51 protein-coding genes (1 of these 51 running past the window's edge) are annotated in these 57671 nt (G+C 42.0%); 29 read left to right on the top strand and 22 right to left on the bottom strand.

Annotated elements, in window-relative coordinates; genetic code table 11:
• Positions 1 to 522 carry the start of a DNA gyrase subunit A gene (gene gyrA, locus V7K35_RS18450; protein ID WP_335080650.1) on the bottom strand. 1980 nt of this gene lie to the left of the window's left edge, so 522 of the gene's 2502 nt are visible here — the first part of the coding sequence; the start codon lies at positions 520 to 522; its stop codon lies off the left edge, out of view.
• A gap of 268 nt (positions 523 to 790) precedes the next feature.
• Here gyrA and V7K35_RS18445 point away from each other — a divergent pair, with 268 nt between their 5' ends.
• The gene (locus V7K35_RS18445) at positions 791 to 1195 is read left to right on the top strand and encodes a response regulator (protein ID WP_273766843.1); all 405 of its coding nucleotides are present in this window, start codon (positions 791 to 793) and stop codon (positions 1193 to 1195) included.
• A 205-nt stretch (positions 1196 to 1400) separates the two neighbouring features.
• On the opposite strand, the gene V7K35_RS18440 is transcribed toward V7K35_RS18445, so the two are convergent.
• Positions 1401 to 2279, bottom strand: a complete 879-nt coding sequence (locus V7K35_RS18440; RefSeq protein WP_335080649.1) for a tetratricopeptide repeat protein — start codon at positions 2277 to 2279, stop codon at positions 1401 to 1403.
• Positions 2280 to 2424: 145 nt separating this feature from the next.
• Between V7K35_RS18440 and V7K35_RS18435 the strand changes: the two genes are divergently transcribed.
• The 7 genes from V7K35_RS18435 to V7K35_RS18405 all read left to right on the top strand — a co-directional run bounded on the left by V7K35_RS18435 (position 2425) and on the right by V7K35_RS18405 (position 9851).
• Positions 2425 to 2793, top strand: coding sequence for a TetR/AcrR family transcriptional regulator (locus V7K35_RS18435; protein ID WP_335080648.1), 369 nt, complete (start codon positions 2425 to 2427; stop codon positions 2791 to 2793).
• Positions 2772 to 3041: a hypothetical protein gene (locus V7K35_RS18430; RefSeq protein ID WP_335080647.1), complete on the top strand. Its 270-nt coding sequence runs from the start codon at positions 2772 to 2774 to the stop codon at positions 3039 to 3041. The genes V7K35_RS18435 and V7K35_RS18430 overlap by 22 nt, the downstream gene beginning before the upstream one ends.
• A gap of 310 nt (positions 3042 to 3351) precedes the next feature.
• Positions 3352 to 3903: a hypothetical protein gene (locus V7K35_RS18425; RefSeq protein ID WP_335080646.1), complete on the top strand. Its 552-nt coding sequence runs from the start codon at positions 3352 to 3354 to the stop codon at positions 3901 to 3903.
• A gap of 102 nt (positions 3904 to 4005) precedes the next feature.
• Complete coding sequence (locus V7K35_RS18420; RefSeq protein WP_335080645.1) at positions 4006 to 5589, top strand: efflux RND transporter periplasmic adaptor subunit; 1584 nt, start codon at positions 4006 to 4008, stop codon at positions 5587 to 5589.
• Between the two features lie 22 nt (positions 5590 to 5611).
• Positions 5612 to 6892, top strand: a complete 1281-nt coding sequence (locus V7K35_RS18415) for an ABC transporter permease (RefSeq protein WP_442939742.1) — start codon at positions 5612 to 5614, stop codon at positions 6890 to 6892.
• 631 nt (positions 6893 to 7523) lie between these two features.
• Entirely contained in the window at positions 7524 to 8195 is a 672-nt protein-coding gene (locus tag V7K35_RS18410) for an ABC transporter ATP-binding protein (RefSeq protein WP_273766836.1), read from the top strand.
• Between the two features lie 219 nt (positions 8196 to 8414).
• Positions 8415 to 9851 carry a TolC family protein gene (locus V7K35_RS18405; RefSeq protein WP_335080644.1) on the top strand — a complete coding sequence of 479 codons (1437 nt, stop codon included), beginning with the start codon at positions 8415 to 8417 and terminating at the stop codon, positions 9849 to 9851.
• A gap of 99 nt (positions 9852 to 9950) precedes the next feature.
• On the opposite strand, the gene V7K35_RS18400 is transcribed toward V7K35_RS18405, so the two are convergent.
• Positions 9951 to 12212, bottom strand: coding sequence for a cation:proton antiporter domain-containing protein (locus V7K35_RS18400; protein ID WP_335080643.1), 2262 nt, complete (start codon positions 12210 to 12212; stop codon positions 9951 to 9953).
• A gap of 320 nt (positions 12213 to 12532) precedes the next feature.
• Complete coding sequence (locus V7K35_RS18395; RefSeq protein WP_335080642.1) at positions 12533 to 13351, bottom strand: class I SAM-dependent methyltransferase; 819 nt, start codon at positions 13349 to 13351, stop codon at positions 12533 to 12535.
• A 6-nt stretch (positions 13352 to 13357) separates the two neighbouring features.
• Here V7K35_RS18395 and V7K35_RS18390 point away from each other — a divergent pair, with 6 nt between their 5' ends.
• Positions 13358 to 14119 (top strand): class I SAM-dependent methyltransferase, encoded by a 762-nt coding sequence (locus V7K35_RS18390; protein ID WP_335080641.1) that lies wholly within the window; start codon positions 13358 to 13360, stop codon positions 14117 to 14119.
• Between the two features lie 132 nt (positions 14120 to 14251).
• On the opposite strand, the gene V7K35_RS18385 is transcribed toward V7K35_RS18390, so the two are convergent.
• The gene (locus tag V7K35_RS18385) at positions 14252 to 14527 is read right to left on the bottom strand and encodes a hypothetical protein (protein ID WP_335080640.1); all 276 of its coding nucleotides are present in this window, start codon (positions 14525 to 14527) and stop codon (positions 14252 to 14254) included.
• 43 nt (positions 14528 to 14570) lie between these two features.
• A complete protein-coding gene (locus tag V7K35_RS18380) occupies positions 14571 to 15038 on the bottom strand; it encodes a VOC family protein (RefSeq protein ID WP_335080639.1) in 468 nt (155 codons plus the stop codon).
• 77 nt (positions 15039 to 15115) lie between these two features.
• Here V7K35_RS18380 and V7K35_RS18375 point away from each other — a divergent pair, with 77 nt between their 5' ends.
• Both V7K35_RS18375 and V7K35_RS18370 read left to right on the top strand, forming a co-directional pair.
• Positions 15116 to 15589, top strand: a complete 474-nt coding sequence (locus V7K35_RS18375; protein ID WP_335080638.1) for a DUF4385 domain-containing protein — start codon at positions 15116 to 15118, stop codon at positions 15587 to 15589.
• 301 nt (positions 15590 to 15890) lie between these two features.
• Complete coding sequence (locus V7K35_RS18370) at positions 15891 to 16226, top strand: hypothetical protein (RefSeq protein ID WP_335080637.1); 336 nt, start codon at positions 15891 to 15893, stop codon at positions 16224 to 16226.
• Positions 16227 to 16451: 225 nt separating this feature from the next.
• Here V7K35_RS18370 and V7K35_RS18365 read toward each other — a convergent pair whose 3' ends face one another.
• The 4 genes from V7K35_RS18365 to V7K35_RS18350 all read right to left on the bottom strand — a co-directional run bounded on the left by V7K35_RS18365 (position 16452) and on the right by V7K35_RS18350 (position 22028).
• Positions 16452 to 20162, bottom strand: coding sequence for a tetratricopeptide repeat protein (locus tag V7K35_RS18365; RefSeq protein WP_335080636.1), 3711 nt, complete (start codon positions 20160 to 20162; stop codon positions 16452 to 16454).
• 58 nt (positions 20163 to 20220) lie between these two features.
• Complete coding sequence (locus tag V7K35_RS18360; RefSeq protein WP_335080635.1) at positions 20221 to 21240, bottom strand: aldo/keto reductase; 1020 nt, start codon at positions 21238 to 21240, stop codon at positions 20221 to 20223.
• Positions 21241 to 21412: 172 nt separating this feature from the next.
• A complete protein-coding gene (gene petJ, locus V7K35_RS18355) occupies positions 21413 to 21748 on the bottom strand; it encodes a cytochrome c6 PetJ (RefSeq protein ID WP_335080634.1) in 336 nt (111 codons plus the stop codon).
• A 55-nt stretch (positions 21749 to 21803) separates the two neighbouring features.
• A complete protein-coding gene (locus tag V7K35_RS18350) occupies positions 21804 to 22028 on the bottom strand; it encodes a hypothetical protein (RefSeq protein ID WP_335080633.1) in 225 nt (74 codons plus the stop codon).
• Between the two features lie 191 nt (positions 22029 to 22219).
• On the opposite strand from V7K35_RS18350, the gene V7K35_RS18345 reads away from it, so the two are divergent.
• Positions 22220 to 23020: a histidine kinase gene (locus V7K35_RS18345; RefSeq protein WP_335080632.1), complete on the top strand. Its 801-nt coding sequence runs from the start codon at positions 22220 to 22222 to the stop codon at positions 23018 to 23020.
• Positions 23021 to 23354: 334 nt separating this feature from the next.
• Here V7K35_RS18345 and V7K35_RS18340 read toward each other — a convergent pair whose 3' ends face one another.
• The 4 genes from V7K35_RS18340 to V7K35_RS18325 form a co-directional block, all read right to left on the bottom strand.
• Positions 23355 to 23543, bottom strand: a complete 189-nt coding sequence (locus V7K35_RS18340; protein WP_334795633.1) for a YqaE/Pmp3 family membrane protein — start codon at positions 23541 to 23543, stop codon at positions 23355 to 23357.
• A 127-nt stretch (positions 23544 to 23670) separates the two neighbouring features.
• Entirely contained in the window at positions 23671 to 24069 is a 399-nt protein-coding gene (locus V7K35_RS18335; protein WP_335080631.1) for a phage holin family protein, read from the bottom strand.
• A 246-nt stretch (positions 24070 to 24315) separates the two neighbouring features.
• The gene (locus V7K35_RS18330; protein ID WP_335080630.1) at positions 24316 to 24657 is read right to left on the bottom strand and encodes a 2Fe-2S iron-sulfur cluster-binding protein; all 342 of its coding nucleotides are present in this window, start codon (positions 24655 to 24657) and stop codon (positions 24316 to 24318) included.
• Between the two features lie 13 nt (positions 24658 to 24670).
• On the bottom strand, positions 24671 to 26830 hold the full coding sequence (locus V7K35_RS18325) for a Tex family protein (protein WP_335080629.1): 2160 nt from the start codon (positions 26828 to 26830) through the stop codon (positions 24671 to 24673).
• 553 nt (positions 26831 to 27383) lie between these two features.
• On the opposite strand from V7K35_RS18325, the gene V7K35_RS18320 reads away from it, so the two are divergent.
• From V7K35_RS18320 to V7K35_RS18290, 7 genes are all read left to right on the top strand, one after another.
• The gene (locus V7K35_RS18320) at positions 27384 to 27638 is read left to right on the top strand and encodes a hypothetical protein (RefSeq protein ID WP_335080628.1); all 255 of its coding nucleotides are present in this window, start codon (positions 27384 to 27386) and stop codon (positions 27636 to 27638) included.
• A gap of 1788 nt (positions 27639 to 29426) precedes the next feature.
• The gene (locus V7K35_RS18315; protein WP_335080627.1) at positions 29427 to 29810 is read left to right on the top strand and encodes an EamA family transporter; all 384 of its coding nucleotides are present in this window, start codon (positions 29427 to 29429) and stop codon (positions 29808 to 29810) included.
• Between the two features lie 33 nt (positions 29811 to 29843).
• Positions 29844 to 30200, top strand: a complete 357-nt coding sequence (locus V7K35_RS18310; protein WP_335080626.1) for an EamA family transporter — start codon at positions 29844 to 29846, stop codon at positions 30198 to 30200.
• A gap of 86 nt (positions 30201 to 30286) precedes the next feature.
• The gene (locus V7K35_RS18305; RefSeq protein WP_335080625.1) at positions 30287 to 31591 is read left to right on the top strand and encodes an NAD(P)/FAD-dependent oxidoreductase; all 1305 of its coding nucleotides are present in this window, start codon (positions 30287 to 30289) and stop codon (positions 31589 to 31591) included.
• Between the two features lie 50 nt (positions 31592 to 31641).
• The gene (locus tag V7K35_RS18300; protein WP_335080624.1) at positions 31642 to 32466 is read left to right on the top strand and encodes a glycosyltransferase family 2 protein; all 825 of its coding nucleotides are present in this window, start codon (positions 31642 to 31644) and stop codon (positions 32464 to 32466) included.
• A 340-nt stretch (positions 32467 to 32806) separates the two neighbouring features.
• The gene (locus V7K35_RS18295) at positions 32807 to 34279 is read left to right on the top strand and encodes a TldD/PmbA family protein (RefSeq protein WP_335080623.1); all 1473 of its coding nucleotides are present in this window, start codon (positions 32807 to 32809) and stop codon (positions 34277 to 34279) included.
• A gap of 151 nt (positions 34280 to 34430) precedes the next feature.
• On the top strand, positions 34431 to 35771 hold the full coding sequence (locus tag V7K35_RS18290; protein ID WP_335080622.1) for a TldD/PmbA family protein: 1341 nt from the start codon (positions 34431 to 34433) through the stop codon (positions 35769 to 35771).
• A gap of 69 nt (positions 35772 to 35840) precedes the next feature.
• On the opposite strand, the gene V7K35_RS18285 is transcribed toward V7K35_RS18290, so the two are convergent.
• The 4 genes from V7K35_RS18285 to treS all read right to left on the bottom strand — a co-directional run bounded on the left by V7K35_RS18285 (position 35841) and on the right by treS (position 43177).
• Positions 35841 to 36281: a pentapeptide repeat-containing protein gene (locus V7K35_RS18285; RefSeq protein ID WP_335080621.1), complete on the bottom strand. Its 441-nt coding sequence runs from the start codon at positions 36279 to 36281 to the stop codon at positions 35841 to 35843.
• Positions 36282 to 36548: 267 nt separating this feature from the next.
• The gene (locus V7K35_RS18280) at positions 36549 to 37595 is read right to left on the bottom strand and encodes an aspartate carbamoyltransferase catalytic subunit (RefSeq protein WP_335080620.1); all 1047 of its coding nucleotides are present in this window, start codon (positions 37593 to 37595) and stop codon (positions 36549 to 36551) included.
• A gap of 353 nt (positions 37596 to 37948) precedes the next feature.
• Positions 37949 to 39301 carry a magnesium transporter gene (mgtE, locus tag V7K35_RS18275; protein WP_335080619.1) on the bottom strand — a complete coding sequence of 451 codons (1353 nt, stop codon included), beginning with the start codon at positions 39299 to 39301 and terminating at the stop codon, positions 37949 to 37951.
• Positions 39302 to 39793: 492 nt separating this feature from the next.
• Positions 39794 to 43177 (bottom strand): maltose alpha-D-glucosyltransferase, encoded by a 3384-nt coding sequence (treS, locus tag V7K35_RS18270; protein ID WP_335080618.1) that lies wholly within the window; start codon positions 43175 to 43177, stop codon positions 39794 to 39796.
• A 503-nt stretch (positions 43178 to 43680) separates the two neighbouring features.
• On the opposite strand from treS, the gene V7K35_RS18265 reads away from it, so the two are divergent.
• Together V7K35_RS18265 and V7K35_RS18260 are read left to right on the top strand one after the other, a co-directional pair.
• Positions 43681 to 46887, top strand: a complete 3207-nt coding sequence (locus V7K35_RS18265; protein WP_335080617.1) for a glycoside hydrolase family 15 protein — start codon at positions 43681 to 43683, stop codon at positions 46885 to 46887.
• 41 nt (positions 46888 to 46928) lie between these two features.
• The gene (locus V7K35_RS18260) at positions 46929 to 47306 is read left to right on the top strand and encodes a GxxExxY protein (protein WP_335080616.1); all 378 of its coding nucleotides are present in this window, start codon (positions 46929 to 46931) and stop codon (positions 47304 to 47306) included.
• A gap of 96 nt (positions 47307 to 47402) precedes the next feature.
• Here V7K35_RS18260 and V7K35_RS18255 read toward each other — a convergent pair whose 3' ends face one another.
• Positions 47403 to 47717, bottom strand: a complete 315-nt coding sequence (locus tag V7K35_RS18255; protein WP_334794886.1) for a YkvA family protein — start codon at positions 47715 to 47717, stop codon at positions 47403 to 47405.
• A 129-nt stretch (positions 47718 to 47846) separates the two neighbouring features.
• Here V7K35_RS18255 and V7K35_RS18250 point away from each other — a divergent pair, with 129 nt between their 5' ends.
• The 4 genes from V7K35_RS18250 (at position 47847) to V7K35_RS18235 (ending at position 50514) form a co-directional block, all read left to right on the top strand.
• Positions 47847 to 47987: a hypothetical protein gene (locus V7K35_RS18250; protein WP_335080615.1), complete on the top strand. Its 141-nt coding sequence runs from the start codon at positions 47847 to 47849 to the stop codon at positions 47985 to 47987.
• Between the two features lie 421 nt (positions 47988 to 48408).
• Entirely contained in the window at positions 48409 to 49137 is a 729-nt protein-coding gene (locus tag V7K35_RS18245) for a MotA/TolQ/ExbB proton channel family protein (protein WP_335080614.1), read from the top strand.
• A 41-nt stretch (positions 49138 to 49178) separates the two neighbouring features.
• A complete protein-coding gene (locus V7K35_RS18240) occupies positions 49179 to 49859 on the top strand; it encodes an ExbD/TolR family protein (RefSeq protein ID WP_335080613.1) in 681 nt (226 codons plus the stop codon).
• 292 nt (positions 49860 to 50151) lie between these two features.
• Positions 50152 to 50514, top strand: a complete 363-nt coding sequence (locus tag V7K35_RS18235) for a phage holin family protein (protein ID WP_335080612.1) — start codon at positions 50152 to 50154, stop codon at positions 50512 to 50514.
• A 40-nt stretch (positions 50515 to 50554) separates the two neighbouring features.
• On the opposite strand, the gene psb29 is transcribed toward V7K35_RS18235, so the two are convergent.
• Positions 50555 to 51262 (bottom strand): photosystem II biogenesis protein Psp29, encoded by a 708-nt coding sequence (gene psb29, locus V7K35_RS18230; protein WP_298904732.1) that lies wholly within the window; start codon positions 51260 to 51262, stop codon positions 50555 to 50557.
• A 203-nt stretch (positions 51263 to 51465) separates the two neighbouring features.
• Between psb29 and V7K35_RS18225 the strand changes: the two genes are divergently transcribed.
• Complete coding sequence (locus V7K35_RS18225) at positions 51466 to 52071, top strand: chromophore lyase CpcT/CpeT (protein ID WP_335080611.1); 606 nt, start codon at positions 51466 to 51468, stop codon at positions 52069 to 52071.
• 41 nt (positions 52072 to 52112) lie between these two features.
• On the opposite strand, the gene V7K35_RS18220 is transcribed toward V7K35_RS18225, so the two are convergent.
• Both V7K35_RS18220 and hemF read right to left on the bottom strand, forming a co-directional pair.
• Positions 52113 to 52481, bottom strand: a complete 369-nt coding sequence (locus V7K35_RS18220; protein ID WP_273766782.1) for an STAS domain-containing protein — start codon at positions 52479 to 52481, stop codon at positions 52113 to 52115.
• 244 nt (positions 52482 to 52725) lie between these two features.
• Positions 52726 to 53766, bottom strand: coding sequence for an oxygen-dependent coproporphyrinogen oxidase (gene hemF, locus V7K35_RS18215; RefSeq protein WP_335080610.1), 1041 nt, complete (start codon positions 53764 to 53766; stop codon positions 52726 to 52728).
• A 390-nt stretch (positions 53767 to 54156) separates the two neighbouring features.
• On the opposite strand from hemF, the gene V7K35_RS18210 reads away from it, so the two are divergent.
• The 3 genes from V7K35_RS18210 to rodA all read left to right on the top strand — a co-directional run bounded on the left by V7K35_RS18210 (position 54157) and on the right by rodA (position 57570).
• A complete protein-coding gene (locus V7K35_RS18210; protein ID WP_273766779.1) occupies positions 54157 to 54681 on the top strand; it encodes an SRPBCC family protein in 525 nt (174 codons plus the stop codon).
• Positions 54682 to 54955: 274 nt separating this feature from the next.
• On the top strand, positions 54956 to 56026 hold the full coding sequence (locus V7K35_RS18205; protein WP_273766777.1) for an Mrp/NBP35 family ATP-binding protein: 1071 nt from the start codon (positions 54956 to 54958) through the stop codon (positions 56024 to 56026).
• Positions 56027 to 56253: 227 nt separating this feature from the next.
• Positions 56254 to 57570, top strand: a complete 1317-nt coding sequence (gene rodA / locus V7K35_RS18200) for a rod shape-determining protein RodA (RefSeq protein WP_335080609.1) — start codon at positions 56254 to 56256, stop codon at positions 57568 to 57570.
• Positions 57571 to 57671: the final 101 nt, after the last annotated feature.

Here is a 57671-nt window from a genome sequence, read left to right as displayed (position 1 = left end):
CAGCAACAGAAACGGCAACTGAGCAGGTAGCACCGTTGGTTCTTGCTGGGAATTATCGAAGTTCCCAACAAATTCCACAGTTTCTTCGCCAATTTCTGTCAGCATTCCCTCATGGCTGATGGGCGCCAGGCGCGTTTCTGTGTAGCGCATCGCCGCTGGCGGGTCATTATCGACGCTCCCAAAGTTACCGTGTCCTCCTAGTAAAGGATAACGGCTAGAAAAGTCCTGCACCAGCCTCACTAAAGCATCGTAAACTGATTGGTCGCCGTGAGGATGGTATTTACCCAACACATCACCCACCACACGGGCACATTTTCGATAAGGTCTATCTGGTACCAAACCTAGTTCGTGCATTGCATACAGAATACGACGATGCACTGGTTTTAAGCCATCACGCACGTCTGGTAGCGCTCGCCCGACAATCACGCTCATGGCATATTCTAGATAAGACCGTTGCATCTCGGTGTGCAGGGCTGTTGTAATGACCTGTCCCGTTGAGAGAAGGTTTAACTGTTTTGCCATGAGTTTTTTCCCTGAAATTTAACTACACAAAAGCCGGCGGAACCCAATATTGCAGCAACCACAGCATAACGGATCAAATAGGATTCATAACAAAGTTTTCATGGTCACAGAAGAAAAAGCAGTAGTATCATCCTTGATGACGAGGATGCAGATTGACTATTAAAAAGGATGCACACGAGTATAATCTATATACACTTAGTAGCTATGATACTTACCATGATTGCATTTGTTAATTTTGAATTCCCTCACCTCTATAAGTAAAATTCTCATGAAAACTGTTTTAATTGTCGAAGACGATTTAATTAATGCTCGCGTTTTTTCCAAGATTTTGTCCAAGCGTGGCGGCTTGGGTGTGAAACACACTGAAAATGTGGAAGAAGTCATAAAAATTGCCCAATCTGGAGAAGCAGACCTAATTTTGATGGATGTTTCTCTGTCTAGAAGTGTTTACCAGGGTAAGTCTGTTGATGGAATCAAGATTACACAAATGTTAAAATCTGATCCAAAAACAGCAAACTTACCTATTATTTTGGTGACGGCACATGCTATGGAAGGCGATCGCGAGAACTTTCTCAAGCAAAGCGGCGCTGATGGCTACATTTCTAAGCCAGTTGTTGACCATCAACTGTTTGTTGACCAAATCATCGCACTTCTACCCACAGACGACCACTGAGAATTAACGACTTATTTCAGGAATACTCGCCCAAAAACGTTTTTGGGCGAGTATTCTTGAATTTTATTAGTATATATGTACTACAAAAAGGTGCCATTAGGCAAGTAGTAATCGGAAAGTTATGAGTTAGGAGTTGAAATATTGAACTGCCAACTCCTAACTTTTAACTTTTAACTCCTAATTCAGCACTCATAACTCAGTATTCCTATTGGGTAGGCTGTTGTTCAGGGGCTGATGATGAGTTATCTCGTTGCAGTAGGGCTGCTTGAATACGGGGTGATTCTAGGAATTTTTTCGTATCAGACAGTAGGCGATCGCCCCAGAGATTTTCTTTAAGAAAATCCAAACTAGCATAGCGCTGATCGATGCGGAGTGCAGCTTCTCCAAAGGTTAGTCCTTGTTGGTGATCGCCTTTAGTATACAGTGCCACTGCCAAGGCCAATAAAGGTTCTGCGGCTTGCTTCTCTAGGGTTATAGCAGATTGCCATCGCTTAATTGCTCCAGGGGTATCACCCTGTTCGTAGTTGATTAAGCCAATATTGTTCAGCGCCGGCCAGAATTTTTTATCTTGGGAGACGGCCTTATTGTACTGTGTGATCGCATCTGGGAATCGACCCAGCAGAAAGTAAGCATTACCCAAATTAAATAACCCTTCTGGATCATTGGGTTTTAACTTCAAACCGTCTTGGTAATTGACAACAGATGCCTGGTAATTTTTCTGCTGAAAATTAGCTGAACCCAAAGCAAACAGAATCTCACCATTTTTGGGGTTGATAGATTGAGCTTTTTTCAGGCTAGTGATCGCTGCGTCAAAGTCTTTAGTTTGTAGCTGCAATCCACCTAAGAGCAACCACACCTTCTCATTTTTTGAAGCCAGGTTACTAGCCAGCCGCGCTAGTGGCAAAGCTAATTCAACCTGTTGAAACTGAGCGAGTTGAGCCGCTTCCTGTGCCAACCTCAACCCCTGCTTCTCTGCATCTACTTGCAATGTATGGGGTATTAATGCCTGCGCGTTAGCGGCTTGTGGCATACTCCACAAACTACAAACCATTAGAAGAGAAATCAAACGAACATATTTAGGCACACTACCGCCTTTAAGCCACTAATCAAAGAATCTTTCAGCTAGCTTAAACGATCTGGGCTGTTGACGGTAGTAAAATCTTACGTCATTAGTTGTTTACATCCCAATCACAAAGGCAATAAATTAATAAGTAACCACTTACTCATTTATGCCTCGGATACCCAGAATCACCAATCAGCAAATCTTAGAAGCGGCTCGGCAAGTTTTCCTGCAACAAGGATTTGGTGCTTCAACCTTAGAAATTGCTCAACAAGCTGGTATTTCTGAAGCTTCAATTTTCAAGCGATTCTCAACGAAAGAAGAATTATTTTTTGCGGCGATGGGAATTCCAGAAAAACCCCTGTGGGTAAACGAGTTGGAATCTCTTTGTGGCAAAGGCGATCTCAAAGAAAACCTAATCAATATTTGTTTCCAGATTATAGAATTTTATCACGAGGTGCTGCCTCGGATCATGATGCTGCGATCGCACAACTTGGAGGTAAAGAACCAAAACCCATGCAAGATGTCAAAGTACTGACTGCTTTCCTAGAGCGTGAGATCAACCAAGATCGCCTTCGCCCTTGCGATCCCCAGACAGTGGCTCATATCTTAGTAAAATCGGTGATGAACTACGTTTTTGTAGAACAAATGTCCTCCCAAGTCAGTATGCCAACTGCCGAATTAACAATAGGAAGTTACTTAAATTCTGGAGAGCCTACCACTGAAGTATCAGTATTTATCTTGAGTATTGTAGATGTTGTCTGGCAAGGAATTGCACCAAGCTAGGATTAAGTAAACCGACCCTGGGACGCTCTTACACCGAGACGCAAAGAGATTTGTAGAAATATTTAGTCGCGTCTCCCCTTGCCCAGTACCTATTATAAAAACTGATGACTTTCGTCATACATCAGTCTGGAATTACTAGTGACTTTGGTCATACATCGGTCGGGAATTTTTGAGCCATAATTATTATGTATGAATTTATACGCCAACTTAAATATGAGATATCTTGATGCCAAAACAAAAGCAACTGTCTAAATTGCTGAATCTGAACCTAAGCAGAATAGAACTTTAATGTAAATAAGGAGTCAATTCCATGTTGAAAGCAAACCGTGTATCAATAGTCTTAGCTGCTGCTGCCCTGATCATTGTTCCCACTATCTTGACTGCACCTGCAAGTGCCCAGACGAAAGTCTACGTTGTTGGTGAACGTGATCAAGATTGGGATCGCGACGGCAGACGCAACTATAGAGAAGACAGCAACCCTGGCGACAGACGCAATTGGAACCGCGACAGCAGATCCAATCCTGGAGAAGTCAGAAACTCTAGAGATCGGGGTAATTGGAACCGCGACGGCAGATCCTATCCTGGAGAAGTCAGAAACTCTAGAGATCGGGGCAATTGGAACCGCGACAACGAACCCTATAACAGAGTAGTCAGACTTGGTAATGGTGACATCAGATATCCCAATGGGCAAATTATTCCTGCTAGATCCATAGCCAGACTGCGTAATCAAGGTTATTTTAGACTTCCCAACGGGGATATTCTTCTTCCCAATCAGGAAATTGTTCCTGCTGGGAGATTAGTTAGAGAGCGTGATGGTTACTACAGACTTCCTAGTGGATTGGTACTGCAAGTAAACCTTTAAAACACTAAAAACTCAAAATCATTGTCAGTATAGGGCTACCAGGTTATAGTTTTAGCCGTGAATAACTAGCTCGGTAGCCGTTCTTTATAAGACAAAATGGATATGAAAATTGATACATCAAATACCGTAGATTCATCAGTTTTGGTTCCAAAGGTAAAGAAAAAAAAGGGCAGACGTAATTGGCTCTCTTGGCTAATTGCTCTTTGCCTTTTGGGTGGAATTGGCTATGGAGTTTATTACCAAGTAACAGTTGTTTCCCGTCAAGAAGCCAGACGCCGGGTGCTGACAAGACCTGTAGAAAGGCAGAGTTTAACAATCACAGTTTCAGCGAACGGAACAATCAAGCCTGAGCGGTCAATCAACCTCAGCCCGAAAAATTCAGGGATCTTGAAAACACTGCTGGTAAAGGAAGGGGATCTCGTCAAACAAGGACAGATTGTAGCTTACATGGATGATTCAAACCTGCGGGGGCAACTCACTTCTGCTCAAGGACAATTGGCACAAGCCGAGGCGAATTTGCAAAAGGCGATCGCAGGTAATCGCCCTCAAGATATTGCCCAAGCACAAGGAGTATTAGACGAAGCCCAGGCGAATCTGCAAAAGGTACAAGCAGGCAATCGCTCTCAAGATATTGGTCAAGCACAGGCCCGCTTGCAAAGCGCTCAAGCCACCCTTCGCCAAGCAGACGATGATTTTGTTCGTAATCAGCAACTTTACAATGCAGGCGGTATATCCCTTCAGACTCTTAACCAAAACCGTGCCACTCGCGACAGTGCCCAAGCTAGTGTAAATGAAGTACAACAAGCACTGGGGTTGCAAAAAGCTGGGTCACGTCCAGAAGACATTGAGCAAGCCCGAGCTGTGGTGAAGCAGAGACAGCAAGCTTTGGCGCTTCTGAAAGCAGGAACGCGCCAAGAAGATATTAACGCAGCCCGCGCCCAGGTAACATCTGCTCGTGGTTCCCTGCAAAACATCCAAGCCGAAATCAATGACACGGTAATTCGCGCCCCCTTTGATGGTGTGGTGACCAAGAAGTTTGCTGATCCAGGCGCTTTCGTGACACCTACAACAGCCAGTAGTGAAGTCGCTTCTTCTTCTTCTTCTTCAATCTTGTCTCTAGCTTCAACAAATGAAGTTGTCGCAAATTTAGCGGAAACAAATATTTCTAAAACCCGCCTTGGTCAAAAAGTCTCGATTAAAGCAGATGCCTACCCAGGAAAAACCTTTGAAGGTAAAGTCAGCCAAATTGCTGCCCAAGCAATAGTAGAGCAAAACGTCACCAGTTTTGAAGTGAGAGTATCACTTTTGGACCCTCAAAGACTACTGCGGTCTGGGATGAATGCGGAAGTAGATTTTCAAGTCGGTCAAGTGGACAATGTTCTAGTAGTGCCAACAGCCTCGGTGGTGCGCCAAGAAAATGCCACAGGTGTATTTGTGGCAGGAAAGAATAACAGACCTGTGTTCACTCCCATTGAAACTGGCGTCACTGCAAATAATTTTACCGAAGTTAAATCTGGATTGACAGGAAACGAAAGGGTATTACTCAGTTTCCCACCAGGGTCACGTCCGCAATCAACACCACGAGGAGGAGTTTTTCCTGGTCTAGGTGGTGGAGGTGGAGGAAGAGGCGGCGGCGGCGGAGGTCGTTCAGGCGGTGGTTCTTCTCAAGGCGGTGGTTCCCCTTAAAGTGAGTTTTAAATAAAACCTTATGTTTAAGATATTTAAGGGCTTTTACAAAGCTAAGAATACGCGCACAGTACCGTTGCTGGAAATCTTGACAATGGCGGCAGAGACTTTGTGGAGTAACAAATTACGCACAGGTCTAACTATGTTGGGCGTGATTATTGGGATTTCTTCGGTCATTGCCATTACTTCTGTCGGTCAGGGAGTGCAAAAGGGGGTTGAGCAACAGATACAAGCGTTGGGTACAGATGTGATCCAAATCTTAGCGGGTGCTGCAAGAAGCGGGAATGTCCGTCAAGGAGTAGGTTCTAGCAGCACCTTGACTTGGGAAGATGCTAAGGCGATCGCTACACAAGCGCCATCAGCACAGATGGTTTCTGCTTATCTCCAACGCAGCGCCCAAGTTGTATATGCAGGACAGAACACCTCAACAACCATTTATGGCACAGATTTGAACTACCCAGAAGTCAGAAATACCCACCCCCAACAAGGGAGATATTTTACCCAAGAAGAACTAGATATTGCCGCACAGCTTGCCATTCTTGGTCCCACAGTCCAAACCACACTCTTTGGAAAGGGTGTAAATCCGATCGGTGAGCGAATTCGGATTCAGGGAGAGGCTTATGAAGTAATTGGGGTGATGGAGCCTAAAGGCGCTCAAGGCCCGATGGATCGAGATGACCAGATTTTCATCCCTCTAACTACTATGTCCAAGAGACTGGTTGGTAACAATGCCTTAGTAGGCGTTTCTGTAAGTGGAATTTTAGTCAAAGGCGCTAATCAGGAGCAGTTAGAAGCCGCTCAGTTTCAAGTCACCAATCTCTTACGGCTGCGTCACAACATTTATCCGCCGCAAGCTGATGATTTTCGGCTGACTAATCAAGCTGATATTGTTAGTACCTTTACTAGTATTGTGGGTTTATTTACAGTAATGGTGGTAGCGATCGCTGGAATTTCCCTGGTGGTTGGTGGAATTGGTATTGCCAATATTATGCTAGTTTCCGTGGTTGAGCGAACGCGGGAAATCGGGATTCGTAAAGCCGTAGGAGCCACCAATTCTGCAATCCTTAATCAATTTTTAGCCGAAGCGATCGTGATTTCCATTGTTGGCGGAGGTATTGGCATGACGACTGGAGTTTTATTAGCTTTTGTCGCTGCAAACGTTTTCAAGTTTCCGTTTGTAATTTCTTTATTGTCGATCATTGCTGGCTTTGTACTCTCGTTAACCGTTGGCTTAGTAGCTGGGGTAATTCCAGCCCGGAACGCATCCAAATTAGATCCAATCACCGCTTTACGTAGTGACTAAATAATTCAAAAAAAGAAAATTTAAAAATTCAAAGCATCTCTTAAAACAGTTAAAGAAGTCGGAAGTCGGAAGTCGGAAGTCGGAAGTACAGTTTTGTAACAGGGATTTAGACCCCGCCACAAAACTTGCGGCTTATTAGCCGGGCACTTAAACCCGCCGAAGTTTGGTAAATATAGCAACAGCTAAGGTGGTTATGACATTAACAAATGATAAAACTTAGACACAAAAAGGCTTTTCACCCATTCCCCAGTCCCCAGTCCCTTGCTATATATGCACTTTGTCTGTGTTGAACCAGAAGCACCAGCAGATATGCTAACTGCTTTTTGCTCGTAACTACCAATTCTAATTAGATGGTCATTATGGTTTTTAATTGCAAAAAACTATAGCAACAGCCAAGGTGGTTAGGACATTAACAGATGATAAAACTTAGACACAAAAAGGCTTTTCACCCAGTCCCTAGTCTCCAGTCCCTTGCTATATATTCTATTTGCTGATAATTTTATATCCTAATATTGCAGATTATTTGCAAATAGCCTGGTGAATAAATTTTAATTATTCGCAGGTTATACAATCAATGTAATTTTTGAAAAATTGACAACCAACAAATAACAATTTATAAGCCGAAGTTAATATGACAACTATGATTTGGATGGAATCGATTACCAAAACCTATCACTTGGGAGAAGTTAGTGTTCCAATACTTAAGGGAATTCAACTCTCCATAGAGGAAGGGGAATACGTCTCCATTATGGGTGTATCAGGTTCGGGTAAATCCACGCTGATGAATATTTTGGGATGTCTGGATCGTCCCACAACTGGAGACTATATTTTTGAAGGCAGAAACCTGACGACTTTTGATGATGATGAATTAGCCTATATCCGCAACCAAAGAATAGGTTTTGTTTTCCAACAATTTAACTTATTGGCGCGGGCGACAGCGCTGGAAAACGTCATGTTACCAATGATTTACGCTAACTTGCCTAAGCCAAAACGCCGTCAACGGGCATTAGAAGCCTTGGAAAAGGTAGGACTAGGCGCACGGATATCTAACCGTCCCAGTCAACTCTCTGGGGGACAACAACAACGGGTAGCTATAGCTCGTGCTTTGGTCAACCGACCTGCATTAGTTTTGGCAGATGAGCCAACAGGAGCTTTAGATACTGAAACATCCTATGAGGTGATGAGTTTGCTAACAGAACTTAATGACCAAGGGATCACAATTGTGATTGTCACTCATGAGCCAGATATAGCTGCTCAAACCAACAGGATTATTCGAGTTCAGGATGGTTTGATTGTAGGTTAATTTGTTAATATCAACCTTTTGATACCAATTCTGTATGAAGATGGACAGAATATTAAACGAACCGCCAAGTACGCCAAGAGCGCCAAGAATAGAGAGTTACTCATTTAGTGCAGCTTCACATTAAATTGGTATGAGGGGGAATTTAAAATTTAAACCATTGTCAGGTCAATCAGGTGATTGTATCCTCAAAAAAACCTAATTAATGACTACATCATTATTATGAATCTCAGCTTATTCTCCGTACATTCTACCTGGATTACCGTAGCGTTGGCGGTAGCCTTGCCGTCAGGCATCGCTATTTTTTTTCCAACTTTAACAAGTGCAGCAACTCCCCCAAAAGCGCAGAATTCCTCAAGCTCTGCACAGGTTCCCAATTCCCTCAACCCCAATTCCAATCCTCTCCAATTTCCTACCAAACCGGAGGAAGTAAGGATTCAGCAAACTGTGCCAATCAGTTTGGCACAGGCTTTGGAACTAGCAAAACGCAATAATCGAGACTTACAGGTAGCCTTATTACAGTTAGAACGTAGTCGCGCGGCGCTACGCGAGTCTCAAGCTGCCTTGTTTCCTACTCTTGGTTTTGACAGTCGTGTAACTAATAGTGGGAATGGTTTTACTAACAATTCATCTCAAAGCAGCACCACTTTCAATGGTTCAGTACAACTGAATTATGACCTTTATACCTCTGGTAATCGAGAGGCAAGTATCCGAGCAGCTGAAGAACAACTACGTGTGGATGAATTTGATGTTGAAACTCAGTCTCTTACAATTAGGTTGAATGCCAGCACTCAATACTACGATTTGCAACAAGCTGATGAATCAGTAAGAATTAATCGGTCTGCTGTGGCAAATGCCCAGGCTAGTTTGCGGGATACTCAAGCTAGAGAACAGGCTGGAGTGGGTACACGGTTTGATGTGCTGCAAGCTCAGGTGAATTTAGCAAATGCCCAACAAAACCTGACTAATTCTATCTCACAGCAGCAAATTGCCCGTCGTCAGCTTGCAACCTTGTTAAGTTTGTCGCAGTCAGTTAATATCAGTGCAGCAGATCCCGTACAACTAGCGGGTCTTTGGCAGCCAACGCTGGAACAAACAATTGTCCAAGCGTTTCAAAATCGTCCAGAATTGCCACAGAATTTGGCACAACGTAATATTTACGAGCAACAGCGACGACAGGCGCTTTCACAGCTAGGGCCGCAAATTAGTTTGGTAGGCAACTACAATCTGCTAGATCGGTATAATGATGGCGTCAGCATTACTGATGGTTATTCAGCGGGACTCCAAGGAAATGTAAGTTTGTTTGATGGGGGAGTAGCAAAAGCGCGTGCAGATCAGTCGAGAGCTAATATTGGGATCGCAGAGTCTCAATTTGCTAGCCAGCGCAACCAAATTCGCTTTGATGTAGAACAGTACTATTCTCAATTGCAATCCAATTTAAATAATGTGCAAACTTCTAGTGTGGCTTTAAATCAAGCCAGGGAAGCTGTCAATTTAGCAAGGCTGAGGTTCCAAGCTGGTGTGGGTACTCAAACGGAGGTGATTGATGCTGAAAATGACCTGACAAGAGCAGAAGGTAATCGAGTCGCAGCTATTTTAGATTACAATCGCGCTCTAGCTAATTTGCAAAGATCAGTCACTTCCAGGGCTTCGCGCTAAGGTCAAATCATTAAAGAAAAGTTTGCTTAGATCCTGAGATTGGTAATCTATGTGAATATAGCTATATTGAAACAAACTAAATGTATCTAATCAATACAACTATGGCGTAGTAATTACTGCTACTGGGCAATGTGCTCTATTCAGAATTGCATCCACTCTGTGACCGAAGAAAACGCGACCTGTAACCATTCGGATACTACTCCCGAGAATAATTAGGTCAACTTCATTGGTTTGGGCAAACTTGAGGATTTCCTTTTCTGGGCTGGTTCCTTGAAGAATATAGGTTTTGACATCAGCACCTAGATTGCGACCAGTTGCTGCTTGCTGTTCGAGTAGTTCATGGGCAATTTCCTTGACTGGAGCTAGCGATCGCTGTTCGTAAAGAATATACTCGACCTGTGGCAAATTAATCACGTTAACGATCATAACTAATGCCCCTGTTTGAGCAGCGATCGTACTTGCCATCTCTACAGCATTTTTGCCGTATTCTGTCCCCACCGTTGGCACCAGAATCTTTGTCAGCTTTTGTTGAGCGATTTTGCATATCTCGCCTTTAGGTTGGAGTAAGTGCGATTTCACCACCATCGTTGCACAAGGCGCTTCTTGTACTACCCGGTCTACAAGCAAATTGAACAATGCTTTCTGGGGGCGTATCTGTTCAGAAGCTCCCAGTACGATCAAGTCATAGTTTTTGTTCGCTTCATTTAGAATTACCTCCGCTTTACTACGTCCAGACTCCGTTTTTGCTTGCAGGGTGGTATCAGCAGGTAGCTGCATTTCCTCGGCAACAGAAGCCAAAGCTTCCTCGGCAGCAGTGTCTTTTACCTGGGTTGCCGTGCGGCGGGCTTTTTTTTGGGGCTGCTTGTCACTCAGGGCATATAGAGATGTAACTTCTATCGAGTTTTGGTGAGCCATGTAGCCAACTAGTTGCGCTGCGAGTTGGATGTTGGGGCCACCGCTAGTCGGTATTAAGACACGCTGAATTTGCTTAATAAAGCTGTGGCTATCCTGTTCTTCTTGTTCCAAACGTCGAGCTTCCTCTTCACTCATAACCACTTTTGATAAAGTCCAGCGCAAAAGGGGTGGAGCCATTAAGGAAGTGACGATCGCCACCATAACAATAATCGAGTACATCTGTGGATTCAGCACTCCCAAAGATAAACCAATCGTCGCAACGACAATTTCCATCGCCCCGCGAGCATTCATCCCGGAACCCATTGCCAAACCTTCCCAATGACTCAAGCCGCCGACGCGAGAACCAATGTAAGCACCTGTAAATTTCCCAATACAGGCAACAGCGAGAACAATCAAGCCAAATAGCAACGTCTGGGGCACTAACAGGGTTAGCAAGTTAACTTTCAAGCCAGCTGAAGCGAAGAAAATTGGCGCTAGAAAGGCTGCTGTGAAGACTTCTAGCATGTGTCCAGCTTCATTGCTAAAGCGGCGGGATTGACCTGCTAGAATCCCCAGCACGAAAGCACCTAATGCTGCTTCTAGACCTAACGCATGGGTAAGTGCTGCTGCTGAGAGCGAAAGAATCAGCACAACCGACATACTAGCGGCGATTCCGCCAACGTAGTCATCAACCCAGCGCAAAATCTGGTCTACAATGGTACGCCCAATGGTGAAAGCGATCGCTAAAAACAATATAGCTGCACTCACGGAATGGAAAATTGTCCCAAGGTCAAATTTGCCGCTACTAGCTAGACCTGAAACCACAGAAAGTAAAATCCAGCCAATGGTGTCGTCAGTCATACCAGCAGCTAAGGTGACTTGACCAATGTCACGGCGAATCAGGTTTAAGTCCATCAGCACCTTAGCAATCACTGGTACTGCCGAAATACTCATTGCTGTGGCGATGAACAGACTAAATACTAGTCGCTTTTGTGGATCGGCTAAAAAATTATCTGGTAATAACCAGCCCAATCCAAATCCGGTAATAAACGGGACAATAATTCCGCCCAGTGAAATCAGCAGAGCCGTTTTACCCTTACGCAGAATCAGCTTTAGATCCGTCTCCAACCCAGTCACAATCAGTAAAAATAACACGCCTAACCAAGAAATCACCGAAAGTAAATTAGACTGTTCTTGACTTTTGGGAAAGATGTGCGCCTGTAAGTCTGGAAGGAGCAAACCAAATAGAGAAGGGCCCAGCAGCACACCAGCCAGTAATTCCCCAACAACAGGTGGTAGGTTAATCCGGCGCATCAACTCACCTAATCCCCGCGCTACCAGAAGCAACAGTGACAGTTGTACCAGCACCAACAGCAGTTCATGATGACCGAGAGGTTTAATTAAACCGTCACCTGCTACTTTCTGTGCAGCGAGTACAGGCACTAACATCAGGGACAGGTATTGCATATAAGCGTCCAAAGGTTGGATTACAAATTTTTCAAGGGGCTACTTCAAGTAAATCTGAAAATGTTTACTTCTACATCGGTCTAGGAGGTTAAGCTGTCAGACAATTTTGGATTTTAGATTTTGGATTGACCCCACAAATAAATCCGCAATCAATACAGTTCAGTTAAGCATTTCTTCTCTCGGTGTTCTTTGCGCCTCTGTGGTTCCATAAAAAAATTGACTTTGACAAAAGATTTTAGCCTTAACCCAAGCGGATTGCGCTTGCTCTGTACCATCAAAGAATCATTAGTCAGTTCAGGAACAAAGCTTTACTGATCACCTTATTTTCGAGCGCGAACAAAGAACTTTGTAGTGTCTATCCAAAGACCTTGATCAGTTGCTAGTTTCTCAATTTCTGTTTTATATTCAACTTGCAACTGATTTAATTGTTCTGGTGATAATGTTGACAACAAAGGATTACCTTTAAAATTTATCTTAATTACTGTCTCAGATAATCTGCTATCCCTAAGCTGGCGATAACGTCCTGATGGTTCAATCTTAATTTCGATATCTCTAAAACCTGCCTGATTGAGCAAATTTCGACATTTTTCTGGAGTTCCCAATGGTTCAAGGATATGTGGTAATGACACGCCCAAAACTCTAGCGCAAATCTTCTGCTGAAGAGATGCCATATAAGCAGTTTCGGGAGGACAGGTAAATGCTACATACCCTCCTGTTTTCAAGTAGCCGTACCACTTTTGCAAAGTAGCAAGGATATCAGGAAAAAGGACAATGGCTTCACAGCAAAAGACAACATCAAAACTACTATCACTAAAGTTTAAATATTCTGCATCCGCCTCAATCAACTCGATATTTTGTAATTTTGCTGCTGCAATTTTAAGTCTTGCTTGATGCAACATTTCAGGGGTCATGTCAATCCCAATCACGTAGCCCTCTGAACCAACTTTTTCAGATGCGGGTATCGCAACTAAACCTGTTCCAGTCGCCACATCAAGAATTTTCTGTCCCGAATCTAGCGGCACAAATTCAAGTAGAAGCTTGGCTTCTAGAGGATGGCGAGTACCTTCCTCATGGTCATAAGTCGTTCTACTACCATAGAATTCTCTTAGTTGCTGCTTATAGCTATCCTGATCAGTCATAACCAAATGTCAAATTTTCTCCACTTTATAGTAACTCTTGTTGTGATATTGAGTTGCTCACTGCTGAACCCAACCCTGACAGCACAAGCTGCATCTTCATCCACAACAGTTTATGAACAGCATATTATCCATAATCCAGATGGTATCGGCAAATATTACATGGGGCGAGAAATTGCCAAAGTTATGGGATATACAGGCGCTGGCTGGCTAGAACGTCCAAGGCGAGAGGGAGAGGAACAGCCAATTAAGGTAGTCAACGTCCTCAATCTGAAACCGAATGATCTGGTGGCGGATATTGGGGCTGGTACAGGTTACTTAAGCTTTCGCATCGCGCCGCTATTAACAGCAGGTAAAGTGTTGGCTGTGGATGTTCAGCCAGAAATGTTAGAAATCATTGAGTTGTTCAAAAAAGAGAAAAATATCACCAATGTTGAGCCTGTTTTAGCAACCCTTACTGACCCAAATTTACCACCTGAAAGTGTCGATTTGGCACTGATGGTGGATGCTTATCATGAACTTGAGTATCCCCAAGAAGTGATGCAAGGAATTGTCAAAGGACTTAAACCTGGTGGTAGGGTGGTTTTGGTTGAGTACCGGGGCGAAAATCCCTTTATTCTGATTAAAGGTCTGCACAAAATGACTCAAAAGCAAGTCCGTAAAGAAATGCAAGCTGTTGGTTTGGTTTGGCGGGAAACTAAAAACTTGTTACCTCAACAGCATTTAATGGTATTTGAGAAACCTGATTCTAGCAATTTAGTGACAAGATGAGGCTTGGGCAGTATATCACAATAAAAAAGGGCAAACGCATCTAAATTACTCTTGTTCACAACCAAGGTTAAGAAGCAACGAAAAAATGTATCGATGAATATAAATTATCTAAAGCTTAATTCAACCATCAGTCTATTTTTTGGGAATGAGGGTGGCGCTTTTGGTTGCACTATCCCAAACAATCCAGCTAAGAGAATTATCTAAATCATCGGCGCTATTTGAAACTTTAAAATACAGCTTTTCTGCGCCTTTAGTTTCAATGGCAAAATCAGCATTTTGAGCATAAACGACTTTAAAACCTTTGTCTCGCAAACAATACATCGTCCAAGCTTTCAATGATTGCTTGTATGGTTCGTGCGGAATTGGTGGTTTTGTGATCGTCTCTTCGATTAGTTTAAATATTTGCATGAGTTTCCCGCTCATAGTAGATACTTTTGCGATCGCCTTTAAGTTAACTAGCTTCTGGATCGCAACGAATTTCAATCATAAAGCCATCTGGATCGTAAAAATACACTCCTCTACCAGTAGGGCGAGTGACTGGGCCATGAGCGATCGCTATTTTATTTTCTCTGATCACTGTCACCGCGCGATCGAATAACTGCTGATCTATATCAAAGGCTAGATGGTACGCTCTGGTGAAAGTCTTTTCGGGGTCTGGATTTGGTGGTGATAACTTTGGTTCCCCAAATAAATCCAGTATCGTTCCATCCGGGGTGATAAAGTTGGCTACTTTCCCAGATGCGACAAGTTCCACCAGAGTTGCGGGTACTTCGTCGCCTGTAAGTTCATGCAAACCGAGGATTGTGCCATAAAAGTAGCGGGAAGCTTGCATATCTTTGACGTTGAGGGCAATGTGATGCACTTTACGCAGATTACCCGGAGCAAGGACACTGTTCACGGATTGGGTGCTAGATAGCATAATAAAATAAAATTTCCCTACAGAGATAGAAGCTCGACTTTTTTATTAAAGTTTATTATTTATAATAAACACTTCGCATGGCTTTTGATTATTCTTTAGACTTTAAAAATCTCGATTTTCGCCAACATCCCGAACTATATCGTGTTGGCAAGGGTGAGCAGGGTGTACTTTTGGTTGAACCATACAAATCAGAAATTCTTCCTTACTGGCGGTTTAAAACTCCTGATATTGCTAGAGAGTCGAGTGAAAAAATATACGAGCTTTTTCTTGATTATTTAGAGCAAGATGATTTTGTCGGCGCAGATATGGCACGAAAGTTTATCCAAATGGGTTATACTCGCTCTCGCCGTTATGCTAATCATAAGAGTGGCAGGAAATATAAAAAAAATTTGGAAGATTCTAATTCAAAAAAAGAGATTCTTCCTTATGAAGTAGACTCAGTGAAAGCGGAATCAGCAGCAATATTTAAAGCTAAGTGGGTAGAAGCAAAGACAAACGAGAAATATCAACAGCTTTTAGCCAAGCATAAACAGATATACAAAGCAGATTAATAACCTTTGTAGGTGGGTTAGCAAGGTAAAGCACCTTCCAAGTTGTTTTTACTGCGTTATGTTGTCCCTAAGCACTCTACCAAACAGCCGATCTGACAATTCACGTCAAGTGGAAAAGCCCACGAAAAACCTAACCCCCTAATCCCCTTCCCGACGCGGGAAGGGGGGAAATTTCAAAGTCTCTAACGCCACCTGCTTCAAGTCGGCAGAGCCGCCCAACGCAGTGGCTCCTCCTTGTAGGAGAGAGATTTAGAGAGAGGTTTTCTAGTTACTGAGCAAAGTCAGAACAGCCGACGAGTCTTTGATACTCGCTGACGAGTCTTTGATACTCGTGAATGAGTCTTTTATACTCGCCGACGAGTCTTTTATACTCGTGAGCGAGTCTTTTATACTCGTGAATGAGTCTTTTATACTCGTGAATGAGTCTTTTATACTCGTGAATGAGCCTTTTATACTCGTGAGCGAGTCTTTTATACTCGTGAGCGAGTCTTTTATACTCGTGAACGAGTCTTTTATACTCGCTGACGAGTCTTTTATACTCGCCGACGAGTCTTTGATACTCGTGAACGAGTCTTTTATACTCATGAATGAGTCTAGAGGACTGATTGTAGAAGCTTTTTACATTGTCGCCAATTAATTTAAGATTAACGTGATCGCATTTCTCCACTTAGCAATCCAACAATAATCATAGTTGCCTAAGCGATCGCATCTGGCAGGGTTATATTGAAGGACTGCATAAGCTGGTTACATTGTGAGCGATTAATTTAAGAGTAACGCGATCGCATTTCCCCTTATCTTCATCGCATCTCCTCTCTGGACAAGCCAATAAAAATCATTAAGATTAACCTGATCGCATCTTTCCTTATCCACCCATTGAAACTTGACTGGGGTCAAATAACCACCCATCGCCGACAATCTCCTCTAGGCGTTGATTGAGTAGGAGAAAGAAATATTCTGGATCATTTAGCCGTTGCTGGACATACCAATTATCAAATGCTTCCTGCGTCTCAATTCCTTGGACATCCGCCACCCCTGCTATCATCTCGAAACTTACATTTTGAAGTTCCTCTAACCGCAGATGACCTTCACCTCGGCGGGCGCAAAAGAATATTGCGGTTGCACCTAGCAAAGCTTGTAGTTCATCGCCTTGAATTACTGCATTATATAAAGCACCGATTAAATAAATAGTATCTGCTAAGGGCGCTTGAATTCTCAGTGTTAGCCAGATTGTTTGAGCTAGGTAAATCAAATCGTTGCTTTCATCTGTTACGCTTAAATTTTTCAGAACTGTTACCAAGTCACCGTATGCACTTATTTGTGCAAGTGTGGAAGCAACTTGCCTGTAGAGTGCGATCGCTCTTGCAATGTCCCCTTGGTCGGCGATTACACCTGCCATGTTGTTGAGAGTGGCAGCTTCACCAACCACATCGCCAATCTGCTGTTGTATTTCCAAGGATTGCTCCCAAAGTGCGATCGCCCTTGCGATGTCCCCTTGGTCGGCAATTACACCTGCCATGTTGTTGAGGGTAGTAGCTTTACTACCGACATCGCCAATCTGCTGTTGTATTTCCAAGGATTGCTCCCAAAGTGTGATCGCCTTTGCGATGTCCCCTTGTTGGGCGATTACCTCTGCCATGCTGCTGAAGGTAGCGGCTTCACTTTTGACATCACTTATCTGCTGTTGTATTTCCAAGGATTGCTCCCAAAGTGTGAGCGCTTTTAGAATGTCTCCTTGTTGGGCGATTACCTGTGCCATGTTGCCCAGACTAGTGGCTTTACCACCGACATCACCAATCTGCTGTTGTATTTCCAAGGATTGCCCCCAAAGTGCGATCGCTCTTGAGATGTCCCCTTGTTGGGCGAATATCTGTGCCATGTTGTTGAGAGTAGCGGCTTTACCTTTGACATCGCCAATCTGCTCAGATATTTCCAAAGATTGCTCCCAAAGTGCGATCGCTCTAGCGATGTCCCCTTGGTTGGCGAATATCAGTGCCATGTTGATCAGGGTAATGGCTTTTTGTTGCAATTCTTCTTCAGGACACAGGTCTAAAGCTTCCTGATAATGGTCGACAGCCTTTTGCACAAAACCTAAAACATATTCAGCACGGGCGATGGTTTCCAAGATGCGGCAGTTTTGATAAACTGCCAAGATTTGCTGACATAACTCTAAAGCTTCCACAAAGCGTGAATTGTTTATCCAGTAGGTTACAATCCTATCCCCAATGCTGACAGCAATTTCTTGCTCTTTCGCCAGTAATCCCAAACGTACAATTTCCAATGCTTCTGCTTCTGTGTGGTCTTCATTATCCTCCCACCAAGCTTGATGGATTTTCTTTACCGCTTGCTGTCGGGTTGCTTGCCACTCTTCCTCACTCAACACTGGTTCTAGCAATGGTTCTAAAATTGTTGTCACCCGATAATTAGCTGGCTGGTTGGCGTAAGTGGTGGCAGATTCAACTAAGCTAAGGCTGGTTAACTTTTCCAAAACTGCCAATTCCCCAAAGGTAGAAATTGCCCTGACAATCTCTTCTGTCACAGGTAGATGAAACACACTCAACCGTGCAAGAAACTTTTGTTCTTCCAATTCCAAAGCATCCAGCAGAGTTTGTGCCAAAATATTTTCGCGGAATTTATGCTCAGTCTCTTCTAGTCGAGTCAATAATTCATCTGCCGCTATTCCTGGTTGCTGAATCACCTCCAACAGCCACTTCAGCAAGCGGGGATTACCATCGGCAATCTTAATAATCCGCCGAGTTCTTAACTGTTGCCTAACTTCTTTATCTAAAGGGAAGCAGATTTTATCAATATCACTGCTGCTCATCCCCGCCAAAGATTCCAAATGCAGCTGATGAGGTGGCAAAGTGTCTGCTTTAAAATAGCGACAGGTGACAATCAGCCGACTTTCTGCCGCGTTTTCTGCCAATGCCGCACAAATCGCCTCTAAAATTTTGTAAGCATCTACCGTCATCCGCAGCGAACCATCTTCAATATTAGTTGTGGGGATATTCTGCTCAAAGTCATCCAGCACCAGCAGCAAAGGTTGGTTGTGTTCTTGTTCAATTGCTGCAAAAAAGTTTTGCAACCGCCCTTTAAGAGACACCTTTGGTTCATTTAAAAGTGCCGGCACATCTGCAAACCGCTCAAACTTATTAGAAAGCTTATTCAGCAAACCCCACTCATCCAGAGGGCCAATCAACACGACTCGCGCAAAATTGTCACGCTGCGTCTGCACCCGCGTACATAACCGCGCCGCCAGAGTACTTTTACCCAGTCCGCCCATCCCGGCAATAAACACCCCGATTTGGTCGCTGGTTTCCCGCAATGCCCTCAGACACTGTTGCAAAGGTCGTCTGCGTCCGACAAACTCAAACCGACTGGCAACTTTAACTAGATTATTCTCATCGAGAAATTCTTGCTCTGGCGCTGTAAACTTTAGCTTTTCACGATTTCTTGTTCTCAGAGGTGTCACCAGTTCGGCAATGGGGCGCGTATCCCGATACATCCGCAACAGATGCCAGTCGGTGCATTCTTTGTCAATCATCTCCTGCTGCGCCGCTTTGACTGCTTCTTCAACAGTTGCCCCCGTCGCCAAAGCTTGATAAAGTGCCTGTGCTGCTACAATACCCGTGCGATCATACACCGGACGCGCCCAGCCTAAAACTATACCTGCCCCCGCTTTCACCAATGCCTGCGCCATTGAGGGTACTGTCCCCTTGTTAGGAACCTGTCCCGTATGACAACCAGACAGAAAAGTTACACGCGGCCAACGTCCGCGAAAGGCTTTAGCTAAATCATTGACGGTAGTAAGTTGCATATTCCCCACCTCATCTTCAGTGATGAAGCAGGGGGTATTGTCTGCCAGTATTGCACCTTTTGGCAATAAATAGCCGTAATCTTTTTGGGTATAAATAATCCCGTGTCCCGTGAGGTGAAAGACATCAAAATAGTCTTCTGGGTAGGATTTCACCAAATTGGCTAACTCCGCAACCGAGCCGCTTTCCTCGACAATCAACGCCAAAGGCTGCTCCTTAGTTGCTTGCAAAATGTTCGCTTCTTCCTGCTCAAACCCTAGTGGTGGAACTCTGGGATCTTCAGGAGAAGTCGCCATGAACAGCAACCGCAATGGGCGATTTTGCACGCCAATCACTGGGCTTTGACGCTGCTGCACAGAACGCACTGGTAAAACGGAAATATCCCGGCGTTCGATTAAAAACCCTGCACTATCATGTAGCAATTCCCAAGGTAGATGTGCCAATCCCAACGCTACCCGTTCTGTTTCCGGGTTCAACCCCTTTGCTTCGCTGGTTTGAATCAAATCTAGAAGAATTGTTTGCTCATCCGCCTCATCCAGCGCCCTTCTCAGCCATCCTTCTTTACCATCCAGCCATTGATAAAGTTGCCGTCCCAACTGGGTGAGATAGGGTAGATAATCTCTTTGTTGAGCATAATAATTTTGCTCAGACAAATCAATCAGCGCTGCCAACTCCGTTTTATCCAGGCGACGTGAGCCATAATCACAGCGCAGTTCAAAAGTTTGCTGTTGACTGAGGGCGAAGGTGAAGTTTAAGGGCATGGCTGACAGCAATAGTTTCCACAGTAACCTTCACCGTATTATCACCCAATTCCCGAAATTACCGTCGATATTCGTCGCCGCAATCGCCGATTAACTGGTACAAATCGCGTGATTGGCGAGATACCGCATTGATGCGATCGCGATCGTCAGCATCTAAACTAAAATTAAATACTTTGGCGTTATCTTCTATATGTTCAGATACACTAAGTCTGGCACCAACTATCACACCGCCCACAGTTGGCTGATCTAAAATGTAACGCACTGCCACGTTGGAAATGCTTACCCCATGCTTATTAGCAATTTCCTTCAGAATAGCTAGTAACTCTTGAAATAATTGCCAACCACCCCAAGCATCGATCATGTTTTTATATTTTTTCAAACTAGCAGTAGACAAATCAAATCCCCGCGGTTCCGGTTTCCCCAAATAGTTTTCTGATAACAAACCGCCGCACAGTGTACCGTAAGTAAAAAGCTTTATGTCATGCTGTTGACAAAACTGTACCATATTAACTTCGGGGCGGCGGTCAACAAGGGAAAATTGTACTTGGTTAGAAACAATTTTGATCCCTGCTTCAGTAATAATCTTCAAGTTTTCCGTGTCAAAATTAGTTAAACCTAGATGCTTAATTTTACCCTCAGTCTGAAGTTCTGCCATATATTTGAGGGCATCCAGGTAATTTTTATCCTGATATTCCCACCAGTGGAATTGCATCAAATCTAACGATTCTACATTCATCCTTCTCAAGGAAATATCAATATTTTCCTCAACCAGTTTTTTCGTCATTTTGCCTGGACGAGGCACCCATTTTGTAAAAGCTTGCACCTGAGATAAAGCATCTTTCCCACGAGTATCAATTAGTTCACAGCGAAACTCACCAATAAAGTCTTCAGCAGGGCCATAATGGTCTGCTAAATCCCAAGTGGTAAAGCCTGCATCTAAATATTTGAACATAGTCTCAATAGCGGCTTGGGGATTAATCTGTCCGTGTCCGCCGGAGACTTGCCACATCCCATTTAATATGCGGCAGATGTTCAAATCGGGAGTGAATTGGAGACGGCTAGCTGCGGGTAAGTTCATTTTCAAGTCAGGAGTGAGAAGTTGGAAGTGACAAAGGAGTTAGGAGTGAGAAAAGTTAATAATTAGTGAGTTGACAAGCAGGTTTTTACAGCCTTTTTAACTTTTCTACTTTATTATGAATGATTTAGGACTGCTAGAGTTAATAACTACTAAAGTCTTAACTCCTAACTTTTTAACGCCAGTCTTTTTCAGCTTGTTCGAGAACGTAAGTAGCAACATCTTGAATTTGCTGTTCAGTGAGGCGCTTTTTGTAGGCTGACATATTATTTTTCCCATTGGTTACTATAGATGTAACTGCCTCTATTGAATCCATGCCATACTTTTTCAGCGCTTGCTTTTTGAGATTTTTACCGCGCCTAACTATGTTACCGCCGTTGATATGACAACCAGCACAATGAACACTAAATATTTGTTCACCGTTAACTGTATCTGCTGCACTAGCAGGCAAAGTAAAAGTACTGATTAATAACAAAAACGTTACTAATACTAATGTGAGTAATTTTTTCAATTAACTTCTCCCGATTTTTACATATTGGTTGCAGGCATAAGTGTCATAACCAATACTACAGAGATTCAAAGTCAGTTGTAAATCCAGCAAAATTTGCACAATCTTCTTGAAAAGCTTCTGCATCACTAACATCCTCAATTTTATAGGACATGATGCGCGTACCATCTGGCATTTTTTTGGAACCAATTAATTCACCTTGATATTTCTGGGCGATCGCTTTAAATTCAGTACCATAAAGCTTCCAAGTATCCCCTGAACAAGTAATGTTTACTCGCCACATATTTTACTCCCAATTACTACCAACAAATATTCATCATCTCACAAATGGTTAACATCCTACACATTACCTCCTTATGACTATTATTTTCTATCTAAAGGAAGTGCCTAGCTATATCAAGCTACGCCATAATATAGATGTGTGAACATGTCTAGAAAATTTTATCCAAATTAGTTAAATCCCAAGAGTTGAAAATGCCTAACAATATCAAACAACAAATTCAAGCAGACTTGCAACAAGCTAAAGAAACGGGACAATTAAGAACTGATCGGATTCGAGAAATTGTCAAATCCGCAGTTTCTCAAGTAGGTTCTGAGTTTAAACAAGGTTCTACTGAGCTTCGTAGCCTTGTTAGAGATGCAGTTTCTGCTGTAATTGAAAACTTCCAAGAAAAAGGTGGCGAACTCAAAGATGAAGTGACAGCTTCGATTGAAGGAGCGCTGGAAGGGATTAATAGCAAAAGACACGAAAGCATTGCTCAAACTCAGACAGATATCAAGCGGTTACAGGCTCAACTGGATGGCGAAGAAGAAGAACTACAGCAAGAGATTGATGTAATTTTGGCAGAGATTGAAGATACGAGTAAGCAAGAACCTGCTACTACCAAAACTGCAATTGATTCTGCTGTCAATGCTATTAAAGATAGTGAAGAAGTAGGATTGTTAAAGAAGCGTTACGCGCAACTGCAAGCGCAGCTAGCGATTGTTCGAGCGAATTTAGCTGCACGCTATGGCGGACGTTCTATGGAAGTCCAAGATTATCTGGACGAGGCTAAACACTGGTATGATAAAGCTCGTCCTCAAGCAGAATCTATGGCTGTACAGGTAGAACAAAAGCGATCGCAACTAGAAGATCAACTAGGTGAAGCTGGTACATCTCTAGCCAAAAAAGAGCGCCAAATCAAGCAAACATTGAGGCAGTTACTCTTAACGGCGGCTGACTTGTTCAAAGAGAAGCAACCTGCTGATAAAGAACGGGATACTATTCATAAATAGACTAGACTGCTTTTTCACAAAAACCCTGATACATATGGATTTTTCGTAGGGGCACGGCATTGCCGTGCCCTAGCAACGTATTTGTATAATTATTAAAGACTCAGTTTTCGTAGGGTGTGTTATGCCAAAGACTAACGCACCGCTTGATAAGTTAAAAAACATCTAAATTGCTTGAATTAAATTAAACTCTGATCGGGTGTGCAAGATAGCCACCTTATGCAAGTTAAAATTAGAATAGTTTATAAATTATAATTTTCGTAGTAAAATGGTGCGTCACGGCCAAAGCCATAACGCACCCCACTTAAGATTTATTAAAATCAATTTTGCGTATTAGTTAAATACGTCCCTCTTGATTAACTTGTTCTTCATGCTTGGCAATCACCCAAATTGCATGAATACTACCGGGTAGCCAACCTAGAACTGTGAGCACAATGTTAATAATTAAGGTTGGGCCAACTCCAACTGTCAGAAAAACGCCTAAAGGAGGCACTAATAAACCTAGAAGAAAACGAACTAATTTCATGATGTTACAATTTTGCGATTTTGTTTAGTTACATTCTTTTGAAGATACCGAATTAGGAAATCCACCTTCGGATATTTTCTTTGGAGTAGAGACGTGATCAAATTGATATTTCTACTCCCTTTAATATTTATCTAGAAGGTAATTCACCTTGCGTTTTTACATCACCACTGCTGGCTAAAAGATTTTTTTCAACAAAGTAGTTGTTAATGAAGGTGTTAGCAAAAGTTAGAATTACTGGCCCAAGAAGGAAACCAATAATCCCACGAACTCCGAACCCAGGAACTAGCACTGCTGCTAACCAGAAACAAAAACCGTTGACGATGAGCGAAAATGCTCCAAATGATAGAAAGTTAAGTGGTAAGGAAAGAGTAGACAAAACTGGTTTAACTGAACCGTTAATCAGACCAATTATTAAAGCGGCAATCAAAGCTGCGGGAAAGTTAGCAATATTAACGCCTGGAACAACTAAATCAACAATCAACAGGCTCAAAGCTGTAGCTAGTGCAGTTAATAATGGTGTTAACATTTTTCTTACCTAATCACTAAAGATTTTTTGTAACTTCTTATCTCATCTTTAACTATGTGCTAGCTTTTGACCTCTCTTGCAAGGTAGAATTTGCTTCTACCGTTAGGCCGATAATTTATAAAATATAGCGGTTATTGTATAGATGCAAAACTTACAAGTGCTGTGATACCTTGTTTTTAAGGATGTGTTAAACAAATTTAACGCATCCTTAAAATTTAAGATTAATTTAATGTCATTCGGTAACAATCACTCAGATTTTCCCGACTCAGGCTTATAGTAAAGGGCTGATTTATACAAGACTTGTTCTTGATGGGTTTCTAAAGTGCAATCAGACAAGGGGTAAGTTACACAAGTAACAACATAACCAGCCTGTATTTCAGTTGGGCGCAGAAATTTTTGCTCACTTTGATCAACTTCACCACTAATCAGTTTGGCGACACAGGCTGAACATTCACCCTGCTTACACCCAGATGGTAGGCGGATACCAGCATCTTCTGCCATATCCAGAATATATTGATCATCTGGTACTTGAATGGTGCGATCTAACCCAAGTGTAGGATTGATGAATCGAACTTGATAAACTACCATCTGCTGTTTCTAATTATTGTTTAACTGCTTTCATCGACAAACTAATTCGCTTGAGTTTCTCGTTAATTTCTAACACCTGCACCTTGACTACTTGTCCAACTTTGACAACTTTGTTGGGATCGTCTACAAATCGATCGGCAAGTTGGGATATATGCACCAAGCCATCTTGATGTACGCCGATATCGACAAACGCGCCGAAGTTGGCGACGTTGGTGATGATTCCCTCCAGTTCGATTCCCACCTTTAAATCCTTAATTTCCTTAATTCCTTCTCTGAAGGTGGCATACTTAAACTCTGCACGAGGATCTCTACCTGGTTTTTCTAATTCGCTAAGAATGTCGCGTAGTGTCGGTTCGCCAACGCTATCGGTAACGTATTTCTTCAGGTTGGTCTTTTTAAGTTTTTCAGCAATTTGTGTGACCTGATTTAATGGCACATTTAGATCAGATGCGATCGCTTCGACTACAGAATAACTTTCTGGATGCACAGCTGTATTATCTAATGGGTTGTCACCGCCGCGAATCCGCAGAAAACCCGCTGCTTGTTCAAAGGCTTTTGGCCCCAGTTTCGGAACTTTCAAAAGTTGTCGGCGATTTTTAAAGGCTCCATGCTGGTTGCGCTGGGCGACAATATTATTAGCAACACTTGCCGTAATCCCAGAGACGGAAGTCAGAAGTTCTTTGGAGGCGGTGTTCAAATCTACGCCGACGTAGTTAACGCAGCTTTCTATAGTGTCATCCAATTTCTTTTTCAACAACTTCTGATCGACATCGTGCTGATATTGTCCCACACCAATGGATTTGGGATCGATTTTCACAAGTTCCGCTAGGGGATCTTGTAAACGGCGACCGATACTAATAGCACCGCGCACGGTAATATCTAAATCGGGAAACTCTTCCAGCGCTACAGTACTTGCAGAATATATAGATGCGCCAGATTCATTCACCATCACCTTAACTGGTTTGCGTTCTATGGTTTGCAATACTTGCGTCACAAACTCCTCTGTCTCGCGGGACGCTGTACCATTACCGATGGCGATTAACGCAATTTTGTACTTTTCAATCAGATTTTTGACAGTTTGTGCGGCTTTGAGTCGTTGTTCAGCAGCTTGGTGGGGAAATACTGCTTGGTATTCCAAAAATTTCCCTGTTTGGTCGAGGACTGCAACTTTACACCCAGTTCTAAATCCAGGATCTATCGCCAATGTTGGTTTCATCCCTGCTGGTGCAGACAGCAACAACTCCCGCAGATTAGTTTCAAATGTCTTGATTGATTCTATATCTGCATAAACTTTTTTCTCAGAAATTACCTCTCCCATTAGAGAGACTTTCATTAAACGGTTAAATGCATCCTTCAACATCGCCTGATAAAAATCTCGAATTGTCCGAACTTTGGTTTTAATTTCTTTCGACTCTAAATAGTAAAGTACCGTATCTTCATCAAAAGCGATTTCAAAGCTTAATATTTTTTCTGTTTCACCCCGACACAACGCTAGCATATTGTGGGGTGCAATATTTTTTACCCTAATTTGATAGTTACGGTACATCTCAAATTTGGTTGTACCTTCGGGATAATCATCTTTGATGCGGGAGACGAATACCCCTTCTTCTAAAAGATAATTGCGGATATATGCCCGTAATTCCGCTTTTTCAGCCACTTCTTCCGCTAAAATATCAGCAGCACCTTTGAGCGCCTCTTCTGCTGTTTTTACTCCCTTGCTTTCAGAAATATACTTAGCCGCTTCTTCTTCCAGTGAAGCCGTTGCAGCATTTTTAACATTTAGCGACTTGATAAATTCCGCCAGTATTTCGAGTCCTTTTTCTCTGGCAATGGTAGCGCGGGTGCGTCGCTTTGGTCGATAGGGTAAGTATAAATCCTCAAGTTCAGTTTTTTGTAAGCAGGATGAGATTTTGGCTTTGAGTTCATCTGTAAGTTTACCTTGTTGGGCGATCGCATTTAAAATCACCGATTTTCGTTCTTCCAGTTCTGTTAAATAAGTATATCGATCAGCCAGTTCACGTAGTTGCACTTCATTCATTTCATCGGTGCGCTCTTTGCGGTAACGTGCAATAAAGGGAATTGTTGCACCCTCCGCCAAAAGTTCCAGCGCGTTTTGCACCTGATGGGGTTTGAGGTTTATTTCAGTTGCCAGTAATTGAGGAATGTTCAGCATTGGGTGTCTAAAATGAAAAAATGAAAATGCTACTTCTAAAGGTAATATGCTAGATCCTTATCCTGGCGCAAGGCCAAAGTTTTAAGCTAATTTACCAGATGATTACTCATAACAGGATAATTGGTGAAATAAACAAAACCCAGCTACGCAAGTTTTAAACCTGATTAATCCGCGTAGTTAAACGAGAGTTTGTATAGCATAGCGCAGCTCTGCTGAGTCGCGAAATTGGCACAAAAAACATTACCGTCAGGTATTGTGCGCTCTTACACTTAAAGCTTGCTCCCCGTAGCCACCCCTACTGTTAAAGCTTGCTACACCCAGCATTGACCACAAATGAAGGAGTTATTCACCAAGGTTTTGGGTGGTTCATCTGTCGGAATGATTATTCAAATTGGTGTAATATCCGACGTTGCCTAATCTCGACTTTCTATAATATTTATTTCGAGCGACTGTTGTGGCTAAAACCTGATTGGATGTAAAATTAACCCCAATTCCAAAAACAATTTCAATTTGTTTTATAAGCACAACAACTTTTAGTTCAGAGGTTAGTAAGATGCCTTTGTCTTTCTTGATACCACTGTGTACTGCTTTAGCCACTGGCTACTTCTTTAAAAACAGTACTGATGAAATCGCATATATTGCAGGTGTATTTGCAGCCATTAGCTTTATTTTAAGTTTAGTATTAGCACCCTGGCAGATTCAGTTTGGATTGTTAATCATTGTCTTAATTATTACCAAGAGACTTTTGCAGGAAAATGAGTCAAAACAAACTGAAGCTACAAGAAAACAACCTAGAGAAATTAACTAATACCAGCTACCACGAACTAATTTTTTCTCAGCTTTAAACTGCTGGAAATTATCAGACAGCTAATACCAATTCTCTATGAAGATGCACAGAATATTAAACGAACCGCCAAGTACGCCAAGAGCGCCAAGAATGGAGAGTTACTCATTTAATGCAGCTTCACATTAAATTGGTATAACCTACTAATGTGCCTAAAAACAGACGTTGGTAATTTTTTGATTGGAAATTCTCCTGCGTGAGTATAGCCTTGACCACTTTAGACTTATCTTTGATAAATAGAAGACGATTCAGACTCTCGCTTACCAACTGTAATTTTTGCTATAGTAAGTATATTTAAGTACTACAATAAACCATTGCTTGCATTTTTGTCTAAGTTTCAATTCGGCTTTCTCAAACTCTTAGCTTTGCACTTTTAGAGTCTGATACTAAATCTCTACTTTTGGAAGTTTCTTACCCAGAAACTGCTGCATAAATGTACAAATCCTTAAAAATAAAAATTCATTTACAGGAAAGTTTAGATTTAATTTCGATTTGATGAAGTTTTTGTTTAAGTATATTTCCGGTAAATGAATTTTTGATGAAGTATGGCGATAAATTTGCAACACCCTTTTATCGTGGTATTCTAATAAGTAATTATATGTAACAATAAATTTGAGATAAACCTCTAGTTAAAATTACATATAGTTAAGATTAAGAACAATTAAGCCTAATACTAAATAATGTAAAAACATCTCAAATCCGCTTAAATCAACGAAAGCTGTGAGTTGATGACCAAAGGCTAGTTTACATTAGCCGTTAGTCTCGTCAAAAACTCTATTTGGATACTCAGTAAAATTCCCCAGAAACCTGTAAAGCAAATTACTGTAGACTGATTCATCTATCTTTAATTTCCACAGCCAAGCAGACTTCTGTTACTTTTGTGTTATTACGCACGAAAAAAATACGTGTACACACCCAATTTGAGTACAAACTTTTATTAATCGGCTTAGTTTCCAGCCGAGGTTACAGAGATGTCTGTGAGCCTGGAGAAATTCTATGGTATATCGGTAAATGAATAAACTTTCCTGGAACAAATTAAGAACAATTTATCAATCCAGTTAAGTTAATGGGTTGAGAAGTTCAGTAGTGTCTTCAACAAGATTTATACAGCAGTATAGAACTGATGAAAGTTAATGAATGGATTAATCAAAAATTCTGGCAGTCCATTTTTATTCCCTTAGCTCCATCTAGTGAACATCCAGCTATAATCCGAATTCAGCATAAGTGATATCTACGACGGGCTATTCAGCGTCGTGGACTGCTAAATTTTGCCCACAATATTTGTGGCAAATCTTTGAATTTTTCTTATGTCTGCATCCACTATGACCTAGATATTGCGATCGCATCAAAAGTAATCTTGAAGCATGACTGGCTGATATGGAAGATTTCTGCAATTCACAGTTGGGCAAATTCTAAATTGATTATACCAATTACCAAGCAAAAAACTGCTTTGTATAAGAGTATAACCTAGTAAACTAATTTAGCGTGTTCTACTTTGATTATATAGAACGCTGTGATAATACAGCAACCATCCTGCAAGCTGCATAGTATTTAGTTGCTAACTCTAGAACATGAGCTTCAACGGTCGTTTTGAAATCAGTCCCTCTAACATAGCCTTCTTAATTTTGTTGTCTATTTACTGAAGTGGAGGTTGAATTGCATAAAAGGTGTGACCGAAATCCAAAACGTTCAAAACAACGGGCTATTTACTGTCCGCTTCATACCTCTTATCTCGATTGAGGCAAATGTACAATGAAATCTATCTCGCAAATTTCCAACTTTAAAATAATTCCTTATATCATCCTATTTATCAGTATTTTATTTAGTATTTCTGGGCAATTGCTGATGAAGCATACCATGAGCCAGACAAATGAGGGAATATTTACTTGGGTATTTCTTGAACAATTAGCATTAGCTGTTAGTGTTTATTGTTTAGGAATAGTAAATTGGATATTTGCTCTCCGCTCTGTAAAATTGAGTATTGCTTATCCACTGACTAGTTTAAATTATGTTGGGATCCTTTTAGGATCATACTACTTTTTTGATGAGGTAATTACACTAACTCGAATAGCAGGAGTAATCACTATTTTTGTGGGTGTTCTTTTAGTGGCTATTCCACTTAAAAAGTCTATATAGATTTATAGTTAATTCTCTAATAAGTATCGATAAATGAACATAATTATTTGGCTGCTTTTAATACTTGTTGTTTTATTAGGAACAACAGCTAACCTATCACTAAAATATGGACTTTACATTTCTAGCCATACTAAGGGAGCAAGCACATCTATCCAAAATCTGCTATTCTCTCGTTATTTTTTGATTTGGTTTATCTGTTATACATTTATGACTATATTGTGGCTTTATGTATTGCGGACAATTCCTCTGAGCCAAGCATTTCCAGTTTTAGGATTAATGTATGCGCTTATACCAGTTGCTTCTCACTATCTCCTAAAAGAGCAGGTTCTATTTAGCCAGTGGTTGGGAATTTCCATTATCATAACTGGTGTAATTCTTGTTGTAAATTAATAGCTCAAGGGACAAACATTGAGGTGATTAATATTAAAAACCTCTGAAGATAAATATCAAAAACATCCCTAAAAAAATCTAAATTTATGAATATAGGCATCATTGGCGGGGGTATAACTGGGCTAGTATTAGCCCAACGTCTTTCACATCAAGGACATACTGTCACTGTCTTCGATAGCAGCAAGCAGCTTGGTGGACTTACCACCTATCATGATTATGGGTTGTTTACCTGGGATCGCTTTTATCACGTTATCCTACCTTCTGATACTCACTTAATAAATTTTCTCAGAGATATTGGTCTTGGAGATAAACTGCGTTGGCATCGAAGTTTAACAGGTTTCTACGACGATCAAAAATTTTATTCTATTAGTAACAGTATAGAATTTCTGCGCTTTCCTCTGTTTGGACTTATAGGTAAAATCAGATTAGCTTTCACTCTGCTGTATGGTTCACGCCTTAATAATTGGCGGCGCTTAGAGAAGATTTTAGTTGAAGATTGGCTCTTGAAACTTGGTGGTAAAAGCACATACGAAAAGCTCTGGAAACCCTTGCTTCTATCCAAATTAGGAGAGAACTATAAGCGAATATCAGCAGTTTTTATCTGGGCTTATATCAAACGACTATTTTCAGCGCGGGATTCATCATTAAATAAAGAAGAACTTGGTTATGTCTCAGGTGGTTATAAAACTGTTTTTGACCATATAGAAAAATTAATTTACGCGGCTGGAGGTCATATCCACACAGGTGTTACGGTAGAATATATCGCACCTCATCCAGGGGGTGGAATGTGGGTAGAATCTCAGGGTAAAAAGGAACATTTTGATAAAGTCATTTTTACTGGCCCAGTTAATATTCTGCAACAGGTTGCTGCCAATGAACTGGTGAAAGTTTCAGACACTGGTGAAACAGTAGAATACCTGGGTGTAATCTGCATGGTACTGATTACTCGCAAGGCTCTAGTTCCTTTTTACGTGGTAAATATTGCCGATAGAAATGTTCCCTTTACTGGAGTCATCGGTATGAGCAACTTAGTTTCTTTACAAGAGACAGCAGGATATCACATGACATTCCTACCAAAATATATACTTTCCACTGACGCATTGTTAAAACAGCCAGATGATGAATTGCGTCAAGTATTTTTCCAGGGTATACGTTTGATGTTCCCGGAACTCAAAGCAGATGACATTGTAGCGGCACACATTAATCGAGCTATTAAAGTACAGCCACTACAAGTTTTAAATTATTCAAGCCTTGTTCCAAAGGTGAGTACTGAAAACGATGATTTTTTCGTTGTCAATACCTCACAGTTGGTCAATGATAGTGTTAACAATAACGCAGTTGTGCGACAAGTTGATGATTTTCTCAAAAAATCAACATTACTGAATTCTTGAAATTTGAGTAATGGTATGGTATTTTATTTTCAAAATCACATGAGGTTTTTATGAGTCTTTTTGTTCTTTTACCCGCATACAACGAGCAAGAATCAATTCGCCCGTTGTTCAAAAAGTTTCAGATATTGCAGCAAATCTCTAATATGGAGATCCGACTGATTCTTGTTGATGATGGCAGTAGTGATGCAACTGCTGAAACTGCTTTAGAAGAATCTCAATCATTGGGAATATTACTGAAATTAGTCCGACATCCCAAAAATGTTGGTTTAGGTCAAGCAATCAAAACAGGTTTCACAACTTTCTTAGAAGTTTCCAAAGAAGGTGATTTTTTAGCCGCGATGGATTGCGACAACACTCAACCACCAGAACTGTTAATAAAGATGTATGACACGATGATAGCTGGTAGCTATGATATTGCGATCGCATCTAGATATCGAAAAGGCTCTAAAGTCATAGGCTTATCAACATTTAGACAGATAATGAGTTACGGAGCCAGCTGGCTTTTTAGAATTGCAGCCCGTGTACCAGGTGTAAGAGACTATACTTGTGGTTACAGGCTGTATAACCGAACTTTCCTTAATAAACTGGATATGTATTATGGGGACAATTTATTCACTGAAAGTGGATTTGCTTGCATGATAGATTTACTGCTGAAAGCCAAAGTGCTCAAACCAAAAATCGTAGAAATTCCAATGGTTTTGAGATACGATCAAAAACCGACTGCTAGCAAAATGAAAATTATTAAAACTATTACTCGAACTCTAAAGCTCCTGTTTAAGAATCTATTATCTACAGGAGAAATTTCCAATTTAGGTCAGACTTTCAATGAGCAAGAAACAACAAGAATTCCATTGAAAATTGCAAATCGGAAATAAACCTGCATGTACCTCGCTTTCTTTATTATTTTTTTTGTAACCTTAAAGTCTTGAGGGGATATCTTTTCCCCTTAACCTTTTCCAGACAATAAGGGAATTTGTGAGTAATTATCCGAGAAGTATTGAATCAACCTCTATATATTACGATTAATTTTTAATATAAGTTCTGAGCCTCATTATTACTTTGTATACAGACACTCAGAGGTAGCGGGGTGGAATTCCCAGGTGAGGAAACCTCTACTGCCTTTCTACCGACTGTGGCTTTCACTGATTTGTTAGACTGAACACACCGGGATTTTTCAGTCAAATCTCTGAATTACGCCAGCAGACGAGGCTACCCATGCTTACAAGTACGCTACTTCTCTCGAATCAACTTCCCACCCTCCAATATTCCTCCACACCAGAGCGTTTCGATGAAACCTGGGAAGCCCCCCTGGCTACCCTCCTGGGACTAGGACGCGCCGCAGGTGCTGACTTCATCGAATTATTTTTAGAGCGTCGCAACTATATTAGTTCTCTTGCAGAAGATGACTCCATCACTAGTATTTCACCCAGTCTGTCTACAGGCGCGGGAGTCAGAGTATTTCGCGGCAAAGCTGACTGTTATGTCAGCACAAATGACCTTTCTTTTTCCGGTTTGAAAGCAGCCTTAGAAAAAGGTCTTTCCATCTTGGGATTGCAATTACCTACTCCTAAAGCTTTCATCCCAGAAATCAACCTGGAATTATTGAGAGATTACGCCACTAAAAGAGGCAAAGATGCCTGGCTACCAGTGTGTAGCTCCATCCGAGAAATGGGAGAAATCCTCCTTGATGGTACTGCCCACCTGAAGCAAAAAGCTAGCCACGTTCAATCGCGCCGTGCTAGCTATTTCCGGGATTGGCAAGAAGTTTTAATCGCCGCCAGTGATGGTACTTTTGCCCGTGACATTCGCCTCACCCAGTCAGTAGGATTTAACCTGTTGTGTGCTGATGGTGCTAATCGTACCTCAATTAGCGATCGCGCTGGTAACACTAGCGATGCCAACTTCTTGAGAACTTGGGATTCTCAACAAGCTGCTGAGAAAATAGCAGAATCTGCTGGAAAAATGCTCTACGCAGATTACGTGGAATCAGGTACTTACCCCATCATTATGGCCAATCACTTTGGCGGCGTAATCTTCCACGAAGCCTGCGGACACCTGCTAGAAACCACTCAAATTGAACGCAATACCACTCCCTTTGCTGACAAAAAAGGCGAAAAAATTGCCCACGAAAGTTTGACAGCCTGGGATGAAGGGCGCTCTGAAAATGCCTTCGGGACAATTGATATGGATGACGAAGGTATGCCTGCTCAAAGAACCCTATTAATTGAAAAAGGTGTTCTCAAAAACTTCTTAGCAGATAGAACAGGTTCTGCACGCACCGGTCAGCCAAGAACTGGAAGTGGACGCCGCCAAAATTATACCTTTGCCGCTGCTAGCCGGATGCGTAATACCTATATTGATTCTGGTGAATATAACATTGATGATTTATTTGCCTCTGTTGATAAAGGTATTTATTGTAAAAAGATGGGTGGTGGTAGCGTTGGTGCTACAGGTCAATTTAATTTTGGTGTTGATGAAGCTTATTTGATTGAAAATGGCAAAATTACCAAACCGCTAAAGGGAGCAATTCTGATTGGTGAAGCTAAGGAAATTATGAATAAAATTTCTATGTGTTCCCAAGATTTGGAAATTGCACCAGGTTTTTGTGGCTCTGTTAGTGGCAGTATTTACACCACAGTAGGACAGCCTCACATCAAGGTTGATTCTATTACTGTAGGTGGACGATAACCTCGTCAACTCGTTTAACTCGTTCCCAGGTTCCACCTGGAAACGCCTTCCTTGTGGTGCCACTATATTTTATATAAGAGGCAGAAGCCTTCTAGTATTACACTCCCGATGTTAACCAGGGAGCGAGAAAATCCAAAATCTAAAATTGACTATGCCGAATATCAATGAGATTGCAAATTCTGCCAAGGACAATGCTGAGAAGCTTGGTATTAATAAATTTGACATTTATGGCTCAACAGTAGATGACACTAGCGTACAAGTAGACCAAGGTGAGCCAAAACAAGTCAAAGCCTCAAATCGCTCTGGTGTTACTGTTCGTGTTTGGAATGAAAATAATACAATGGGTGTCACCAGCACCACAGATGTAGATCCCAAGGGCTTGGAATTAGCTTTAAAAACTGCCTACGAAGCCAGTTTCTTTGGTGTTAAGGAAAATGTCCCTGATTTTAGTCCAGAAGCAACTGTTCCTATCCCAAATAAACCTCAGGATAAGACACCTCAAGCACCTGTTGCTGAACTCATAGAAAGATTGTTGGTAGCTGAAAAAGAATTATTGGCAGCTCATCCAGCAATTAAAGGTGTGCCTTATAATGGGTTATCGCAAAGAGATATTGATAGATTTTATCTCAATAGCGACGGTGCAGTGAGAACTGAATCTCACTCCTTAGCATCAGTTTATCTTTACAGCAAAACTGAGGAAGAAGGAAAAAAGCCTCGCAGTGGAGGTGCTTTTAGAATCAACCAGAGTTTAAATAATCTAGATATCAATGGTTGCATCAAAGAAACCGCCGATAAAACTATCAGCCACTTGAACTATGAAAAAATCAAGACAGGTAAATATCGAGTTGTTTTCTCACCGGAAGCTTTCTTAAGTCTGTTGGGTGGTTTTTCCAACTTGTTCAATGCCCAAAGTATTTTGGATAATCAAAGTCTATCTACTCCTGATGATTTAGGTAAGCAGATAGCTTCTCCTCTGCTTTCGGTTTTTGATGATGCACTTCACCCAGCTAACGTAGGGGCAGAAACTTTTGATGGTGAAGGAACTCCTACTCGTCAGATTTCACTGATTGAAAATGGTGTTTTAACAAGCTTTCTCCACAGTGCAGGCACTGCTAAAAGGCTAAATACCCAGCCAACGGGTAATGCCAGTATTGGTGCAAAAGTCAGCGTTAGTCCCAATTTTTATCACGTTTTTACAACAGCGACTCCTGAAGAAGAGTTGAGCTTAGAAACGGCTGAAAATGTGATTTTTATTGATGATTTACAAGCTCTTCATGCAGGAGTTAAATCCTTGCAAGGTTCTTTTTCTTTGCCGTTTGATGGTTGGCTAGTTAATAAGGGTGTCAAAACGAGTATTGAGTCAGCAACAGTTGCTGGCGATTTCTTAGAACTCTTAAAGTCAATTATTTATGTAGAAAAAGAGGCTGAGTTAACGCCAGGGGGGGTTTGCCCGAAAATCTGGGTTAATGAACTGTCGATTACTGGTGAATAAAACTTACCAAGTGTAGAGTTAGGGGTTGAATGTGACTCTTAACTCATCACTTTGAAATCATACTCACCATTAGTATTCTCCACCTATACTAATGGCAGTATTAAATACATCAGCACCGCTTAAATCAATATTGGCCATAACTGCACCATTTACATCACTATTATATAAACGGGACTTACTCAAATTAACGTTGGTGAGATTGGCATTATTTAAGATAGTGTCGCTAACGAATGCTTTTGTGAGATTAGCAGACTTCAAATTAGCTCCAGTTAAATCGGCACCTTCCAAGTTAGCGCCTTCGAGATTAGCTCCTTTTAAATTTGCATTTCTCAGGTCAACACCTATTAGATGAGCGCCTTTGAGGTTTGCACCTGCTAAATTACATCCCAAACATGCTCTAGTTTCCAGCAAGCGCCGGACAGGGACGGAGTTTTCTGCTTTGACGGGAATGGGAGCAGCTAAAGATAGCGTGCTGAGTATGGCTGCTGCCGTCAAAAAAATTCGTTTCATATTTACCTCCGACATTTCTAGAAGTCATTAAATTCTTAACTTCTACGCTACCAGTGTGCCAAGATTACAAAATTATTTCCTCATGCGATCGGAGGAATACATAATTTCTATGAGACTATGTATTTTTCTGTGAGGTAGTCCGATCGGACTAAAATTAAAAGATCATTAGGATTAATTTTACGTTCGTAGTTAACATCAAATTGCCCTGATTGTTCTAATGCCTGCTTGGCTCTGGGTGTGAAAGGAATATCTAAAGGTGGATGTCAATTAAGCCTTGCCGCTACCTAACAAATACAGCAAGGCCATGCGAACAGCAACACCACTGGTAACTTGCGATTGAATGAGACTAAATTCTGGGTCATCCATCAATTCAGAACTAATTTCAACACCACGGTTGACTGGACCTGGATGCAAAATTTTGACGTTAGGTTGACAAAGTTGCAGGTTTGTGCGTGTAATACCAAATAGCTGATGATATTCTCGCAAACTTGGCAGCAAATGAGCCGTCATGCGTTCCTTTTGCAGGCGCAAAGTCATGACAAAATCGGCATTCTGCAAAGCTGGTTCTAACTGCCAATGTAGAAAAAGTTGTTGATTTGGGGAAGTGGAAAATGAGGGGGATGAAGAGATAACAAAATCCTGACTTCTAACTCCTGATTCCAAGATATACTCGGCAAATAACTTGGGTAAGAGGGTGGGTGGTGCTGCCAGATGCACTTCGGCACCACTGGCAATTAAACTCCAGATATTCGATCGCGCCACGCGAGAATGGAGAATATCCCCAACAATAGCAATCTTTTTACCCTTTAAAAGTTCCAGTCGGGGATGATCTGGGTCAATTAAAGTACAAATGGTAAATAAATCTAGCAAGGCTTGGGAAGGATGCTCATGTTGACCATCACCAGCATTGAGGACGCTAACTTTTACACCTAAACGATCCATTTCAGCCGCGATCGCATTTGGTACTCCTGCCTCTCGATGGCGGACTACCATAATATCAGTTCCCATGGCCAAATAGGTTTTTGCCGTGTCGAGAATTGTCTCTCCCTTAGTCATAGAGGAAGTGGCTGCGGCGAAGTTGAGTGTATCAGCACTTAAGCGTTTGGCAGCAATTTCAAAACTGCTGCGAGTCCGGGTAGAGGGTTCAAAAAATAAATTCGCCACCACCTGTCCCTGCAAGGTTGGCACTTTCTTCGTCCGCCGTGATAGCACCTCTTGAAAACTGGCAGCAGTTTGCAAAACTGTATCATATTCAGCGGTAGTGAAGTCAGCTAGGGAGAGAATGTGATGACGATTCCAGGTGGTAGTAGGCATAAATAGCAATCAGTTTCTTGCATAGAGAGCGATCGCGTCTCTACAGCTTTTTAATTTACATATGCAGAGGAAATGATATCACTTGTCTTATATCAAATTACCTACTTGTTCTCTCTAACATCAAGGATTTATATAGCGCTTGTCAATTGGATAAGGTATTAGATAAATCACTTAATTGTTACCCATCTCCCCCGAAAAAAATCGCTCTCCTGGCAATCCTACTGCTGTCTGTCCTCTAACTTTCGCTGCAATTACTAACCCTGTAGACCAGTTAATTTTTGAAAGCGTCAAATCGCTCCTGCATTCTAAGCTTGAAATGAACTGGCTAGCTTTTGAGGTCTTTCATCCGTCCATTAACTTGGTAAATGTAATACCTGCAAAGCAAAGGAAATCAGAGTAAGGAACGTTAAAAACCCAATAGTATCTAGCATTGTAGTCACCAACGGCCCGCTAACTAGGGCAGGGTCAAGCTTCAGTCGTCTCAAACCCATTGGCAGTAAAGTGCCGAGTGTAACAGCCACAATTGTATTAGTTGCCATTACCATTCCGGCAATTAAAGCCACCCATCGCTCTTGAGGTCGTGCCCAAATTAAGGAAAGCAGGATCATCGTTGTTGCTAAAACTAGGGCTGTGGCTAAACCAGCTAAAAGTTCTTTGCGGAGAATTTTTAAGGTATCTTTGGGTGTTACCTCACCTACTCCCAAGCTGCGGATTGTCACTGTTAATGATTGAATACCTACAGTGCCGCCAGTATTGGAAAAAATCGGCATGATTACTGCTAAAACCGGCACTGCGGCAATTACAGATTGAAAAGGCGCGATCGCACTGGCGGCACCAATATACAGTGCCATGATGCCCAATAGCCAAGGTAAGCGGTTACGGATGGTAAGTAAGGGAGAGGATAAAGCAGCTTCATCACCACTCACCCCCCCCAGTTTTTGAATATCTTCTGTGGCTTCCTCTTCCAAAATATCCATCACATCGTCAATGGTGACAATGCCGACTAATCGGTCTTCTCGGTCAACTACGGGGATAGCGATTAAGTCGTAGCGCTGCATGATTCGCGCCACTTCTTCTTGAGGAGTTTCAGTTCTAACTTTGATGACGCGATCGCTAGAAATATCCTTGATGAAAACATCGGGAAAGGTAAACAGTAACTGGCGCAGTGAAACTACTCTCACCAGTGTCCGGTTGTCATCTGTGACGTAGGCATAGTAAATCGACTCCTTGTCTTCGTCCTGACGGCGGATTTTACTTAGGGCTTCACCTACAGTCAATCCTTGCCGCAACCGGACATATTCGGTTGTCATCACCCGCCCAGCAGTGCCTTCTGGATAGCCGAGAATCGTTGCTGTTGCTTGCCTTTGTTCTGGACTGAGTTCTTGCAATAGTCGTTTGATTACGCCAGCAGGTAGTTCGTCAAACAATTCTGCCCGTTCATCAGGACTCATTGCTTCTACAAGATGCACTACCTGGACATCATGCAAAGAGTTAATTAGTTCCTGCTGCACCTCTGTTGGCAAATATTCAAATACATCAATTGCCTGACCTTTGTTGAGTAAACGGAATGCGATCGCACGTTCTTTTTCAGGCAATTGTGTAATGTATTCTCCCACATCCACAGGTTGTAACCGATTTAAATCCCATTTCAACTGGTTTAAATCGGTAGTATCAGTCAGCAAATCACGAATATCTTCTGTGAGCATAATATATATCTCCTAAGTCTCCCCCGCGCTGGGAGACTTCCTCGCCAGATCAGAGGAGGTTTATACTGCCATCTTGTGGACTATGGTCCATAAAATCTCAACAATTCAATATCGATATCTAATTCAAGGCATCGTTAGTGATCATCCTAACCTGGAATAGCCCTCTCCGGTAGATACTGAATACTAATATTCAGTATTTGTGATATTTGTCACTAATAAGTAATTTAATTGCCCTGAGTTTCAAGTAATTTTCATTAGGGCTTACGTAGTAACTTTCTAAAACTCTTATTTCTACCCTGCGGGTTCGCTCTTAGCATTCTCGCAGAGTAGCCGCTGCTGCGTCTATGTGTACTTTGCACCCTTCTCTACGAGACGCTGCGCGTAGCTTGCTTCTTTGCAGGAGTACGCGGTTCGTTTTTTCGTAAGTCCAGTTCGTGCAACTTCAAGTAGATTTTACAATAACCTCCCACTTTTTAAACATCGAAAAACTGTTTAAGCAGTTTCACTCAATAATTGCAGAATAAATTTGAGTGGGATTTCTACCCAATCAGAACGATTATTTAGTTCATCGCCTAGTGCGTCAATTGCTTCTTCTAAAAGATAGGCAAAAAGTAGCACATCTAATTCTTGTGTTGTCTTTGGCAGGAAAGATTCTTTATTAGTAGTTTCTAAATAAGAATTCAAAAAGCTAGTACTAACCCAGGTATACCAAAACTGTCCCCATTGTTCTATAAGGGGTAAATTTTCAGGCAGGATCATCCCAGATTCTTTTTGATAGTGGAGAGCTTCGTTAACTGCATAGTTGAAAGATAGTAACATTCCTGCTACATCTCGTAGAGGCGATCGCTTTATGCGTCGTTCGCTTAAACTGCGATCCGCTTTGCCTTCAAAATCAGCAATAATAAAGTCTTTTCCTGTGTAAAATACTTGCGATAAATGGTAGTTTCCATGATGACGAGTCCGCAATCCAGTAATTTTTTGCCCGACAACTACCTGAAAGCGTTCTAAGATTTTATTTTGACTATTTAGAACTTCTAATGCTAATGGTTGAGTATCGGTTGGCAAGTAATTTGCTCGTTCTTTTAACAACCGAAATACTTGTCCGGTTAAGTTCCGTGCATTTTGATATATCGAACGTTGATAAAGTGATGAAAAAGATTCTGGAGCAAAGTCTGAGCTATCTATATTTGTAGCCAGCGCTATATGGAATTCAGCTGTGGATTTACCCAATAGCTCAACACTTTGCAGGTAAGAAGTGATAGTTGCAATTGCTAATTCTGGAATTTCAATTCTCTGTAAATCTAATAATGAACCTGATGGCAGAGGCACTTCGGTAATAGTGGCGTGTTCTGTAGTCACTAAATCAAAGTACTTTTGCAAACTATCAAGAGTATAGTCCCAGCCACTACGGCTATCTGAAATAAACTCTTGTAATATGCCTATAGTTGTGGGTAGGACAGTTTTATTGCCTATTTTATTTGCACTACGGTATTCTAAAGCACCAGCTAGAAAAACTGAGTGTTGCAAGCGTTTTTTCTGGTATAGAAAACGCCGGATTTCTAAATCTGGCTGCAAACCCTCTTCGACTTTGCGGAAGAGTTTCAACAACAAGCGATCGCCATAAACTATATAAGTATTGGTTTCTTCTTCTTTATTTAGGACAATCGGCTCACGATTGGTTAACTGTTGGCGCAATTCGGAGAATGAATCAGTAGTAGTGCCAAATAATTCTCCGGTTATCCCTTTATAAGAGTGATGATTAGCAATCGCATCATCTAGCAGTGAGGTGAGAAAGTTCTTGTCTGCTAAAGCATCAAATAAAATTCCAACTTCTTGAGTATTGGCTTGAGGAGCATCTGTTTTGCCTTGCACCCCAAGCCGTGCAATCACAGCTTGCGGCATTTCTGCCAAAAGATATGTTGCTTGCTCACCTTCTGCATAGGCGAGAAACAACAGATAAGTTTCGTGGTTTCCTTGGATATAATCTACCTGCAACCAAACAATTTGAGCTATCTGTTGGTTATAGGGTAAAGAAATCGCTTCAATTATTTGTGTTGATTGTATCTGAGTTTTGCCGCCAAACCAGCTACAGCTATAGAGATAGTCCCGCAACGTTGATTCTATAATGCTTTTTGACTCTCGTTGCAAAATCACATTTTGCCATGAACCATTTACCAGCAAAGTTGCTAAATCTGCTTGGGGTTTAAGGGGTTGAGTTGAGCTAGGTTTGCGTTGTAAGGTGAACCAGTAAAACCCGTAAGGACTTAAGCTAAGGAAATAGGGCGATTCTGTAATCGGTGGAAACTCGGTGGAACCAAAAATTTCTACTGGTAGTAACCCATTGAAGCTTGATAAATCTAACGCCACCGTTTGCACATAATGAGATAAATTTGCTACTACCAATATTTGTTCTTCAGAGGCGATCCGGCTGAAGGCAAAAACTTTGCGATTATTAGACTGTAGCAATTCAAAACGCCCTTCACCCAATGCCGAAAACCGTTTGCGAGTCGCAATTAAACGTTTCATCCAATACCAGAGAGAATTGGTATTAGTCCGTTGTGCCTCGACGTTGAGGGCTTCGTAGTGATATTCTGAGTCAACGATGACAGGTAGATACAAGCGTTGCGGGTTGGTGCGACTAAAACCGGCGTTGCGGTCAGAACTCCACTGCATAGGTGTACGAACACCATTGCGATCGCCTAGATAAACGTTATCTCCCATGCCAATTTCATCACCGTAGTAAAGTACGGGGGTTCCTGGCAAAGATAACAGTAAACTATTAAGTAACTCAATTTGGCGGCGATCATTGCCCAAAAGCGGCGCTAATCTACGGCGGATGCCTAAATTTACCCGCATCATTGGGTCTTGGGCATAGGCCCCATACATAAAATCGCGGTCTTCATCTGTCACCATTTCTAGAGTCAGTTCGTCATGGTTACGGAGGAACAATGCCCACTGACAGTTATCAGGAATGGATGGAGTTTGCTGGAGAATATCTACAATCGGGAAATTATCTTCCATCCGCACTGCCATAAACAAGCGCGGCATTAGGGGAAAATGAAAGTTCATGTGACACTCATCCCCCTCACCAAAATATTGAGCTGCATCTTCAGGCCATTGGTTCGCCTCAGCTAGTAACATCCGGTTAGGAAATTTCGCGTCGATGTGCGATCGCAACTCCTTCAAATACGCATGGGTTTCGGGTAAGTTTTCGGAGTTCGTTCCTTCCCGTTCGTATAGATAAGGTACAGCATCCATACGTAGTCCATCTACACCCATCTCCAACCAAAAATCTAGAACATCAAATACTGCCTGGCGCACCAAGGGATTGTCATAATTCAAATCAGGCTGATGGGAATAGAAACGATGCCAGCAATAAGCTTTGGCAACTGAATCCCAAGCCCAGTTAGATGTCTCAAAATCTTGGAAGATAATTCGCGATTCTTGGTATTTTTCAGGAGTATCACTCCAAACATAAAAGTCTCGCTCCTGACTTCCTTTTGGGGCGCGACGTGCTCTTTGAAACCAAGGATGTTGGTCAGAGGTATGGTTAATAATTAACTCGATAATTACACGAATACCGCGCTGATGAGCAGCGCTCAAAAACGCTTTAAAGTCTTCTAACGTGCCATAGATAGGATTGACACTAGTGTAATCGGCAATATCGTAACCATCATCCCTGAGTGGTGAAGGGAAAAAAGGTAACAACCAAATGGCAGTAATACCTAAATCTTGTAAATAGTCTAGTTTTTCTGTCAGCCCTGCAAAATCACCAATACCATCACCATTACTGTCGGCAAATGTGCGAACACCTAGTTCGTAGATAATTGCATTTTTAAACCATAATGGGTCATCTTTCAAGCTGGAGTTTGGCATTATTTTAAAAAGATATGCGAGCAGCATATCTAATAGAAGTATATTTTTACTTGATACAATCGCTGAGATTATCAGCTTATTTATCTTACACGAGTAAGGCTTTACGCTGCGCTATCGCTACGAAGACAGCCAGTTCCTTGATGCCGGGGAACCCGTCCGCCGGACTGGCTCACCGCTAAGAGCGTCTACGCACCGATATCCTTGATTTTTAGCCGATGGTAGCATTAAATAAAGTTTATTTGGATTTTTGATCCTTCTTTAGAATTTTAAAATAATATAAGTATAAAATATTACATATATAAAAGAGGATTTGAACAAATATCGTATTTTAGTTTGGGATCGCTAAAATTCAGTACCCATAAGCGTATTAACAGGAGATAATAAAAAACTCACACACCCTTGCTGTTGTCCCATCAACCATTACAGAACTTATTCTGGCTTGGTTTAGATAATTCACCTCGCAGCCATAGGGTCAAATTTTGCAAGTAGTTCTGAACCAAATCATGAAAACATCTACCAAATTGCTAGTTCGCCTGGAATATTACTACCAGCAAATCAAAACGATCATTCTAACTCGGCAGAATCCGATTACTGGTTTACTACCTGCGAGTACAGCGATTACAGCCCACGGTGATTATACTGATGCCTGGGTGCGAGACAACGTTTACAGTATTTTGGCAGTTTGGGGTTTAGGACTTGCATACCGCAAAATTGACGAAGATCAAGGACGCACCTATGAACTAGAACACAGTGTGATCAAACTGATGCGCGGGTTGCTTTTTGCGATGATGCGACAGGCTCATAAAGTAGAGACATTTAAACATACTCAGTCGCTACTGGATGGACTGCACGCCAAATACAATACCGCGACTGGCGACATTGTTGTTGGTGATGACCAATGGGGACATTTGCAACTTGATGCCACATCTATATTTTTACTGATATTGGCGCAAATGACCGCTGCCGGATTGCAAATAATTTATACGATTGATGAAGTGAATTTCGTCCAAAATTTGGTTTACTACATTGGACGAGCTTACCGCACACCAGATTATGGCATTTGGGAACGTGGTAATAAAATTAATCGTGGTAATGCTGAGTTAAATGCCAGTTCTGTAGGTATGGCAAAAGCTGCTTTAGAAGCTATCAATGGACTGGATTTGTTTGGTGTGCGTGGTAGTCAAGCATCGGTGATTCATGTGCTACCAGATGAAATCGCCCGCGCTCGGATTACTTTAGAATCCCTATTACCGAGGGAATCTGGTTCCAAAGAAATTGATGCAGCGCTGTTAAGTATTATTAGTTATCCTGCCTTTGCAGTGGAAGACTCGCAGTTACGCGATCGCACTTTAAACGATATTATCAATAAGCTCGCTGGTAAATACGGCTGCAAACGTTTTCTGCGCGATGGACACCAAACCGTTTTAGAAGACAATCACCGCTTACATTACGAACCGTGGGAACTGAAACAATTTGAGCATATTGAATGCGAATGGCCATTATTTTTCACTTATTTAGTTCTAGATGGATTATTTTGCAGCAAGCCAGAACAAGTTCAAAAATACCAAGAGCTTTTAGAATCATTACTTATAGAACAAAATGGTTTACGTTTATTGCCAGAACTTTATTATGTCCCAGCCGAAAGTATAGAAGCAGAAAAGTTAGCACCCCAAACGCAATCACGTTTGCCCAATGAAAATATTCCCTTAGTGTGGGCACAGAGTTTATATCTTCTCAGTCAAATGTTGAGTGAAGGTTTACTTGCAGTTGGTGATATCGACCCTTTGGGAAGACATTTGTGTGTGGGAAAACAGCGCGAGGCATTGGTACAAATTGCTTTGTTAGCAGAAGATGAAGATTTACAAACAAAACTAGAAGTTTACGGAATCGAAGCACAAACACCTACCCAAGTAGAACCGATTCAGGTGAGAAAAGCTGGAGAATTTTCCGCTATTTATACCCAAATTGGACGTAATGAAAAACTTGGTTTAACTGGGCGGCCAGTGCGGCGGCTGCGGAGTTTGACAACATCTAGAATCTTTCGGATTCGCGGTGAAACAATTGTATTTTTACCTTCATTTTCAGACTCTCAACAGTTTTACTTAACCCTTGATTATCATTTTTTACTGGATCAAATTAGAAGCGAACTAGCTTACATTCAAAAATATTGGAGCGATTTAGGACGTCCGACTCTAACTTTAATGTTGACGCACACCATGTTAGAAATCGGTTCTGAGGCATTATTAGAACTGATGCAAGAACTGAAAGATGGTATTTGTAACGGTGTGCGGGTGAAATTAGGGCGGCTAAATCAGCTAATGCTGACAGCTGGAATCCAAAGAATTGATTTTCTCCCAAATGCAGAATTCTCGCGATCGCCAGTGAAAAATGCGGGACTACGTTGCTATTATCTAGCTGATCATCCTGAGAAAAACTGGCGCTTAGGACATACCCAAGAATTTCAAATGGAGTGTGAAACAAACTTAGGATTATTACTTTCTTATTTGCGCTCATCAGAGAATATCTACGAGCAAATTGAGTTATTGCAAACTTTAATTCGCTTGCAGGGAATGGAATTTGATACGGGGTATGGTGGCCTAGGATATCCTGTAACTGTAGCCGATTTACTCGATGAAGTTTACACCAAAGCTGGAGATTTAAGTATTTGGACAGTGGTACGCCGGGCTGCGGGGTTGCGACAAATGGTTGATATCAGCCTATCAGATGCAGTAACGAGTATTTTGGTACGGGGTAAGCAAATTGCTGTGGGTAAAGCTTACAGTGAGGCGTCTTTGATTACCGTACCCATGTCTCATGATGAAATTGCTGAAAAAATTAATCATTTTTGTCGTGAAGATATACGCGATCGCGTCCTTACTCAAGAGATTTTAATCTATCTTGGTATCTTAATTCGCTCAGAACCAGAACTATTCCAGGGACTACTAACGCTGAGAGTCGGCTATCTCATCTTATTGATAACCAGCGAACTAGCGCGAGAATTGCATGTTACCCAAGATGAAGCATACGATTACTTAATGCAACTTTCACCCTTTGAAGTAAAAATGCGCTTGCGTCAGGTATTAACTGGATATAGTGGTATGAGTAACCTGTTGCGCCAGCAAGAATCACTCCACGTAAAACAAAAAGAAAGTGATATTGCTTGGGTAGTGTTACCAGCAATCGCCGAAGAAATACAAGTCCCACCAGGCGGTTGGCGGCGGTTTCGTCAAGCCGAGGGTGCGACGGGGCGCGTACCAAAAGAGTTTTTTAAGCAGGTTTGGCTATTAATGCGACATTGCAAAGGGCTAGTAATTGGGGATAAACTAGAGCGCCGCAATCGTTTAGATAGTGAGATAATGCTGTCGGAAATGACAGCAGGGGAAAGAAATTTTGCTCTGTTAGTTGAGCATCTGTTAAATAAAATCGAAGCTTCAGAATATCGTCAAGTTAATATTGAAGCATTAGTAGAATTAGGAGCGATCGCAGCTAATAATCCCAAGTTGCAAATCGAAGAATATATCGTGTTGGATGTGTTAATTGGTCATGCAGTGCGATTGGCATGGCTAGAAAATCATAGTCAACGCAGCGATCGGTATGATGAGGATAAAGCGAGTGCGTGGCAATCGTTTTACAACACCTCTCCTAGAGATTGTGCTAGTTATATTTTGAAGGCATTTAGGTTCTTGACGGAATTTGTGAAAGATTTTTAAACGCAGAGGAACGCAAAGGAAAGCGCAGAGGAACGCAGAGGATGAGAGAGAATGAGTTGAGTGGGGTGATTATTGGTTGTGTGATGAGGGTGCATACTGCTTTGGGGCCTGGTTTATTGGAGTCAGCTTATGAGGTGTGCTTGGATTATGAGTTGAAGGAAGCCGGATTGAATGTTGGTAAGCAAATTCCATTGCCTTTGGTTTACCAAAATGTGCAATTGGAATGCGTTTATCGACTAGATTTGATAGTCGAAAAAAAAGTAATTGTAGAGATTAAATCTATAGAATCCTTCAACCCGATTCACTCCGTTCAACTCCTAACCTATCTTAAACTAGCAAACTGCAAACTAGGTCTTCTCCTCAACTTTAACGTCCTCCACCTCAAAGAAGGTATCAAACGCGTAGCCAACAACCTCTAACTCTTATTCTGCGTTCCTCTGCGTTTCCCTCCGCGTCCCTTTGCGTTAAAAAAATATCCCCCACCTCAAATTTTAAAAGTAGGGGTTTTATTAAATTTACTTAACAGAAACAGCATCAACATCAATCGTACTTGCAGTAGAGGTAGAAGCCTCAGTGGTATTAGGTGCTTCAGTGCCTACATCACCCTTACGAGCTTTCCAGCCCTCAATTACTAGCCCAGACACCTCAGAAACCAGCAAAGTTAAAAGGAAAACATCATCAATCTGCCCGACAACGGGTATAAAATCTGGAAGAATATCAATTGGACTGGCCAAATAGATTAGTGTTCCTAAAATTGCCCACCAACGGTATTTAGGGTTACGAAGCAAATCGCCATACCAGGTGTAAAGTGATTGGATTGAAAATTTCATATTTTGAACCTCCAGTTATTTTCAATTTTGGCAAATTATGCTAAAAATTCCTGGTGGGAATAACCGCCCTAGTTAGTCTGGAAGACGCTACTCGTAATCTGTCACCAAATACCTAGTGTGTGACTCTGCATGTCTAATACCACAGGATCTGCTCGTTACGATCACAAAACCGTCACGATTGATGATTGGGGTGTCAAGCCTCTAAAAAATGTCTCTACTTATCCAACAAATAATCAGGGCGATCGCAATATTACTACTATTTATGATTAGGACAATTTTAAGGAAACTTGGTATACCGAAACCGTAAAAGCGGGTAAACCTATCTGGTTACGGATTTTCACCTGGAATTATCCCAATCATCCATACATTGTTGCTTCAGCAGATCGTCCCATTTATGATGTGCAGAATCGATTCCTGGGGATGGTTGCAGCTGATATCCATTTATCACCGAAAAATATGGTGGTAAACTGGAATGTTTTTCTACTTTTGGTGAAGGAAGTGAGTTGATCATTCAATTGCCTTACCCAACAGCAAGTTTGTCCAGCAATCTGAGTCAAATACATCATGCTTTCACTGTCTTTTTAGGTTTTCGAGAAATTTATATTTTGGAAGTCCCTCATTTTGCATTAATCTCTAGAATTAAAATGCTTTAGCACATTTGCTCTAGTCGTAGAGGGAGGAAATTTAAACAGTGGATATTTTAGATTTGTTTTATAAGGGCGGGCCAGCGATGTGGCCTTTGCTAGTTCTGTCGATTCTGTCTCTGAGTGTGATTTTCGAGCGTTTGTGGTTCTGGTTGCGAATTTTGACTCAGGAAAAGCAAATAGTCAATCGCATCCTGGATGCTGCCCAGGATAATTGGCAAGTAGCTGCGGACATTGCAAGACTTGCAAGCCATCAGCCTGTCGGGCGTTTTCTCTACGCCCCCTTACGTTTTTCAAAAACTGATGCCGAAACCTTTCGACTAGCACTGGAGGCTACAGCAGAAGATGAATTGGCTGGAATGCGGCGAGGTGAAAAACTTTTAGAAGCCGTAATTGCCCTAGCGCCATTACTGGGATTGTTGGGCACGGTTTTGGGTTTAATCCGCGCTTTACGAGCAATTCGGATTGGCGATTTGGGAACTGAATCTACAGCTGGAGTGACTACTGGTATTGGTGAATCCTTGATTGCTACTGCAACGGGGTTAATAGTTGCCATTATTAGTTTGATATTTTACCGCCTATTTCAAAGTTTTGTAGTCAACCAAGTCAAAGTTTTTCGGAAGGCAGGGAATGAGATGGAATTGCTCTATCGCCAGTCTCCGCCTGATTTTAGTAATAGTACATCAGCAATTGTGCCGGAAAATTTTACTCCACCCCGCAAGCCAGGAAAGACTAAGGTTTCTGAACCTCCTGAACCGCCGAATGTATCTAATTAGTCAAGAATTCAACCCCAAAACCAGGCGTTTAAATTGAGAAAATGAAAGTTAATCTACATACTCCAATTGAAGAAGTCCAAATTCAAATCATCCCTTTAATTGATGTCGTTTTTTGTATTCTGACGTTTTTTCTATTAGCGGCTTTACAATTTACACGGCAACAGGCAATAAATGTTGATTTGCCCAAAGCCAGCGCCAGTTCAGTATCTGGAATAACATCACAGAATGGAAGTCTGATTGTAACTATCGATGCTGTTGGCAATACTTACATAGAAAAACAGCTTGTCAAACGGGAGGATTTGGGAGCGAGGTTAAAACAGTATCTCCAAGCAAACCCTAGTGCTGTTGTGGTGCTGAATGCTTCGCGGACAGCAACTTACAATGATGTGATTGAAACATTGGATTTGCTGCGGCAAGTAGGGGGCGATCGCGTTTCTTTGGGAATTATTCCTGGCCCATCTCAACCACCCACAAACTTACTCAACCAGCCTAATATCCCTTCTTTCCCAATTAATCCTGGTGCTGCACCAGTTCCAGGCATCAATCCCCAAGGGAATCTTAACCCTAAATTTCCCTTAGCACCCAATTCCGTACCCTTTCCTAGTGTAAGTCAACCTCCAACTGGACAAGGCATCAGTCCTATCAATCCTGGTATTTCCAACCCACCAGCATCTCAAGCGCCTGTAGCACCTAGAAAAACCCAACCTCCTCTTAAAAGATGACATAGGGCAAGGGTGAGCATACAACTCTTAAAGAGGCTGGCGCTTAGGGCGTAGCTATGCCGCAGGTACGACTACGCTCAGTAATCAGGGGAGCAGGGGAGAGTTAGAATTTCTCTTATCTTTCCACTCCCCTTCAAGCTCTTTCCCAAACCTAAAGATATCTAAAATAAAATTCTGTTAGAGAAAATTTTCCTGCTAATTTATAGATAATTGGTTAAGCTTTAAAGATTTCTCCACCGATAAACTAAAGTAATTTATCACCAATTGCCATTCACGTTTCAGGGATTGTGGCATGAATATTATGACGCTTTTAATTGTTTGGATAGTAACAGCTATCAGCTTGTTGATAATTAGCAAATTGCCTTTAGGAGTCGAAATCGACACTCTAGGTAAAGCCTTCCTTTCTGCCGCAGTGCTTGGTATCGTAACAGCAATAATCAGACCGATTTTAAGTATCGTTTTTGCAGTCCCAAATTTACTCACATTGGACTTGTTATCCAGCATTTTCACATTTATGATTGCCGTAGTTTGCTTTAGTATTGCTGCTTTGTTAGTAGAAGGCTTTCGCTTGCGTTACGGGATTTGGAGTGCTGTTATTGGGGCATTTATGCTGACTATAATTAACAGCTTAATATACAAATTATTGGGCGTCTAAAGTTAAGAATTAGGAGTTACTAAGAACTCCTAACTCTTAACTATTCGTTAGAACTTGGGGGAGCAACTGGGGTAGTTGATTGTTGTTTACGTTGCTCGCGTTTTTTGCGATCGGCTGAGAGCATATCTGCCATCACCACCAGTGCTTGCGCCATCTTGTCTAGATTAGAACGGTATAGCTCCAAATCTTTGTTGAGTTTTTCATCAGACAGGTGCAAGCCAGCAGCGATCGCTTTCAGCGCCTCCGTGAGTTGCTTTTCATCTTTGACCAATTCGGGATCTGACTGTTCCAATAACGAAAATACACCAATTGCGAACAAACGGTTGTATTTAAAGTTAGGGTTATTGGCGATCGCTTGCAGTTGTGCTTGCAAGTCAGCATCTCGATCTAAGAAAGTAGTTTGGCCCAACCACGCGATTAAATCTTTAACTGGCAAACCTTTAGCTACAGCTTGCAATCTTGCGGCATCCCGTTGATAGTGTTGCGGATCTTGCTCTATAGCCCGACATAGGGCGTTAAAAATTGATTCTTGATCCCGTTCTGGTAGATAGCCTTGCATGAAGCGGTCAAAGGTAGTGACGACGCCCAAGGCATAAATTGGATTGTAGCTAAAATCGATATTTACTGACAGCAGATGCATTTCCACCATCAATTCTTCAACTACCCGACGATAAATAGTGTTGATCGGACGGGTGTGAAGATTGTAAAAAGTTCGTTTTGTATCAGAGACAGTACGGACGTTATTCACAAAGAAGATGTTAAGGGCGACGTATTCTTATTTTCTCGCTTAAAGGCTACTTTGCCAAGTTTAGCTTTTTGTTGGTGACGGTTTCATTTACAATATAAATAAATCAGAAGTATTTTCTCAGCTAGTAGCCACAGGGGATAAGACCCTTTCCTCTAAAAAACTAGCCAAAAATTATCATCTTTAATGATTCGTTTTTCACATTTATGAATTTCTCGCCACAGTTAATTGCTTTAGGTGAGTACCTAGCTGGTGAATTTGATAATCGGGAACAAGCTATAGGAGAACCAGTTTGGTATGTCCACTTGCGCCTGTGGCAAAGACCAGTTAATTTGTTCACAGAAGATAGTATCACCCTATTTGCCGAACAGGCTAACGTTATTAACCTAGATAAACCTTACCGCCAGCGAATTATGCGGTTACGTCAGAAAAGCAACTCTGACACATCTCTGGAAGTGCAATACTATATGCCTCAAGATCCAGGTGCTTTAATCGGCGCAGGTCATAACCCAGCTTTACTAAACACACTGACACCCGAACAATTAGATTTACTACCAGGTTGTATCCTAACAGTTAATCAAGAAACATTAGCCCGCGATCGCTATAAGTTTACCGCCACCCCACTACCAGAAACTCGTTGCAGCTTTACTTATCTTGGCAATAGAGTGGATGTTTCCTTGGGATTTGAAGCCACAGCAGCAGAATTTTACAGCTACGACAAAGGAATTGATCCAGCAACTGGAAAAGCAACTTGGGGAGCGATTATGGGCCCTTATCGCTACACCAAGCGAAATCAGTATTTCATAAGATAAAGTTATGAGTCATGAGTTATGAATTAACTCCTAACTCTTTTTTAGCTAGCGATGCTACGAGGTACACCTTCTAAAGCTTCCTCTTCTGTTTCAAAGATTTCAAAGACAGTATCCATCATCGTCACTTCAAACACGAGTTTAGCTTCTGGATGTACATTGCAGATGCGGAAACTGCCCTTGATTTTATCAGCATCACGCATACCAGCTACCAAAGACGTAAGACCAGAACTATCAATAAAATTTACCTGAGCCAGATTTACAACTACATGGCGACTGAGTTTGGAAATACATTCCTGTAACTTCAGGCGAAATTGCCAAGCAGTGGTGATATCTAGGCGACCTGCTGGCGTCAGGACAATAACGGTGTTTCCGTCTTGGGTTGTATAACTTTTTTGGTCTATCTGAATCACTAAAGCCCTCCCCGTGGCATTGCTCTTAAAATTAACTACTTAGAAAATTTTCTAATGCTGTCACTAGAGATTAACAAGCTATAGCTAAAATTGTCACCTGTTTTCTGCTAAGTGCTTACCTTTGGTAGTTTAACTCACCAAAACAGTGCTGAGTAGCAATTTCAAATGAGGGAGTGGGGAGTGGAGGAGATGAGGAGGATATGGGAGATAGGGAAAAACTCCTAACTCCTAACTCCTAACTCAACTATTGTTTCGGTGTCCAGTTACTCCAATCTTGAGGCTTAAGGAAGGTTTCATACAACTCGGCTTCGGGCGTATTGGGTTCCGGTTTATAGCCGTATTCCCAGCGCACTAAAGGTGGTAGGGACATGAGAATTGATTCGGTGCGTCCGTTGGTTTGCAGACCAAAAATAGTGCCTCGGTCATAAACCAAGTTAAATTCTACATACCGTCCCCGGCGGTAGAGTTGAAAATTCCGTTGGCGATCGCCATACTCTATCCCATGTCGCCGTTCTACAATTGGTACGTAAGCTGGTAAAAATGCTCTGCCGCAGTCTTGCACAAAGGCAAACAAATCTTCCCAACTGCGGGTTGCTGGTGTTCCCACCTGGTCGCTATAAATAGCCGCTTCCCCATTCGGATTTGGCCCGCGATATAAAGCACCCTGACCATCTTGGTAATCAAAAAACAGACCACCTACACCCCGTGTCTCATCACGATGCTTCAGGTAGAAATATTCATCACACCACTGCTTAAATACCGGGTAATAGTCTGGGTGGTTTTGGTCACAAGTCTGTTTTAATGTTTTGTGTAAATGTGCCGCATCTTCAGCAAAGGGGTAATAAGGCGTCAAGTCAATACCACCACCAAACCACCATACTGGCCCCGCTTCAAAGTAGCGATAATTTAGATGAACTGTGGGTACATAAGGATTGCGAGGATGTAATACCAGTGAAGTGCCCGTGGCATAAAAGCTATGCCCTGCTGCTTCCGGGCGTTGGGTTAAAATTGAGGCTGGCAAATGGGAACCCGAAACTTCAGAAAAATTTACACCTGCTTGTTCAAATATTGCACCTTCGCGCAGCACACGCGATCGCCCTCCACCTCCTTCTGGGCGTTCCCAGCTATCTTCGAGAAACTCGCCCACACCATCTAATTTTGTTAACGCTTGCGTGATTTCGTCTTGCAGCTGTTTCATAAACTGACTGACCCTAGTCTGAGCGTCAGTTGCTGGCAAAGACTTCGATGATGCTGCTACAGTTTGTATTTGCGAGTTGGTCAACATAGATTCCCGAACCTAAATTACAATTTTCAGAAAGCCACAAATTTCTTATCTTCAAATTTGGGGAAAACGGCGCCAACAATCAAGCTGTATTTACCCAACCCGCTTTTTTATTACTGGTTAAGCATTTATTCGATTGATGGGCATCACTAGAGTTATTTTCCCTCAAATGCGTATAGGCTTATATATTGACTGAGTTTTTTTTGTTAATTTTAACTATTTCGCGCCCTCGTCCCCCACGCTCATTTGGTACTCCAAATCAGTGGCGGAATATAAAGCGGTTATAAACGTAGCAAGATCCCGCAGGGTTAACGTTCTTGTTACAAACTGAGCGTAGTTGCCTACAATACCAGAGTTACCAGAAAGTGTCTAGGAAGGAGGAGGATTAAAAAAATGCAAGGTTGGTTATCCAAATTCATCCACCGCAAACGTCGGCGGTTTTGCGCTTCTCTGGTGCGGACGTATCGAGAGATTAGTTCGGCTTCTGTAGATGAACTGTGGCAAAAAGTGGCTGACTTAACAGATGTTTCCTGGCATCCATTACTTAAGAGTACTAACGTGCCCTACGGATTAGTACCCAAACCAGGATTAATTTTTCATGCTGTAACACGTTTTTGGCCGATTCCCATCCGAATTTTTGTGGAGCGCGTCAATCATAGAGAGATGCTGAGTATCAGAGTGCTGGCGATTCCTGGGATAGAGGAACGGGTGACTTATCAAGTAGAGTCAACGGTTTGTGGTACTTGTCTGTCTTATTCTGTAACGCTACGCGGTTGGTTATCGCCTCTGATTTGGTCTTTATCCCGTCCTTATGCAGACCGCGTAGCACGGTCTTTGGTAGAGGCGGTAGAAAAGACGGCATTATCAACGGTATCTGGTAAGAAAAAATCCCTTAATGACAGTTGTTTTGATTTTTAGCTGATGGGGACTGGAGATTTTTAAGAGGCACAAGGGCAGTTATTGTAGGTGAAAGAAGGAAAATACTCCCCCCTGCTCCCCTGCTTCTTTTCCCATGCCCAAAAACTAATCCCTAAAGAAAGTTAAGATTCTATTAGGTAATAATGCAATTTACTAAGTTTTGTTACGGCAGGAACAGTAAAAACACTAAGCTGACCTTACTTAAAAAAGCATCCAGTTAATAACTAAGATGTTCGCCACGAGTATATTTTTTCATTTTCAATTTTGAATTTTTATGTACGACGTCCTCGACTCCCGCTCTGTGTTAGAAGTGTTGCGACCAGTAGAAGACCCAGAACTCCGCAAAAGTCTGGTAGAACTGAATATGATTCGCAACGTGAAAATTGACGATGGTAAGGTTAGCTTCACTTTGGTGTTGACCACTCCTGCCTGTCCTTTACGTGAATTTATCGTTGAAGACTGTCAGAAAGCTGTCAAAAAGCTCCCAGGCGTTACAGATGTAAGCATAGAAGTGACGGCAGAAACACCGCAACAAAAAAGTTTGCCTGACCGCACTGGTATTTCTGGGGTCAAAAATATCATTGCTGTTTCCAGTGGCAAAGGTGGCGTTGGTAAAAGTACAGTGGCGGTGAATGTAGCAGTAGCTTTAGCTCAAACTGGGGCGAAAGTCGGCTTGCTAGATGCTGATATTTACGGCCCCAATGACCCTACCATGCTAGGTTTAGCTGATGCCCAAATTACTGTCCGCTCAACCGAAACAGGTGACATCCTAGAACCTGCTTTTAATCACGGCGTCAAATTAGTTTCAATGGGCTTTTTGATTGACCGAGATCAACCAGTAATTTGGCGTGGACCTATGCTCAATGGTGTAATTCGCCAGTTTCTCTATCAAGTGCAATGGGGAGAACTGGACTATTTGATTGTAGATATGCCACCGGGAACCGGAGATGCTCAGTTAACTTTAACCCAAGCAGTGCCGATGGCAGGGGCGGTAATTGTCACCACGCCGCAAACTGTAGCCTTGTTAGATTCTCGCAAGGGATTGCGGATGTTCCAACAGATGAATGTCCCGGTATTGGGGATCGTGGAAAATATGAGCTATTTCATCCCCCCCGATCAACCGGATAAGCAGTATGATATCTTCGGTTCCGGTGGTGGTTCCAAAACAGCCGCCGAATTGGGAGTGCCACTGTTGGGGTGCGTGCCGCTAGAGATATCCACACGAGTTGGCGGTGATAGTGGTGTGCCGATAGTCGTTGGTGAGCCAGATTCAGCTTCAGCAAAAGCATTAACAGCGATCGCTCTTACTATTGCTGGTAAAGTATCAGTTGCTGCTTTGACATAATTAATTTTAATTTCTATCTACTTTTTGGGCTATAGCTTGGGAATACTAGGGATTGGGTATGGGGCATGGGGTATGGGGACAAGGAAGAATAAGTAGAGAAGTTTGAGGTAAAACTTCCTTAAATCAGAACTTTAGAGGAACAACGAGAATAAGCAATGCCTAATACTTCGACTTCGCTCACTAGAAGTGCCCAATGCCCAATATTTAAAAAAGTCTAAACTGGCACAATGTTATTAAAACGATTGGTCCCCAAAATTCGCTGGAAGTCTTGGGTTAAGCCCTGGCAAGATGTAGATTGGCTATTATTTGGTTTGCCAATTGCTGTCAGTATCTTTGGTGGCATCATGATCCTCAGCACGGAACTGAAGCAGCCAGTAACTGACTGGTGGTGGCACTGGCTGGTAGCGGGTATCGGTGCGCTTATAGCTTTATTTTTATCTCGCACGCGTTACGAACTCTTGATGCAGTGGCACTGGGTAACATACGCACTAACAAACTTTAGCTTAATCGCCGTGATGATCGCTGGCACTAGCGCTAAAGGGGCGCAGCGGTGGATTAGTATCGCTGGTTTTAACGTGCAACCCTCAGAATTTGCCAAAGTCGGCATGATCATCACCTTAGCAGCTTTGTTACACAGGCGCACTGCTTCTAGCCTGGAAAGTGTTTTCCGGGTTCTGGCAATCACCGCTATACCTTGGGGATTAGTATTTTTACAGCCAGATTTAGCAACATCAATGGTATTTGGTGCGATCGTTTTAGGAATGCTTTACTGGGCAAATGCTAATCCAGGCTGGTTAATTCTGATGATTTCTCCAGTGGTTGCCGCCATTTTGCTGAGTATATCTTGGCCTTTATCAGAGCCAATAGTTTTATTCAAAGAACTATCTTTTGGCCCATTAGGGCTAGTTTGGTCAGTTGTCATGGCTATTGTAGGCTGGCAAACTCTTCCCTGGCGTCGATTTGGTTTCGGTGCTATCAATGCATGGAGTCTCAATATATTAGGTGGCGAATTAGGAATTTTCGCCTGGAACCATATTTTGAAACTGTATCAAAAAGAGCGGCTAACTGTATTCATGGACCCCGATCATGATCCACTAGGTGCTGGGTATCACTTAATCCAATCTCGGATTGCTATTGGTGCTGGTGAAATTTGGGGATGGGGTCTGTTCAAGGGGCCAATGACACAGCTGAATTTTGTACCTGAACAGCATACAGATTTTATTTTCTCAGCAGTGGGGGAAGAATTCGGTTTTGTTGGTTGTTTGGTAGTGCTGTTTGCCTTCTGCTTAATTTGCTTCCGTCTACTGCATATTGCCCAAACCGCCAAAGATAACTTTGGTTCCTTGTTAGCTATTGGCGTTTTGTCCATGATTGTGTTTCAGGTGATTGTGAATGTTGGCATGACTGTAGGTTTAGCGCCTGTGGCAGGAATTCCGCTACCTTGGATGAGTTATGGGCGTTCTGCTATGCTGACTAACTTCATTTCCTTGGGAATAGTAGAATCGGTAGCAAATTTTCGTCAAAGACAGAAGTATTATTCATGATTGACACTAGTAAACTCAACGAGGTTGTCACCAACCCCGTTGGTCTTCAAAACCGTGCTTAATAGTTTCCCATTACACGGCTCCTCAATGAATCGGCACGT

Origin of the sequence: Nostoc sp. (assembly GCF_036917275.1) — a bacterium.
Classification (GTDB): domain Bacteria; phylum Cyanobacteriota; class Cyanobacteriia; order Cyanobacteriales; family Nostocaceae; genus Nostoc.
Note: the sequence above shows the minus strand (reverse complement) of the source record. Positions and strands in the feature narration are given on the sequence as shown.

Bases quoted from the DNA above. Each gene is read 5' to 3' on its own strand.
- V7K35_RS18445 (WP_273766843.1), top strand. From the start codon at position 791: ATGAAAACTGTTTTAATTGTCGAAGACGATTTAATTAATGCTCGCGTT.
- V7K35_RS18435 (WP_335080648.1), top strand. From the start codon at position 2,425: ATGCCTCGGATACCCAGAATCACCAATCAGCAAATCTTAGAAGCGGCT.
- V7K35_RS18430 (WP_335080647.1), top strand. From the start codon at position 2,772: ATGCAAGATGTCAAAGTACTGACTGCTTTCCTAGAGCGTGAGATCAAC.
- V7K35_RS18425 (WP_335080646.1), top strand. From the start codon at position 3,352: ATGTTGAAAGCAAACCGTGTATCAATAGTCTTAGCTGCTGCTGCCCTG.
- V7K35_RS18420 (WP_335080645.1), top strand. From the start codon at position 4,006: ATGAAAATTGATACATCAAATACCGTAGATTCATCAGTTTTGGTTCCA.
- V7K35_RS18415 (WP_442939742.1), top strand. From the start codon at position 5,612: ATGTTTAAGATATTTAAGGGCTTTTACAAAGCTAAGAATACGCGCACA.
- V7K35_RS18410 (WP_273766836.1), top strand. From the start codon at position 7,524: ATGACAACTATGATTTGGATGGAATCGATTACCAAAACCTATCACTTG.
- V7K35_RS18405 (WP_335080644.1), top strand. From the start codon at position 8,415: ATGAATCTCAGCTTATTCTCCGTACATTCTACCTGGATTACCGTAGCG.
- V7K35_RS18400 (WP_335080643.1), bottom strand. From the start codon at position 12,212: ATGCAATACCTGTCCCTGATGTTAGTGCCTGTACTCGCTGCACAGAAA.
- V7K35_RS18395 (WP_335080642.1), bottom strand. From the start codon at position 13,351: ATGACTGATCAGGATAGCTATAAGCAGCAACTAAGAGAATTCTATGGT.
- V7K35_RS18390 (WP_335080641.1), top strand. From the start codon at position 13,358: ATGTCAAATTTTCTCCACTTTATAGTAACTCTTGTTGTGATATTGAGT.
- V7K35_RS18385 (WP_335080640.1), bottom strand. From the start codon at position 14,527: ATGCAAATATTTAAACTAATCGAAGAGACGATCACAAAACCACCAATT.
- V7K35_RS18380 (WP_335080639.1), bottom strand. From the start codon at position 15,038: ATGCTATCTAGCACCCAATCCGTGAACAGTGTCCTTGCTCCGGGTAAT.
- V7K35_RS18375 (WP_335080638.1), top strand. From the start codon at position 15,116: ATGGCTTTTGATTATTCTTTAGACTTTAAAAATCTCGATTTTCGCCAA.
- V7K35_RS18365 (WP_335080636.1), bottom strand. From the start codon at position 20,162: ATGCCCTTAAACTTCACCTTCGCCCTCAGTCAACAGCAAACTTTTGAA.
- V7K35_RS18360 (WP_335080635.1), bottom strand. From the start codon at position 21,240: ATGAACTTACCCGCAGCTAGCCGTCTCCAATTCACTCCCGATTTGAAC.
- V7K35_RS18350 (WP_335080633.1), bottom strand. From the start codon at position 22,028: ATGTGGCGAGTAAACATTACTTGTTCAGGGGATACTTGGAAGCTTTAT.
- V7K35_RS18345 (WP_335080632.1), top strand. From the start codon at position 22,220: ATGCCTAACAATATCAAACAACAAATTCAAGCAGACTTGCAACAAGCT.
- V7K35_RS18340 (WP_334795633.1), bottom strand. From the start codon at position 23,543: ATGAAATTAGTTCGTTTTCTTCTAGGTTTATTAGTGCCTCCTTTAGGC.
- V7K35_RS18335 (WP_335080631.1), bottom strand. From the start codon at position 24,069: ATGTTAACACCATTATTAACTGCACTAGCTACAGCTTTGAGCCTGTTG.
- V7K35_RS18330 (WP_335080630.1), bottom strand. From the start codon at position 24,657: ATGGTAGTTTATCAAGTTCGATTCATCAATCCTACACTTGGGTTAGAT.
- V7K35_RS18325 (WP_335080629.1), bottom strand. From the start codon at position 26,830: ATGCTGAACATTCCTCAATTACTGGCAACTGAAATAAACCTCAAACCC.
- V7K35_RS18320 (WP_335080628.1), top strand. From the start codon at position 27,384: ATGCCTTTGTCTTTCTTGATACCACTGTGTACTGCTTTAGCCACTGGC.
- V7K35_RS18315 (WP_335080627.1), top strand. From the start codon at position 29,427: ATGAAATCTATCTCGCAAATTTCCAACTTTAAAATAATTCCTTATATC.
- V7K35_RS18310 (WP_335080626.1), top strand. From the start codon at position 29,844: ATGAACATAATTATTTGGCTGCTTTTAATACTTGTTGTTTTATTAGGA.
- V7K35_RS18305 (WP_335080625.1), top strand. From the start codon at position 30,287: ATGAATATAGGCATCATTGGCGGGGGTATAACTGGGCTAGTATTAGCC.
- V7K35_RS18300 (WP_335080624.1), top strand. From the start codon at position 31,642: ATGAGTCTTTTTGTTCTTTTACCCGCATACAACGAGCAAGAATCAATT.
- V7K35_RS18295 (WP_335080623.1), top strand. From the start codon at position 32,807: ATGCTTACAAGTACGCTACTTCTCTCGAATCAACTTCCCACCCTCCAA.
- V7K35_RS18290 (WP_335080622.1), top strand. From the start codon at position 34,431: ATGCCGAATATCAATGAGATTGCAAATTCTGCCAAGGACAATGCTGAG.
- V7K35_RS18285 (WP_335080621.1), bottom strand. From the start codon at position 36,281: ATGAAACGAATTTTTTTGACGGCAGCAGCCATACTCAGCACGCTATCT.
- V7K35_RS18280 (WP_335080620.1), bottom strand. From the start codon at position 37,595: ATGCCTACTACCACCTGGAATCGTCATCACATTCTCTCCCTAGCTGAC.
- mgtE (WP_335080619.1), bottom strand. From the start codon at position 39,301: ATGCTCACAGAAGATATTCGTGATTTGCTGACTGATACTACCGATTTA.
- treS (WP_335080618.1), bottom strand. From the start codon at position 43,177: ATGCCAAACTCCAGCTTGAAAGATGACCCATTATGGTTTAAAAATGCA.
- V7K35_RS18265 (WP_335080617.1), top strand. From the start codon at position 43,681: ATGAAAACATCTACCAAATTGCTAGTTCGCCTGGAATATTACTACCAG.
- V7K35_RS18260 (WP_335080616.1), top strand. From the start codon at position 46,929: ATGAGAGAGAATGAGTTGAGTGGGGTGATTATTGGTTGTGTGATGAGG.
- V7K35_RS18255 (WP_334794886.1), bottom strand. From the start codon at position 47,717: ATGAAATTTTCAATCCAATCACTTTACACCTGGTATGGCGATTTGCTT.
- V7K35_RS18250 (WP_335080615.1), top strand. From the start codon at position 47,847: ATGTCTAATACCACAGGATCTGCTCGTTACGATCACAAAACCGTCACG.
- V7K35_RS18240 (WP_335080613.1), top strand. From the start codon at position 49,179: ATGAAAGTTAATCTACATACTCCAATTGAAGAAGTCCAAATTCAAATC.
- V7K35_RS18235 (WP_335080612.1), top strand. From the start codon at position 50,152: ATGAATATTATGACGCTTTTAATTGTTTGGATAGTAACAGCTATCAGC.
- V7K35_RS18225 (WP_335080611.1), top strand. From the start codon at position 51,466: ATGAATTTCTCGCCACAGTTAATTGCTTTAGGTGAGTACCTAGCTGGT.
- hemF (WP_335080610.1), bottom strand. From the start codon at position 53,766: ATGTTGACCAACTCGCAAATACAAACTGTAGCAGCATCATCGAAGTCT.
- V7K35_RS18210 (WP_273766779.1), top strand. From the start codon at position 54,157: ATGCAAGGTTGGTTATCCAAATTCATCCACCGCAAACGTCGGCGGTTT.
- V7K35_RS18205 (WP_273766777.1), top strand. From the start codon at position 54,956: ATGTACGACGTCCTCGACTCCCGCTCTGTGTTAGAAGTGTTGCGACCA.
- rodA (WP_335080609.1), top strand. From the start codon at position 56,254: ATGTTATTAAAACGATTGGTCCCCAAAATTCGCTGGAAGTCTTGGGTT.